The sequence below is a fragment of the Actinomadura sp. KC216 genome (assembly GCF_004348535.1).
Lineage (GTDB): Bacteria > Actinomycetota > Actinomycetes > Streptosporangiales > Streptosporangiaceae > Spirillospora.
This window is the reverse complement of sequence record NZ_SMJX01000006.1, coordinates 1-57671: the sequence shown is the minus strand read 5'-3', so window position 1 is coordinate 57671 and position 57671 is coordinate 1. Positions and strand designations below refer to the sequence as shown.

The following is a 57671-nucleotide window of genomic DNA, read 5'->3' as shown; positions in this document are numbered from 1 at the left end:
ACACGATGGAATCCTTCATCCAGCTGCGCAAGGGAACCACGCCACGGCAGGTCCACCGCGACCTGGACGGGCTGAAGGAAGACGAGATGGGCAGGTCCGGGTTCACCGGCCGGACCACCTTCTTCTACCGCCGCAACGACCCGTCCAAGTACCGGGTCGAGGGCGATCTGCGTCCCCTGGACGTCCAGACCGGGACGCTCGAACCGAGCGACCTGCACGATGCGGCGGGCGAGCCGCTGCCGCTGCTGAGCAACGACGACTGCCGCATCCTGCTCAGCCGCCGCGGGCAGGCGGCGCCGTTCTACGAGCGGAACGTCGACGGCGACGAGCTGTACTTCGTGCATCGCGGCACCGGGCACTTCGAGACCGAGTTCGGGCGGTTGGCCTACCGTCCGGGCGACTACGTCTACCTGCCGAAGGCGACGACCTACCGGCAGGTCCCGGACGGTGAGTCGCACCTGCTCATCGTCGAGGCGCGGGAGGAGTTCCGGGTGCCCGAGGCGGGCGCGATCGGCCGGTACTTCCCCTACGACCCCGCGCTGATCACGATCCCGGAGCCCGAGGTGTTCGAGGAGCCGCGGCGGGACGAGCACGAGATCCGCCTCCGCCACCTCGGCGGCCGGACGTCGCTGTTCACCCCCCACCATCCGCTGGACGCGGAGGGCTGGCGGGGCGACAACGTCGCCTTCACGTTCAACATCGACGACTACGACGTGATCACGTCGGAGAGCGTCCACCTGCCGCCCACGGTGCACCTGTTCATGCAGGCCACCGGCGTGTACGTGATGAACTTCCTGCCGCGTCCGGCCGAGATGGTCCCGGGCGTGGAGCGCATCCCCTGGTACCACCGCAACGTCGACTACGACGAGGTCGCGTTCTACCACGGCGGGAGCGTGTTCGGCGTGGACATGCCGGAGGGGCTGCTCTCCGTCGTCCCGCAGGGCATTCACCACGGGATTCCGGAGCGGGCGAGGGAGCGGTCGCGGCGCAGGTTCGACGTCGACCAGCGCGTGGAGTGGAAGGTCATCGCGATCGACACCCGCCGCAGGCTCACCCCGAGCCGGGCCCTGCTGGACGCGGCCCTCGGGGAGGGCGCATGACCGCCGTCGCCGCCGACCGCCACGAGTACGACCGCGTCCCGTATCTGGTGATCTTCAAGGACGACTCCGCGTACCGCGACACCTACGGCGGCGTGGTCGAGGACGTCGTGCTGGAGAGCTACCTGCTCAGGCCGCGCGGCGTCCCGTCCGACACGGTGATCGTCTTCATGCACCCGATCGGCGGGGGCGCCTACCTGCCGATGTCCAACGCGCTGCCCCGGGCCGGGCACCACGTCATTTACTGCAACAGCCGGTACCGCGGCGTGGACAGCGCGCTGATCATGGAGAAGGTCGTCCAGGACCTCGGGGCCTGCGTCCGGGACGCCCGCGAGCGGCTCGGCTACCGCAACGTGATCCTCGGCGGCTGGAGCGGCGGCGGCTCGCTGTCGCTGTACTACCAGCAGCAGGCGCAGTCGCCGACCGTCACCGCCACCCCCGCCGGTGAGGCCCCCGACCTGACGAAGCTCGGGCTGCAGCCCGCGGACGGCCTGATGCTCCTCGCCGCGCACGTCAGCAGGCACGGCACGCTGACCGAATGGATGGACGCCTCCATCCTGGACGAGCGCGACCCCGAGAACCGCGACCCCGAGCTCGACCTCTACGACCCCGAGAACCCGAACCGGCCGCCGTACACCGAGGAGTTCCTGGCCCGGTACCGGCAGGCGCAGATCGCCCGCAACCGGCGGATCACGGCATGGGTCAAGGAGACCCTGGAGGACCTGCGCGGCAGCGGGCGGCCCCTGGAGGAGCGGGGGTTCGTCACCCACGGCACGATGGCCGACCCGCGCTGGCTGGACCCGGCCGTCGACCCCAACGACCGGCGTCCCGGCCGGTGCTATCTGGGCGATCCCAAGGTCGTGAACATGGGGCCGGTGGGCCTGGCGCGGTTCTCCACGCTGCGGAGCTGGCTGTCGCAGTGGAGCTACGACGACGCCAACGGCGACGGGCTGCGCTGCGCCGCCGACCTGGAGGTCCCGACGCTCGTCATCGGCAACTCCGCCGACGACGCCTGCACCCCGAGCCACACGCAGCGGCTCTACGAGGCGGTCGGGCACAAGGACAGGACGCTGCACACCGTCCAAGGAGCCAACCACTACTACTCGGGCCCGAGCCAGCGTCCGCACCTGGCGGAGGCCGTGAACACGATCACCGAGTGGCTGGCCGAGCGGGGCTGGGCGGGCGCGAAGTGAGCGAGGAACTGCTGAGCCCGGAGGAGGTGCGGTCCGCGCTGCGCGCGTACTTCGCCGGCTCCTCCGCGCTGGACGAGGCGAGGGCGCTGCGCGACGACGCCGCAGCCTTCGGCGAGGACGGGTTCGACCGCGACCGCTGGCGGGCGCTCGCCGGCGAGGTCGGCCTGGTCGCGATGGCCGGGCCGGAGGAGGCGGGCGGTCTCGGGCTCGGGCTCGCCCATCTGACCGCGGCGCTCGAAGAGGCGGGCGGGTGCCTCTACCCGGGGCCGGTGCGGGCGTCCGTCCTCGCCGCCTGGACGCTCGGCCTCCCAGGCGCGAGCCTGCCGGACGGCGCCGAGGCCCTCCTGGACGGCACCGCGATCGTCGGGATGCCGCAGTCGTTCGCCGGCCGGCGTCCGGAGGTGGTGCTCTCCGCCGATGGGCGCGTCTCCGGAACGGTGCGCGCCGTCACCCACGGCATGTCGGCGGACGTGCTGCTCACCCTGGCCGACTCACCGCAGGGGGCCGTCCCCGTGCTGGCCCGCCTGGACGGCGAGGACGGCGACGTCGCCCGGCGCCGGGTCCCGGCCACCGACCTGACCGCCGCGCTGGCCGACCTCGAACTACGAGCCGTGCCGGCGACGGTGGCGGCGCCCGGTGACACCGCCGCGCACGCCAGGGCACGGGACGCCGCGCGGCTGCTGCTGGCGGCCGAGCAGGTCGGCGGCGCGCAGGGCTGCCTGGCCCACATGGTGGACTACGCGAAGATCCGGACGCAGTTCGGCCAGGTCATCGGCGGCTACCAGGCGATCCAGCACCGCTGCGCGCGGGTCGCGGTCGCGGTCGCCGGGGCACGCGCGCTGGTGCTCGCCGCCGCCAAAGCGATCGACTCCGGCGAGGGCGAGGCGGCGCATCAGCTCGTCCTGCTGGCCAAGGCCGAGGCGTCCGAGGCGTTCGACGAGGCCGCCGACGCGCTCGTCCAGGTGCACGGCGGCATCGGGTTCACCTGGGAGCACGACGCCCACCTGTACTTCAGGCGGGCGCGGGCGTCGTCGGCGCTCGACGGCCACCCGTCCCGGCTGCGCGACGAGGCCGTCACCGCCGGATGCCTGTCCCTCCTCACCCGGGCCCCCGCCGGCTGACCCCCGTTCCAAGACGACTCCGAAAGGACATGCCGTGCCGACTCCCTTCATCGTGGAGGCCGTCCGTACCCCCGCGGGCAAGAGGGGCGGGTCGCTGTCAGGGTGGCATCCCGCCGAGCTGGCCGCCGAGACGCTGAAGGCCCTCGCCGGGCGCGCCGGGATCGACCCCGCCGCCGTCAACGACGTGATCATGGGCTGCGTGACCCAGGTGGGGCCGCAGAGCACGAACATCGCGCGGAACGCCGTGCTGGCGGCCGGATGGCCCGCCGGGGTCCCGGGGACGACCGTGGACCGCCAGTGCGGCTCGTCCCAGCAGGCGGTCCACTTCGCGGCGCAGGCCGTGGCGTCCGGCTTCATGGACGTGGTCGTCGCCGCCGGCGTGGAGTGCATGAGCACCGTGCCGATGTTCTCCAACGCCCCCGGCGGCGACATCCGCGCCGTGTACGGGGACGAGGTCCAGGCCCGGTACGCGGGCCGCGTCTCCTACGGGACCCCGGGGCTCGTCCCGCAGGGGATCTCCGCCGAGCTGATCGTGGACCGCTGGAACCTGGCCCGTGAGGAACTCGACGCCTACGGCCTGCGCAGCCAGGAGCGGGCGGCGGCGGCCACCGCCGAGGGGCGCTTCCGCCGCGAGATCGTCCCGGTGGCGCGGAAGGTCCGCGACCGGGAGACGGGCGAGGTCGCCGAGCCGGGCGGCGGGCCGCTCACCGAGGACGAGTGCATCCGCGCCACCTCGGCGGAGGCGCTGAGCGGGCTCAAGCCCGCGTTCGTCCCCGACGGGCGGGTGACCGCCGGGAACTCCTCGCAGATCGTGGACGGCGCCGCCGCCGTCCTCGTCATGAGCGACACCGCCGCCGACCGCCTCGGCCTGACGCCCCGCGCGGCGATCCGGGGCATGGCGGTGGTGGGCGACGACCCCGTCGACATGCTCACCGCGCCCATCCCCGCCACCCGCGACGTCCTCGCCAGGACCGGCCTGACCGTCGCCGACATCGACCTGTTCGAGGTCAACGAGGCGTTCGCGCCGGTCGTCCTCGCGTGGCAGCGCGAACTCGGCGCGGACATGGACCGGCTGAACGTCAACGGCGGCGGCATCTCGCTCGGCCATCCGCTCGGCGCGTCCGGCGCCAAGCTGATGACGACGCTGCTGCACGAGCTGGAGCGCACCGGCGGCCGGTACGGGCTGCAGACCATGTGCGAGGGCGGCGGCATGGCCAACGCGACGATCATCGAGCGCCTGTCATGAGCGGCCTGTTCGCGCTGGACGGGCGGGTGGCGATCGTCACCGGCGCGTCCAGCGGCATCGGGCGGCACATGTGCGGCGTCCTGGCCGGGGCGGGCGCGACCGTCGTCGCCGCGGCCCGCCGGGAGTTCCGCCTGCGGGAGCTGGCCGCGACGGACGACCGGATCATCCCCCAGGCGTGCGACGTCACCTCCACCGCCGACTGCGCCCGCGTCGTGGAGCGGGCGGCGGAGCTCGGCGGCCCGCAGATCCTGGTCAACGCGGCGGGCCTCGGCGACCCGGTCCCCGCGTTCGACCTGACCGCCAAGGAGTTCCGGCGCACGCTCGACGTGGACCTGACCGCCGCGTTCGAGATGAGCGTCAACGCCGCGCAGGCCATGCGGGGCCGGGGCGGCTCCATCGTCAACATCGCCTCGATCCTCGGCCTGGGCGCCTCGTGGCCGGTCACGCAGGCGGCCTACTGCGCGGCCAAGGGCGGGGTCGTCAACCTCACCCGGCAGCTCGGCGCGGAATGGGCGGACGAGGGCATCCGCGTCAACGCCATCGCGCCCGGCTGGTTCCCCAGCGAGCTGACCGAGGAGATGTTCGCCGACGAGAAGGCGATGCGGTGGCTCCGGCGCAACACGCCCATGCGCCGCCCCGGCCGCCTGGCCGAGCTCGACGGGCCGCTGCTGCTCCTGGCTGGCGACGCGGGCGGCTTCATCACGGGCCAGACCATCGCCGTGGACGGCGGCTGGACCGCCCGATGAGCGGAGGAACCGTGCGAAGAAGGCTGTACGACGACGTCCACGAGGACTTCCGGCAGAGCTTCCGCTCCTTCGTCGCCGCCGAGATCGTCCCGCACCACGACCGGTGGGAGGACGCCGGGCGGGTGGACCGCGCGATGTTCACCGCCGCGGGCGAGGCCGGGTACCTGGCGATGGCGGTCCCGCCGGAGTACGGCGGGCTCGGCGAGGACGACTTCCGGTTCAACGCCGTCATCGGCGAGGAGCTGCAGCGCGCGAACGTGATCGGGTCGGGCATGTGCATCACGCTGCACAACGACGTCGTCCTGCCCTACCTGCTGCACTTCGCCGACGACGCGCAGAAGCGTCGGTGGCTGCCGGGGATGGTGACCGGCGAGACGATGGGCGCGATCTCCATGACCGAGCCGGGCGCGGGCTCGGACCTGGCGGCGCTGACCACGAGCGCCCGGCTGGACGGCGGCGACTACGTCGTCAACGGCGCCAAGACGTTCGTCACCAACGGCCTCAACGCCGACCTCGTGATCCTGGCCGCCCGCACCGACCCCGCGGAGCGCCACAAGGGGATCAGCCTGCTGGTCGTGGAGGACGGGACGCCCGGCTTCACCCGCGGCCGCCACCTGGACAAGATCGGGCTGCGCAGCCAGGACACGGCGGAGCTGTTCTTCACCGACGCGCGGGTCCCCGCCGCGAACCTGCTCGGCGGCGAGGGCGAGGGCTTCGCCATCCTGATGCGGAACCTGGCCCAGGAGCGGCTGGGCCTCGCGGTGTCGGCGATCTCGGCCGCCCGCGCCGCCCTCTCCTGGACGGTCGAGTACTGCAAGCAACGCGAGGCGTTCGGGCGGCGGCTGATGGCGCACCAGAACACCCGGTTCACCCTCGCCGACCTCGCCGTCCAGGTGGACGTCGGGCAGACCTTCGTCGACGCGCTCATCGAGGCCCACGGCCGGGGGGAGCTGACGGCCGAGGACGCCGCCAAGGCCAAGTACTGGACGACCGAACTGCAGCAGACGGTGGTCAACCGCTGCCTGCAACTGCACGGAGGCTACGGGTTCATGCGCGAGTTCCCGATCGCCAGGGCCTACCTGGACGCCAGGATCCAGACGATCTTCGGCGGTACGAACGAGATCATGAAGGAGATCGTCGCGCGGACCCTGGACGGTGACCGGCGATGAGCGTCGGCGTCACCCGCGACGGCGGGATCACCGAAATAACACTCAACCGTCCGGCCAAGCGCAACGCGATGACCGACGCGATGTGGGGAGCGCTGGAGGAGATCCTCACCGACCTCCAGGACACCCGCGTCCTGATCATCACCGGCGCGGGCGGCTCCTTCTGCGGCGGCTCGGACGTCTCGGGCCTGCTGGACGACCCCGGCTCGCTGCCCGACCGCATCGCCGTGTCGAACCGGTGCGTGCTGGCGATGCGCGAGCTGCCCGTCCCGACGATCGCGAAGGTCGGCGGGCCCGCCGCAGGGGCAGGCGCGAACCTCGCGCTGGCCTGCGACTTCGTCCTCGCCGCCGAGGACGCCTACTTCGCGCAGCTGTTCGTCCACCGCGGCCTGTCGGTCGACAGCGGTGCGAGCTGGCTGCTGCCCAGGCTGGTGGGGGACCGGCGCGCCCGCGAGCTGTGCCTCCTGGGCGACCGCGTCGGCGCCGAGGCCGCGCTCGAGACCGGCATGATCACGCAGGTCGTCCCACCGGACGGCCTGGACGCGGCGGTGACCGACCTGGCCGGGCGCCTCCAAGCCCTCTCCCCGGCGGCCCTGTCCGGCACGAAACGCATGCTGAACCGGACATGGCAGACGACCTTCGCCGAGGCCCTGGACGCCGAGGCCGCCAACCAGGTCCACGTCATCCAGAGCCCGGAGGCCCGCGCCGCGATCACAGCCTTCACCACCCGCCGCCCCTGACCGGCGGCGCGGTCCCGCGACCGCGTCAGGGGCTGACGCGCAGGGCGATCATGGCGATGTCGTCGGTGCCGGTGCTCGGCATGTCGTCCAGGAGAGCGTCGCAGAAGTCCTCCAGCGGGCGGGACACGAGCGCGGACGCGTGCCGGCGGAGCCGCTCCAGGCCCGCGTCCAGGTCCTCGCCGGGCCGTTCGACGAGGCCGTCGGTGTAGAGCAGCAGCGTGGAGCCGTGCGGCAGCGGTTCGATCGCGCTGTGGTAGGGCTGGTCGAGCGGGGAGCCGAGGAGGGGGTCGGCGACCTCGTCCAGGAGGCGGGCGTCGCCGCCCGGAGCGATCAGCAGCGGCGGCGGATGCCCCGCGACGGCGTAGTTGAGCTGCCACCGGCCCGGTTCGGGCTCCTCGACGCGCGCCAGGACGCAGGTCGCCGTCGCGTCCGGGTCCACCGTCTCCATGGCGACGTTGAGGCGGCGGAGGATCTCGCAGGGCGGGGTGAGCCGGTCGGCGGTCAGCACGCGCAGCATGTTGCGCAGCCGGCTCATCTCCACGGCGGCGGCCAGGTCGTGGCCGACGACGTCGCCGATGGCGAGCGCGGTCGCGCCGTCGGGCAGGACGAACGAGTCGTACCAGTCGCCGCCCACCTCGGCCGCGGCGGGGCTCGCCAGGTACCGGGCCGCGAGCTCCAGATCGTCGAGCTCGGGCGGGTCGGCGAGCAGGCTGTGCTGGAGCGCCAGGGCCAGCTGCTGGGTGCGGTGGAACTGGACGGCGTTGCTCAGCGCGTCGTGGGTGTGGTTGAAGACCTGCCTGATGAGGGCGATGTCGTCGGTTCTGAGGGGTTCGCGGTCGCCGAGCCGGGCGGCGGTGACCGCCGCCGCCAGGGTCCCGTCGACGATGACCGGCATCAGCACGACGCTGGTGGCCTTGGCCTGGGTGAGGAAGGTGACGGTCGACCTGGGCAGCAGATCCCGGGGCGGGCGCCCCGGCGGGAAGGTGAGGTGCAGCGGGCGGCGCCGCTTGATCGCGCGGGCGAACCCGCTGTCGGGGGCGAAGCGCTCCTCGCCGGTCGGTGGCAGCCGGCGGGTCCCCGCCCGCGCGGCGGTGGCGATCCGGCGCACGACGATCGGGGCGCCCGCCGGACGGTCGACCAGGTCGGGGAGCAGGTACACCCCGCACCCGTCGGCCAGCGCGGGGACGAGCACGTCGGCGAGCGCGCCGAACACATCGGCCAGCTCGGTCTGCTCCACGGCCGCCGCCGCGGCGCGGTCGAGGAGGTCCCTGCGCTGCCGCTCCCGCCACTGCTCCTCGACGTCGGTGCAGGTGCCGACCCACTCGACCACCTCGCCGTCCTCGAGCACGGGCGCGGCCTGGACGTCGTAGTGCCGGAACTCCCCGTCCCGCCGCCGCACCCGGTAGGTGTAGTACCAGGGACGGGCGTGCTCGCACGCCTCCCGCCATGACCGCAGCGCCGCCGCGCGGTCGTCGGGATGCAGGACGTCCGACCAGCCGTCGTCGCGGTACTCCTCCCACGACTGCCCCGTGACCCGCTCCCAGACCCCGCTCGACTCGGTCACCCTGCCCGCCGGGTCCGCCACCCACACGATCTGCGCGCCCAGCCACACCAGGCTCTCGTACCGGCGCCGGATCCGCTCCTGCTCCCGGGTGGCGCGGTCGGCCCGCCGCGCCGCGGCGACCTGCTCGGTCACGTCCACCGCGATCAGCAGCACGCCGGGCCGCCCGTGGGTGAACCGGGACAGGCTGACCGACAGGAACCGGTCCGGGTCGGCGGACGGGGCCGCCCGCACCGGCGCCTCGACCAGGCTCACCGGCTCGCCGGTGGCGAGCACGTGGTCGAGCAGGCCGGCGTAGTCGTGCCGCGTCCGGTCGCTGAACGCCTCCGCGAGCGGCCGGCCGAGCGGAGGGTCGCCGACGTAGGCCCGGAAGGCGCGGTTGGTGTACGCCACCCGGTGGCCGGGCCCGGCCGTCAGGGCGACCGCGACCGGCGTCGGGTCGAACGCCTCAAGCGCGAGCCACTCCATTCCACGGCTGTCGCCGTCATGCATCACACGTCCCTCGGTTGGTCCCCCGCACCCTGGGATACCCCCTCCCTACCCACGATGCCGGGCGGTATCAGCCCTGGGCCGCGCGTGCCGCCTGGGCCGAGTGGGTCGCGTTGGGCGGACGTGGAGTTCTGGACGCGGACGGCCGCATGCGGACTCTATGGAACGCCAACCATTGGGAGGCAGGAGACGTCTTCTTCAACATCGATGTCACTTGGCGCGATGGAGGTCCAGAATGCGCGCATTTATCGGGGGCTTGTTGACACTCGTCATGTCGGCCGCTCTCGTCGGAGTAACCGGCACGTCCGCGTCGGCGGCCTGCGCGACCCCTTGGGGTTCGCTGGAGAAGGGCTCGCTGAGCGGCTACTCGGAGGGCCCGCTGGAGCGGGTCCGCACCGGTCAGCAGTCCTGCTACGACCGGCTGGTCATCGAGGTGGACGGGACGGGCTTCGGCTACCTCGCCGGATACGTCGACGAGGTGGTCCAGGAAGGCTCCGGCAAGCCGGTTCCGCTGCGCGGCGGCGCCAAGCTGCGGATCATCGTCCAGGCGGCCACCGCGCCCGGCTTCCCCGCCACCTCGCCCGAGCTGGCCAACGTCAGCGGCTACTCCACGTTCCGGCAGGTCGCCGGAGCGGCCTCCTTCGAGAGCCAGACGACGATCGGCGTCGGCGTCCGGGCGCGGCTCCCGTTCCGCGTCCTCACCCTCCCGCGCGACGGCGGCGGCACGCGCCTCGTCGTCGACGTGGCCCACACCTGGTAGTTCCCCGGCACGCCGCGGCGGCCCGGTCCCGCACCGGGCCGCCGCCCTTCCGCCGCCGCTCCTCCGCTGCCGCCTTCGCCGCCGGAAATCCCGTTCCCGAAAAGGGGATGAATTGCGGACCAGAACGGCCTGCGCGGCGATGACCGGCTGCTTCTGAAAGCGCCCTACCAGGGCGCTTATTTAATACGTAGACCTATCTTCCGATTCCGGGATTGCTTCTCCCTCTCCCTCCATCGACCGTGTGTCCCGGCGGCCCCGGGCCGCCGGGAGGTACACCCCCAACCCCCCATGGAGGAGAGGCACATGCCGAGCAAACGGCTGACGAGAACGGGCCTGGCCGCGGTGGCCGCCGCCGTGGTCGTGAACGGCGTCCCCGCGCACGCCGAACTCGCCTCGGGCGTCCAGAGCGACGCCGCGGCGGCCAAGACGCAGAGCGCCCAGGCGCAGCCCGTCGAGGCGCACGGCATCACCGCGGAGGAACTCGAAGCGGCCGGCTCCGCGCTGATGGAGCCCCCGCCGGGCGGCTGGCCCGTCCCGAGCAGGCGCAGCTACTACCTCACCGGGTCGTGCCAGGCGTCCGCATCGGTGATCGCCGCGGGCGCGGCGGCGTGGCAGGGGCTCACCCAGGGCGGCGGGACGCCGGTGGAGTGCCGCAACAGCTACATCACCGACTGCGGCGGAGGCGGCAGGATCGTCGGCTGCAACTGGGGCCGGGGCCAGCGCATCGCGCTGTTCCTGGGCGGTGTCAGGGACCAGAGGCTTCTCGCCGCGCACGAGTTCGGCCACGACTGGTACGGGCACAGCAGCTACCGGTGCGCCGGCTGGGGAAGCGCGTCCGAGGTCATGGCGCCGTCCCTGTGCGGCGGCAAGCTGGGCAAGACGCCGCTGATCCCGATCGACTGACCCTTCCCGCCCCGGAGAGGATCCGGCAGAGACACGGCGTGCGTCCCCGTCAGCGACCTGGCGGGAACGCGCGCCGTTTCCGCGCTCCGGCGGACCGCGGGGCCGGGCGGAAACAGGGATTTCGGGTCGCGGGGTTGTCGCGGACCGGTACAAGACTTAACTTCACTGTCACCGCGGTACCGGCTGCCAATCGCTCCCAGTGACCCCGACCGCTCCCCGTTACCGGCCGGCCGCGGCGTCACCCGCCGGAGTCGTCCATGAACCCCCCGCCAATCCGCACCCCGGCCGCGCCCGTCCTGATCGGCAGGACGGGCGAGCTGAACGCGCTGCTCGACGTCGCCGCCCGTCCACCCGCCGTGGCGCTGGTGGAGGGAGAGGCGGGGATCGGCAAGACCCGCCTGATCCACGAGGCCCTCCGGCATCCGTCGCTCCGGGACCGCGTGATCCTGCTCGGCCGCTGCCACCCGCTCCGCGAGCCGTTCCCCTACGGCCCGGTCTTCGAACTGCTGCGCCATCTGCCCATGGACCGGGTCGCCGAGCCCAGCCCGGTCTGCGGCGCCCTGCGCCCCTACCTGCCCGAGCTGGCCGACCGGCTGCCGCCCGCGCTCGAACCGCTGCACGACGCGCGGGCCCGCGAGCACCGGGTGTTCCGCGCCGTCCACGCGCTGCTCGGCGCGCTCGGCGAGGCCGTCATGGTCGTCGAGGACCTGCACTGGGCCGACGACGGCACCCGGGACCTGCTGCGGTTCCTGGTGGACGATCCGCCCGCCGGCCTGTCGGCGGTGCTCAGCTACCGCCCGGAGGACCTGTCGGGCGACCGGCTGCCGCTGGGGCGCGCCTTCCGGCACCCTCCCGGCACCACCGCTCTGCTCCTTCCCCTCCGGCCGCTCGACGTGCAGGGCGTCCGCGGGCTGCTCGCCGCGGTCACCGAGGCCCCCTGCCCCGAGGCCGCGGCGGACCTCGCCGAGGAGCTGCACCGGCGCAGCGCGGGCATCCCGTTCGTGGTGGAGGAGGTCGTCCGGGCCCTGCCCGCCTCGGTCCGGGGCGAGACGGGGGTGCTGGACGGGATGGAGGTGCCCACGCCGCTCCAGGAGGCGATCGCGGACCGGATGAGACCGCTCTCGCCCGCGGCGGCCGACGCCGTGCGGGCCGCCTCCGTCCTGCGCCTCCCGGCGGAAGAGGCGCTGATCGGCGCGGTCATGGACGGCCCGCCGCCGGGACGGCCGCCGTCCGCGGACCGCTCCTCCGCCATCCGCGAGGCGCTGCTCGCCGGCGTCCTGTACGAGTGGGGCAGGAACAGGTACGGCTTCCGGCACGCGCTGGCGCAGCAGGCCGTCTACTCCGCGCTGCCCGGCCCGGACCGGTGCCGGTTGCACCGGCAGGCGGTGCGGGCGCTCGCGGACGAGGAGCCGCCGCCGCTCGTCCAGCTCGCCTACCACGCGCGGGAGGCCGGAATGGTGGCGGAATGGCAGCGCTACGCCGAGGCCGCCGCCGCCACGGCCCGCGAGATGGGCGATCTGGCGGTCGCCGTGGAGATCCTTGAGGAACTGCTGTCCGACTCCCGTCTCGGCGGGGAGGAACGCGCCAGGATCGCGGTCGAGTTCAGCCGCGACGCGGTGCTCGGCCTCACCAACCGCCGGGCCGTGGAGCTGCTGCGGACCGTCGTCCGGGACGAGCACATCCCCGACGGCCTGCGCGGCGAGATCAGGCTGAACCTCGGGCTGCTCCTCTACAACCAGATGGGCGACCACGAGGCGGGCCGGAAGAGCACCGAGACCGCCGTCGAGGAACTGCGCGAGCGTCCGGCGCTCGCGGCCCGGGGCATGGCGGCGCTGGCGATGCCGAGCTGGGGCGAGCATCCGTTCCCCGTCTACCGGCGATGGATCGAGCGCGCCGAGGAACTGGTGGCCGCCGAACCCGACCCCGCCGTCCGGACGGCGGTGCGCGGCAACCACCTCACGCTGCTGATGTTCGAGGGCGACGCGACCGTCTGGGAACGTGCCGAGGCGCTCATCGACGCGGCGGGCGCGGGCACCGACCGCCGCCAGGTCGCGCGCGCCTGCGGGAACTTCGCCGACGCCGCCACCTGGCTCGGCCACTACCCGCGTGCGCAGCGGTTCCGCGCCGAGGGCGGGCGCCTCGCCGCCGAGTGCGCCGCCGCGTTCGTCGAGGGCACGATGGAGGGCACGGAGCTGCGTCTCGACTGGTACGCGGGCCGCTGGGACGGGCTCGCCGAGCGGGCGCGGCAGACGCTGGAGATCGACCAGGGCGTCTCCGGCATCGCGGCGGACGCCCACCTCGTGCTCGGCCTGCTGGCGTCCGCGCTCGGCACCTGGCGCACCGCCGCCGCGGAACTCGACGCCGCCGGGCTCGCCGACCCCGCGAACGCGCCCGCGACCGTCCTGGCGACCGCGTCCGGCGCGATGGCCCGGCTGCACACCGCGCGCGGCGACCTCGACGCCGCGGTCGCCGAGGCCCGGCGGGGCATCGCCCGGATACGCGCCAAAAGCATCTGGCTCTGGGCCGGCGACCTGGTGCCGATGGCCGTCGTCGCCCTGGTCCGCGCCGGCTCACCGGCCGAGGCCCGGCGGATCACCGACGAGTTCGCCGAGGGTATCGCGGGCCGGGACGCCCCGATGGCCGCCGCCGCGCTCCCGGCCTGCCGGGGCGTCCTCGCCGCCGGGCGCGGAGACGACGCGGGCGCGGCCGAGGCGTTCACCGCCGCGCGCGCCGCCTACGCCGCCCTGCCGCAGCCGTACCACGCCGCCCGCGCCGCGGAAGCGGCGGCCCGGTGCCGGTTGGCCCTGGGCGACAGCGCCCGGGAGCTGGCGAACCTGATGGAGGAGTACACGGCGCTCGGCGCGTCCCGGGACGCGGCGCGCTGCCGCCGGGTGCTGCGCGGCCACGGCATCGTCCTGCCCGCGCGCCGCGGCCGCCGCGGCTACGGCGACCAGCTCTCCCCCCGGGAGTGCGAGGTCGCCCGCCTGGTGGCGCTCGGCCACACCAACCGGGAGATCGCCGACGCGCTCGTGCTGTCCACGCGGACCGTCGAGCAGCACGTCGCCAAGGTCCTCCGCAAGCTCAACGTGAGATCGCGCGCCCAGATCACCCTGGAGGTGACCCCGCCTCAGCCGGAGAGCGTCTGAGCCCCGCGGCGGCCGGACCCCGGGTGGGGCCCGGGTATCGTCGGGGCGGTCCTCCGGTGAGGACGGTGCCGGGCGCGTGCGGGGAGAGCATGATCAAGACGTTGATCATTGACAACTACGACTCCTACACCTACAACCTCTTCCAGCTCATCGCCGAGGTCAACGGCGTCGAGCCCGCGGTCGTGCGCAACGACGAGGCGTGCGCGGACCTGGATCTCGGCGCGTTCGACAACGTGGTGGTGTCGCCGGGGCCGGGGCACCCGTCCCGCGCCCGCGACTTCGGCGGCGCGGCGGCGCTGATCGCCCGGACGGACGTCCCGCTGCTCGGCGTCTGCCTCGGCCACCAGGGCATCGGGGCCGGCGAGGGCGGTGTGGTGAGCCCGGCGCCGTGGCCGCGGCACGGGCACCTGTCCACGATCAGGCACGACGGCAGCGACCTGTTCGCGGGCGTGCCGCAGGGGTTCACGGCCGTGCGCTACCACTCCTTCCGGCTGCTGGAGCCGCTGCCGCCGACGCTGGAGGCGACCGCGTGGGCCGAGGACGGCGTCCTGATGGCGCTGCGGCACCGCACCCGCCCGCTGTGGGGCGTCCAGTTCCACCCCGAGTCGGTGCTGACCGAGCACGGGCACCGGCTGCTCGCCAACTTCCGTGACCTCACCGCCCGCCGCCGCGGCGGGCTCGTGCCCGCCGTTGAGGCGTCCCGTCCGTGAGCGCCCGCTTCCGGCTGCTCACCCGCACGCTTCCCGCGCCGGTGGATCTGGAGACGGTCTTCGAGCGCCTGTACGCCGGGTCGCCCACCGCGTTCTGGCTGGACAGCGCGCAGGCCGAGCCCGGTTTGGCGCGCTTCTCCTTCGCCGGGGACGGCTCCGGGCCCCTCGCGGAGGCCGTCCGGTACGACGTGACGTCGGGCGTGACCGAGATCGAGCGGCCCGGGCGGCCGGCCCGGCGGACGCGCGCCGGGATCTTCGACGTCCTGGCGGACCGGCTCGCCCGGCGCCGGATCGACGCGCCGGAACTGCCGTTCGACTTCGCCTGCGGGTACGTCGGGTACTTCGGGTACGAGCTGAAGGCCGACTGCGGCTCGCCGAACCGGCACCGGTCGCCGGCCCCCGACGCCTGCTGGCTGTTCGCCGACCGGCTCATCGCGGTCGATCACCAGGAGCGGGCCACCCGCCTGCTGTGCCTGTGCGAGGACACCCCGGCCGGACGGCGGGACGCCACCGCCTGGCTGGACGCGACCGCCGAGGCCCTGCGAGGAATCCCGGAGCCCGCCGCGAGCGGCCCGCCGCCCCCCGTCGTCGCCGACACCGCCGCGGCCGAGCCCTGGCTCGTCCGCGACAGGGCCCGCTACATCGCCGACATCCGGGCCTGCCAGGCGGCCCTGCGGGCGGGGGAGAGCTATGAGATCTGCCTGACCAACACCGCTCGGCTGCCCGCGCCGCGCGACCGCGACCCGTTCGGCTTCTACCGGGCGCTGCGGCGCGCGAACCCGGCCCCGTACGCGGCGTTTCTGAGGTTCGGCGAGGTGCGCGTGGCGTGCTCGTCCCCCGAGCGCTTCCTGCGCGTCGACCGGACGGGCCACGCCGAGGCGCGCCCGATCAAGGGCACCGCACCCCGCAGCGCCGACCCCGCGGCGGACCGCGCGCTCCGCGCCGCGCTCGGCACCAGCGCGAAGGCCCGCGCCGAGAACCTCATGATCGTCGACCTGCTCCGCAACGACCTGGGCCGCGTCTGCGTTCCCGGGAGCGTCACCGTCCCCCGGCTGATGGCCACCGAGACCTACGCCACCGTGCACCAGCTCGTGTCCACCGTCCGCGGCAGGCTCCGCGACGGTGTCACCGCCCTGGACGCCGTGCGCGCCTGCTTCCCGGGCGGCTCGATGACCGGGGCCCCCAAGCTGCGCACCATGGAGATCATCGACTCGCTGGAGACCGAGGCGCGGGGCGTCTACTCCGGCGCCATCGGCTATCTGGGCTGCACCGGCGCCGCCGACCTCAACATCGTGATCCGCACCGCCGTCTTCACCGGCGGCGCACTGCGCCTCGGGGCCGGTGGCGCCATCGTCCTGGACTCCGACCCGGACGAGGAGTACGAGGAGATGCTGCTGAAAACGGCCGCCCCGATGCGCGCCTACCACTCCTGGCTCTCGGGGAACGAGCCATTCACCCGGTGATCTTGAAGGCAATCCGCTTTCGCCCGCGCGGAGCGGGCGGAGATTGTTGATAACCATGGCCTGTGAGCGGCGGGTTTGAGAGCATAAGACTCCCCGCGAGAAACCCCGCAGCAGTGCAAAGAACGCCCGTCGCCGGGCGCTGGGAGGACTTTTGCCGCTGTTCGTCAACGGGATCTTCGCCCCCCAGGCCGTTGCCGACCCCCGGACGACCGATGTGCTGCGCGCGGCGGTCGACCGCGCCGCCGGGCCGGTGCGGACCGGTGACCTGCTGCATGCCGCCATCGCCTCCGGGGACGCGTCGCTGCTGACAGCGCTGGGCCGGGCCCTCTCCGATGGCGCGCAGGTGCGCCACCTCCTTGAGGGCATCGAGATTTACAATCCCGGGCGCAACGGCTCCGAAGCCGATGAATTCGGCGGCGGCCGGGACGAATTCAGCGCGGAGTGCCTCGCGGCGCTCGACGCGTTCGCCGCCGAGTACGCCAAGGCCCCCGCGGAAGAGACGGCACTGGAACTGCTGGTGGCCTGCGTCCTGGAGCACCTGGAGACCCGGGACCGGCAGAACCTCGTGACCCTGGACGCCGGCGCGGCCGTGGCGGCGCTGCGCGCTCAGGTCCGGGCGGCCGGGGAGCCGCTGCCGCCGCTGCTGGACGAGGAGTCGGGCAGGCTCCGCTCGGAGGAGTTCACCCAGGACGCGTGGTCGGCCCTGGAAGAGGCGGCGGAGCAGGCGGCCGTGCTCGGTTATGACCGCGTCCTCCCGCCGCACTGCCTCCTCGCCCTGCTGTGCGAGACCGAGGGGCTCGCCGAGCGCCTCGTCCGGCTCCAGGTCCCGCCGCAGGTCGGCCCCGCGAAGGTCGCCGCGGCGGTGGCCGACGCGTTCCGGCTCGTCGACCGGCCGCGGACCGCCGACCCCCTGCCCCTCGACCGCGCGGGCCTCGGCGAGCCCTTCCTGGCGGTGCTCGAACGGGCGCGCCGCATCGCCGTGTCCTGGAGCGCCGAGCGGATCGACGGGCCGCATCTGCTCGGCGCGGTCCTGGACGAGGTGCCGCCGCGGCTCGGCAACGTCCTCCAGACGCCGCCGCTAGGGCTCGACCTCGCCCGGCTCCGCCGCGACCTCGACGACGCGCTGCGGCAGCGCAGCGCGGCACGGCCGCGCGAGGTCGCGTTCCGGCTGCCCGCCGGGATGCCGCCCGCCCAGGACCTCACGTTCCTCGCCCGCACCGAAGACCTCCCGCCCGCGCTGCACGTCGACCGCTACTTCGATCTGCTGCTGCGGGCCCTGCACCGGCCCAGCGCGCCGCACGTCCTGATCATCGGGATGCCGGGGGTGGGCAGCACCACGCTGGTGCGGGAGCTGGCCCGCCGGGCCGCCGCGGGGCAGATATCGTTCCTGCGGCGCAAGCGGTTCCTGCACGTGGACTGCCGGGACGTGCCGCCCGGCGAGAGCGGCGCCAAGCTGAGCGGGCTGATCGAGCACGTGACCGGGCGCACGGACCTGGTCCTCTGCGTGGACGGGCTCGCCGCCCTGCTGCGGGGGCCGTCCGGCGCCGACCACCGGCTGCTCCTGCGCGCGGCGCTCAAGGAGCGGCGTATCCACCTCATCGGCGTGCTGTCCGCGCACGACTACGACGAGCTCATCACCCCCGACCGGGCGCTGCTGGAGCTGTGCGCCCGGGTCGAGGTGGACGAGCCGGGCCAGGCCGAGGCCCGCGACATGGCGGCGCAGGCGGCCGAGGAGTTCGCCGCGCGCTTCAAGGTCAAGGTGACCGACCGCGCGGTGGAGCGCGCGGTGGTGCTCCCGGTCGACTTCATGCTGAACGAGCGGCTGCCGGCCAAGTCGGTGCGGGTGCTCCGCCGCGCCTGCGAGGACCTGCACTACCGCCGGACGCAGGAGGGCAGCGACCAGGAGGCGGTCGGCCCGGACGACATCGCCGCGGTCGTCGCGGAGATATCGGGGGTGCCGGTCGCCCAGATCGCCGGGTCCGGCGGGGAGCGGGTCGACCTCGAACGGGCCCTCGGCGAGCGGGTGGTCGGCCAGCCCGAGGCGGTGCGGACCGTCGCCGCGGAGCTGCGCCAGATCAAGGCGGGCCTCGCCGCGCCGGGAAAGCCCGCGTCGGTCCTGCTGTTCGCGGGCCTCACCGGCGTGGGCAAGACCGAGCTGGCCAAGACCGTGGCCAGGTTCTACTCGTCGTCCAAGCGCCTGCAGACCTACCCGATGGAGAACTTCACCGAGCCGCACAGCGTCTCGGGGATCCTCGGGTCCCCGCCCGGATACATCGGCCACGACCAGGGCGGGCGGCTGATCAACGACCTGAACGCCGACCCCTACTGCGTCTTCCTGCTGGACGAGGCGGAGAAGGCCCACCCGGAGGTCTGGCGCCCCTTCCTCAACCTGTTCGACGAGGGCTGGATCGTCGACCAGCGCGGCACCAAGGCGTTCGGCGACCGCGCCATCTTCATCCTCACGACCAACGCCGGGCACGACGTCATCGCGGACATGTCGGCGCGGGGGCGACCGGCGGAGGAGATCGCCGAGGCCGTCGAGCGGCGGCTGCGCGAGACCCGCCATCCGCGCTCGGGCGAGGCGGTGTTCCCGCCGGAGTTCCTGGCCAGGCTGCGCCAGATCATCGTCTTCCGGCCGCTGGACCGGGCCGCGATGGCCGGGATCTGCCGGCACGAGATCGACGCGCAGCGCCGGTTCTGGCGGGACCGCCGGGAGAAGGACCTCGTGGTCCCCGAGGCCCTGGTCGAGTACATCGCCGACCGCGGGCACGCCGCCGACGACGCCGAGGGCGGCGTCAAGGGCGGGCGCATCATCCACCGGCTGGTGTCCGCGCTGGTGAAGGACCCGATCATGCTCGCGGCCGACCGGGCGCCCGCGGAGTTCGACCGGTGCCGGCGGGTCGAGCTGCGCTTCCGGCCGGGCGGCACGCCGCTGGTGGAGGCCGTCCTGCTGGAGCCCGTCGAGCGGAAGGCCGTCGAGCGGAAGGCTGGCCAGGAGAGGGCCGTCCAGCTGACGAAGGACGGAGGGGCGGGCTCGTGAGCGCGGAGCTGAAGGGCTTCGAGGGGCGGACCGTCGACGGCCGGTACGTGCTGCGCGAATGGCTCGGCGAGGGCAACTTCGGTGCCGTGTTCCGCAGCGAGCAGCACGCGATGGGCGTGCCGATCCGGCGGGTGGCCGTCAAGCTGTCCCGCCGCGCCGGGATGTCGGAGAGCACCGCCCGCGACCTGTTCTCCGACGCCCTGATCCTGGCCGAGGCCATGGACGGCATGTCCGACACCGAGGCCCGCGCCCACCTGGTGCACCTGTACGACGCCGGGATCGCGGAGGACATGGGCGGGCGCGCCTATCTGGCGATGGAGTACGTCCAGGGCACGACGCTGCACGCGCAGTTCGTCTCGTACCCGAGGGGCGTCCCGGCCCCGTTGCTGGTCAAGTGGGCGCGGCAGATATGCCTCGCGCTGCGCGGGCTGCACGCGCTGGTGCCGCCGCTCCTGCACCGCGACCTGAAGGCCGACAACGTGCTCCTGGGGCTCGACCGGACGGTCCGGCTCGTCGACTTCGGGCTCGCCGCCCGCCTGCTGGACGTCGGCCACGCCGAAGGCATCGTGGGCACGCACGCCGCCATGGCCCCCGAGACGCTGCTGGGCGAGAGCGTGCCCGCCTCCGACCTCTACTCGCTGGGCGTCCTGATCTACGAGGGGCTGACCGGCCGCCATCCGTTCGGCCACCTGCACCCGCCGGCCGACCTGCCGTCAGGGCTGCACCGCGACTGGCTGTTCGAGGCGCGCGCCAAATGCCGGGTCGAGCCGCCGTCCCTGCTCAACAACACCGTGCCGGAGGAGCTGGACGCGCTGGTCATGCGGTGCCTGGAGCATTCCCCGGCCCGCCGGATCGCCACCGCCGACGAGTTCCTCACCGCGCTGGACGCACCCCGCCCTCCCAAGCGCGACTTGCAGCCGGACATGGAAGAAGAGCTGCGCCATGCGCGGGCCTTGAACGAGCAGGGTGATCTGGACGGCGCCCGGGCGGCCCTGGAGCGCCTGCTGGCGAGCCGCACCTGGCCCCCGGCCGAGAGGTTCGTCCTGCTGCGCGACCTGGGGCAGGCCCTCGGCGAACTGGACGAGGCCGCGGAGTCCGCCCGCCGGTACAAGTCGGCCTGGCAGTTGCTGGACGACCGCGCCACCGGCCTCCCGTCCCGCCCCGACATGAGGGAGCAGCGCGTTCCGCTGCTCAGGGCGATCGTGCGGGCGTACACGAAGGCGGGCAACCACTACCAGGCGAACCGGTTCGAGGAGCTGCTCCGCCGCGAGGAGGGACGCGGCGGCCGATGAAACCGGAACGCGCGCTCGGGGGCCGGTTCGGCCGCGGTGCACGGCTGCGCAGGCTCTGGGACGCCGCGGACGCCGAGCCCGACCCCGCGCGGGCGGCCGAGATGCTGCGCGAGGTCGCCGCCGGTATCGCGAGCGACCCCGCCTACGCGGAGTTCTGGCCGCAGCTCCTGGAGTCGATGCTGGCGGCGCGGCTGCTTCCCGAGCTGACCGATGTGGACTTCGGCCTCCTGGAGAGCCGCGGCCTGCAGTACGCCGAGGCGATCGCCGGGGACGGCGCGTCCGGCGACCCCGGCACGGCGCTCATGGCGGCCTTGCTTCCGCTCGCCGCGGCCCGCCGGGCGCGCGGAGAAGGGGACGCGGCCACCGGCCTGCTGACCCGGCTCTGCCGATCGCCGTACTCCGGCCCTCACGTCGTTGCCCGGGCCGCCGCCGAACTGGCGGCGCACGGTGCGGTGGGCCGCGACCAGCTGAGCATCTACGCCGAGGTGACGGGGCGGGCCGAGCGCCCACCGGACGCGGTGGCCGCGCTGGTCGCCGGGCTGCTGTCGGTGCGGCACGACTCGGGGACGATCCGGATCGCCCAGGCGGGCGAGCTCGCCGCCATGATGGCGTCCGCCGGAGCGGCCCGTCCCGATCTGGACCGCACGCTCGGCCTGCACCGCCTCATGGTCGACGGCGCCCCGCACGACGCGGTCGCGCCGCTGACCAGGGCGTGGCGCGCCGCGCCCGCCGACGAGAGCGCGTTCGCCGGGCTGCTGGCCGCACTGCTGCGGTCCGGCGCCCACGGGTCGCTCGCCGAGCTGGCGGCCGACCCCGCGCGCCCGCGCACCCGCGCGGTGGAGGAGCTGATCCGGCTCGGCCGGGTCCTGGCCTGGCTCGACGATCCGGCGGACCCGGCTCCCGCACCGGCCGGCGCGGCGCGGCTGACCGGGTTCACCGTCGCGGCCCAGGCCGGGGAATGGCTCGACTACGCGATCGGCCGCCTGTACCTGCTGGAGGGCGACTCCCGCCGGGCCGCGGAGCTGCTGGCGCCGCTGGCCGAGGCGTTTCCCGGACGTCCCGGCTGGGACTACCACGCGGCCTGGGCCCTGTACCTGCGCGGCGACCGCGAGGGGGTGGCGGCCCGGTTCGACCGGGTGCGGGGACGTCCCGAAGCATGGGCCGTGCGCTGCGTGCTCTGCGACATCGACCCCGCGGCCGGCGACGCGGAGGCCGATGCCAGCGCCGCGCCGCCTGGCGCCTACTCGGCCTTGGCCGCCGCACGGACGGAACTGATCCAGGGCGGGCGCCCGCCCGCCGAACCGTCCACCTGGCTCGCGGACGACGGCGCCCTGCCCGACCACCTCGAAGCGTTGCGGACGGTGCTGGCCCTGCGCTTCGCCCGGCACAACCAGTACGCGCTGACCCAGGCCACGGCCCTGCCGCTGTTCCAGCGGCTGCCCGCCCCGGAACGGCTGCTGTGGTCCGGCCTGGCCGAGCTGGAGACCCGCCCGGATCGGGCCCGTGAACTGCTCACCGAGGCCGCCCGGGCGCACGGGTACGGCCGGGCCGCGCTCGTCCTGGCGGCCCACGACGCCCAGGAGGGCCGTCCCACCTCCGCCCTGCACCTGCTCGACGGCCCCGAGGCTCCGTCCGGGCCGAAGGCCGAGCTGCTGCGCACCTGGCTCGCGGCGAGCCTCGGCGACGAGGAGGAGACCGCGGCCGATCGGCTCGAACGCCTGGAAGCGCACACGCTGCCGAAGGCCCGCTACTCCCTCGGGCACCTGCGGCTGCACCAGGCGATCCGGCAGCAGGCCCGGGGCCGTCCCGACGACGCCACCCGGTCCGCGCTCCAGGCGAAGGAGGACTTCGACCGCGCCGCGGCGGCGGGCCCGCGGCTGGTCCCGCCCGACACCCGCGCGCTCGCGCGGGCCGCCGAGCTGTTCGCCACCGGGCAGGCGGGCACCGACACGCTGGGCAAGCTGCGCAGGAGGGCCGCCGGTCATCCGTGGGCGACGTGGGTGCTCGGGCTGGCGGAGCTGACCGCCGGGCAGCCCGGCGCCGGCCTCGACCTCGGCCTGTGCGGGCAGCTGGTGAACCAGGTCGGCGGCGCGGACGGCGACCCCGCCGCGCCCGCGGTGACCGCCCTCGCCGGGGTGCTCGCCCGCGCCAGCGTCCTCGCCGGTGGCGAGCGGGCGGCCGAGCTGTCCGGCCTGCTGGGCGGGCTCGCCGAGCGGAACGTCCCCGCCGCGGACCCGCTCGTCCTGCGGCGGCTGCATCACCTCTCGCGCGCCGCCGTGGTCCGCGCCGTCCCGCCGCGCCGCGCCGCCGGCGACCCGCCCGCCGACCTGCCCGGCGCGCTGGCCGCCGCCCGGCACGCCCTCGCCGGCGGCGACCGCGCCGAAGCCCTGCGGCTGCTCGACGGCGCGTCCGCGATCGACGCCGACGAGGCACGCGTCCGCGCCATCCTCACCACCGCCCTCGGCGGCCCCGCCGCGGACGACCCGGGAGAGCTCGCGCCGCCGGACGGCGCGCCCGCACGGATCGCCGCCGCGCTCCGCCTCGCCCGCGCGGCGGGCCTGGCGGACACGGACCCGGAGGCATGCCGGAAGCTGCTTCTGGAGGCCCTGGCCGAAGACGAAATCGCCGACCTGGTCGACCTTGGACGGGTCATGCCCGCTTTGTGCGCCGCGCCGGGACGCGGCGGCGGCGCCCGGCCACGCCAACTGGCCGCGCTGCTGCGCAAGGTGGTCGTCACCACCCGGTTCGAGCCGCTGACCCTGGCCCGCTGCGCCACCGCGGTCGGCGACCACCAGATGGCCGATTCCGCCTGGCGGGACGCGCTGCGCGCGGGCGGTGCAGGCGACCTGGAGGCCGTCCGGGAGGAGTACGGCCGCTACCTGTGCCACCGGGCCACGGCCGCCCGGCGCGGCGGCGACCTCCTGGAGGCGGCGCGGCTGCTGCACAGGGCCGCCGGGGTCCTGGACGACGACGAGCCGGAGGAGCTGCTGCCCGAGGAGGACGAGATCGCCGAGGTGCGGCGGCTCTACGAGGAGCGGCTCGCGACCCTCACCGGAGTACGCGCCCGGATCCTCGCCGCGGAATGGGCACGCTCCCTCGAACGCTTCCGGGAACACGCGGCGGCCAAGGCCGTCTCCCGGGCGCTCGGGCACTTCGAGGAGCTGCAGGCGCTCGCCCACACCGGGTCCCTGCGCGGAAGGTGGGAGTCCTGATGGCGGCCGGCGCGCCCGCCCGGCGGTCCCTGGACGAGCTCGCCTCCTCCCTCGAACTGGAGGTGTGCGTCGAGCGGCTGCTCGCCCACGTCTTCCCCGGCCCCGACCCCGATCCGGAGACGGCGGAGGAGGACGGGACGACCCGGGCCGGGCGGCACCAGGTCCTCGAAACCCTCATCGGCAACGACGCCCAACTGCGTGCCGCGCTGCTGGCGAACGACCAGGCGCGGATCTCCGAGCGGTGGCGGGCCGTCCTGCGCGACCGGCCGGGCGACCTCGCCCTGCACCACGAGCTGGCCGTCCTCTACCGGGAGCGGGCGCTGCGGCGGATCGCCCGCGGCGGCTCGGCGTCCGAGCTCCTGGTGATCGCCACCACGCTGTGGGCGCTGCTGCTGGCCACCGGGGACTTCTGGCGCCGGGCGGGGATCGCCCGGGACGCCGAGGACGCCGCCCGCGACAAGATCGTCGGCGGTCTGCTCGACCTGCACGTCGCGCACGGGGCCCGCGCGCTGGCCGAGGGCCGGGTGGCCGCCGCCCGGCGGCACCTGCGCTGCCTGGACGCCTGCCGGTCCGGCGACCCGGAGCCGGTGCGCGAGCTGCTCTTCGAGCACGCGATCCCCTTCGCGCACCGGGTGAGCGCGCGGCGGCTCGCCGGCCCGGCGCGGCTGGCCGCCGAGGCCCTCGAACGGTGGTGCGACGACCTCGTCCAGGACGCCGAGAGCCGGGTCAACGACCGGGCGGCGATCAGCGCCCTGGACGGTATCGACAAGGCCTACGGCGCGGGCATCGACCGCCTGGCGCCGTTCATCCGGCTGGGCGTGCCGATGCGGCGGGTGCTGGTCACGGGTCTGGAATGGCACAACGAGCTGAGCATGTGCCACTACAACAACGGCAAGGACTTCGACTCGATCAGGGACGTGCTGAAGTCGGGGCGCGAGTTCGCCGACCGCCTGGCCCCGCTCTGCACCGCCGGGGAGGCGCATCGGCCCGAGAACCAGGCCCTGTCGCGGTACCTGCTGTTCCGCGCGGTGGCGGCGGGGACCGACGACCAGATCGTGGCCGATCTGACGGAGGCGCTGCGCTGGAACCCCGCCAACGACAACGCCGCCCGGGTCCTCGTCGAGACCTACCTGGACCGCGGTGTGCGGACCGCCAACGACCAGCACGCCGGCCGCGGGCTGGCCGGCCCCCTGCCCCAGGCCCGGCGCCTGGAGAAGGCCGCGGACGATCTGCGGAAGGCGCTCGAGCTGGCCGCGCTCCCCGAGAAGGTCGCGTTCATCCAGAAGCAGCTGTCCACGGTCCTCGCCCTGTGGGCGGCGAGCCTGGACGCCGAGCGCACCTCCTCCGGTACCGCCACCGCCCGGGACCTGGCCCGCAGCGAGCGGGTGCTCCGGCTGCTGGAGGAGGCGCTCGAACTGGACCCCGGCAACGAGCTGGCCCGCGGCTATCTCGACTACTACGACAGGTGAGGATGCCATGAGGAACGAGACCTGGACCAACCCGTTCCACATCCTCGGGCTGCCGGCCGACGCCACCCCCGAGACGATCACCCAGCGCGGCCGGGAGCTGTCGGACCTGGCGGCGAGCGAGGAGGAGCGGTCGCTGTGCGGCTGGGCGATGCGCGAGCTGATCGGCGCTCCCGAGACCCGGCTGGTGCACCTGCTGACCGAGGCGCCCGGCGCGGCGTACCGGGACGAGGAGTGGCAGGACTTCGCGCGCCGGCACCGGCGCAACCCGGCGAACGTCAAAGCGCTCAAGGAGTCGGCCGGGACGCTGCGGGACACCGACGTCGACCTGGCCGCCGTCCTCGACCTGATCCTGGACTGGCTGCTGGCCCCCCCGGAGGTGGACCTCATCGAAGGCGTCCGCAACGCGCCGCTGCCGCCCACGCCGGGCGCGCCGCCGCTGGAGGTGACCGATGTCCTCTTCGGCTGAGCGACCGCCCGCCACGGCGGACCCGGGACCGGCCCCGGCGGGGGACCCGCAACCTCCCGCGACGGCGGACCCGCCGTATGACTGGGACGCCTTCGACGAGCGCCCCGCGCCGGAGAGCATGACCCTCGCCTCCCCGGCCACGGAGATGCGGGCCGTCCTCCAGCGGTACAGGTCCGCGGTCAACGAGGAACGGAGCCGCCGGCGGGCCGCCGTGGACGAGGTCCTGACCGTGGCCCTCGACCAGGCGGCCCTCGTCGCCCAGCTGGACGCGGTCCTGGAGCGCCACCGCGGCGCGCTCGACGAGGCCGGGCTCGGCGCGGTCCACCGCGACGTGCGGCTGGTCCGCGAGCAGATGGCCGACGCGCTGCGGGCCGGCGGCGTGACCATCGAGGAGCTGCGCGGCCGGCCGCTGGCGGAGGTGGCCGACCGGGTCGAGGTGCTCGGCTGGCTGCACTCCGGCGACTACGGCGCCGAGGTCGTGGCGGAGGTCCACGACGCCGTCGTCCTGCACCGCGGGTCGGTGGTGCGGCTCGGCCGGGTGACCGCCGGTGCGCCGCCCAAGGACGGCCCGCCGCCCAAGGACGGCCCGACGCCGCCCGCCGCGGCCGAGCCCGGCCGAAGCGGGGGCCGGTCCGACGAGTCCGACGAGTCCAACGAGGAGGAGCAGCGGGGATGACGCAGGTCGTGAGCAAGGCGGTCGGGATCGATCTCGGGACCACCAACAGCGCGGTCGGGATCATGGACCCGACCGACACCGAGATCATCATCCATCGGGACGAGGTCTCCCGGGCCCGCACGACGCCGAGTTGCGTGTGGCGCGACCCGGCGACGGGCGAGCTGGTGGTGGGGCGCAAGGCGTTCAACCGGATCGGCAGCGAACCCGAGCCGATCCAGTCGATCAAGCGGCTGATGGGCAGCGCCACCACGGTGGACCTGGCCGGCCGGGAGATGACCCCGGAGGAGGTCTCGGCCGCGATCCTGGCCGAGCTGAAACGGCAGATCGAGCAGGACGTGGCGCGCCTCGCGACCGAGGACACCTCGTGGCTGGTGGACCGGGCGATCGTCACCGTCCCGGCCTACTTCGACCAGCCGATGATCGACGCCACCCGCAAGGCCGGGGAGATGGCCGGGCTCGAGGTGCTCGACCTGCTGCACGAGCCGACCGCCGCGGCCTGCCACCACTGCTGGCGGACCAAGACCCGCAACGGCACGTTCCTGGTGTACGACCTCGGCGGCGGCACCTTCGACGTCAGCGTGGTGCGCGCCACCGCCGGCGTGTACGAGGTGCTCGGCATCAGCGGGAACAACCGGCTCGGCGGGGACGACATCGACCGGGCGCTCGCCGGGCGGCTGCAGGAGATGCTGGTGCGGATGGGCTGGGCGCTGGAGCTGGACCCGGCGAACGACCCGGCGGACCGCCTGCGGCTCAACCAGCTCGCGCTCCTGGCCGAGGGCGTGAAGAAGGGGCTGAGCACCAGCACCGAGTACCCGCTGCGCGACCCCGGCCGCATCACCGACAAGCTGGGCAACCCGGTCAGCATCGACACCATGTTCGACCGGTCCGATCTGGAGGAGGTCGCCCGGCCGTTCATCGAGCGGACCATCCCCTACTGCCACGAGGCGCTGGCGCGGACCGAGCGGAAGGACAGGGCCAAGCTGGAGCTGGCGGACATCGACCAGGTGATCCTGGCCGGTGGCTCCACCCACATGCCGCTGGTGCGCGAGATCGTCGCGGCGGAACTGTGCGCCGGGACGCGCAGCAAGGAGCCCGTCTACGAGCAGGTCGACACGGTCGTGGCGCTGGGCGCGGCGGTCCGCGCGGCCGTCATCGGCGGCCAGGACGTCTACGACGCCGACCGCACCGTCCGGGTCTCCTTCCGGGGCGCGTCCGCCACCGGGGCGACGAGGACGCACATCGGCGGCACAGTCACGGCGCTCGCGCCCGGCCGGGACCTGACCGGCGGACGGGTGCGGCTCATCGGCCCCGACGACTACGAGGACGAGGCGGACATCGAGAAGTCGGGCACCTTCCGCTTCACCGGGGTGCAGCTGGAGCCCGGGATCGAGTCCCAGTTCGCCTTCGAGATCCTCGACGCCGACGACGACGTGATCGCCACCGTGGGCCGCTCCATCACCCAGGACGACATCTCCGAGGCGCGGCTGCCGCGGCCGAGCTCGCTCGCCATCACCACCAAGCCCCTCCTGCTGGAGGTGTCCAAGGCAGGCAAGGTGCACCGCAAGCAGCTGGTGCCCGCCATGGAGGAGCTGCCGACGAGCGCGGAGTACTCCTTCAGCCATCCCGGCGACACCGAGGCGGTGCTGTTCCCGCTCTACCAGCACAGCAAGAAGATCCAGGTGATCACGGTCCCGGTGCCGCTGACGACCCCGCGCGGCACGCCCATCCGGTTCGACCTGCACGTGGACCGGCACTCGTTCATCACCGTCCGCGGCAGCGTCGGCGAGCACGCGTTCGAGGCCGCGGTGGAGCTGCCGCCCGAGCGGGAGATGCCGACCCGGGAGGAGGTGGAGCGGCTCGACCGGCGGCTGGCGGAGGCCGCCGAGTTCCTGCCCGCGGGGGAGCGCCAGAACTTCCAGATCAAGCAGCGGATGGCGCGCGAGTCGCTGGAGAAGGCGATGCGGGACGGCGACCGCGCGCAGGCCGTCCACGAGTTCGAGCAGCTGGAGGGGCTGGAGGCGGACGCGGCCAAGTTCCGGACCGTGCTCGAACCCCCGAAGGCGGAGTTCGACCAGCTGGTCGCCGAGTGCTTCGAGCTCAACTCCTACCTCATGCGCGACGCCGCGGAACTCAGCCGTCCCTACGACGGGCAGGAGATGGCCAAGTCGATCGAGACGCAGCGCGACCAGGGCGAGAACGCCCACCGCAACGCCGACCAGCGGGCCTACGGGGAGGTCATCCGGCAGCTGCTGGGCTACCAGCAGCACATGGTCGCGATCTACCGGCAGGCGCACCCGCAGCCGCAGCAGTCCGACGCCGAGCGGGCCATGGGCGTGCTGAAGCGGTGCCGCCAGCAGGCGGAGAAGGTCCGGCAGCTGGCCGACGCGGCCGGCCGCGCCGACCTGCGCGCCCAGGTGGTCGAGATCATGGGCAAGCTCGACGAGCTGCAGGGGCGGCTCGACCGCGATCCGCGCGGTGTCCTGGACCGGCTCCCCGGGCTCCAGCAGCGCCTGTCCCAGCTGCACAACATCCTCATGAACGCCCCCGTCCGCGACACCGGCCCCGGCCCCGGCACCGGATCCGGCGCCGGCGGCGGCCAGGGCCAGTCGCCGGATGGCACATCTTCCGGTGGGAACCAGCCGCCCCACGGCGGGGACGAGTCCAGGGGGAAGATTGCAGACGAGTGGTGACGGCGGCGCGGGCGCCCTCGTGATCCGGTGCCCGCTGCCCCGCTGCGGCGCCGGCAACCCGTTCGACGCCGACGAGTGCGAGGGCTGCGGCGCACCGGTGCGCGGCCACGCCCGGCTGAGCGTCTATGCCGCGTACCTGTTCAACCGCGGGCTCGCGGAGGCGCGCGCGGGCCGGCTGGCGTCGGCGCGGGACCATTTCGCCGCGGTGGTGCACTGGTGCCCGGCCGACGCCGAGGCGCGCAACGCCCTGGCGCTGGCCGGGTACCGCCTCGGCGACGTCGCGGAGGCACGCCGGCAGTGGGGCCTGGTGTGCGAGCGGTACCCGGACGATCCGCTCGCCCGCCGGGGCCTCAGTCTGGTGGCCGAAGGTTCCGGCTGACCGCGTCCGGTTCGACGCCCAAGGCCTTGAGGAGGCTGCGGGCGGTCGAGTTGTGGTCGATGAGGGCCCGCAGCACGGCCGCCTCGCCGAGGGGCCGGTCCGGGTCGGCGGCGCCGGCGGTGCCGAGCGCGGCGAGCGTGCGCTTGGAGAAGCCGGTGCCGGGCGGGTCGGCCTCGGCGAACAGCAGGCCCAGCGCCCGCTGCCCGCGCTCGCCCTGCGTCGCCAGCGCCTCCCGGAGCACGGGGCTTCCGGCGAGCCCGAAGGCGAGCAGCAGCATGTAGGTGCCGATGACCTTGCCGCGGGGCGCGCTGAGCGAGTGGGCGATGCGGATCGCGCGCGCGACGACCGGGTCGAGCCGCTCGGTGCGGATCGGGCCGCCGCCGTCGGCCAGCCCGAGGATCTGCCGGGACGTCCCGAGGTCGGTGCCGGTCGTGGACGGCTCGGGCCGCAGCAGCCGCTCCACCGGCACCCCGCAGCGCTCCACCTCGCGGGCGGACGTTCCCGCGCCCACCTCCAGCAGCGCCGCCGCCAGGTCGTGGACGGAGACGTTCGAGTGGCCCTCGGCGGAGGCCAGCTGATCGGCCAGGAAGAACACCTGGGTCACGGTGTCGGACGGGATCGGGTCGGCGTACTCCGGTTCGTCCTCCGGGTCCCCGTCGCTCCCGGTCCCGGTGTCCTCCTTCGGCCCCGCCGGCCGGCCGACCGCCGCGGCGGCCGTCAGCCGCTCGGTGATCTGCGCGAGCCGCTCGGCGCCGATCGAGGCGGTGATCTGCGGCCGCAGGTCGACGCTGCCGATCAGGCCGAGCAGCAGGTGCACGGAGGTGATCAGCCGCCGCCCCTGCGCGGCCTCGACGGCCCGCGCCAGGACGCCCGTGGCCTCGTCGTCGAACTCGAGCTGCTCGTCGTGCCCCTGGGACGGCGACGGCGGCTCGCCGTGGGGTTCGCTGTCGCCGCTGATCCGCACGGTCGGATCGCCGTACAGCATGAAGGACGCCCAGGTGAGGTCGTCATCGTCCGCGGACAGCTTCAGCTGCGCCGCGCGCATCGCGGCCCCGGTCGTCATGGTGGTGAGGCCCCGGTAGAACTCCTCGGCGAAATGCCGGGCCTTCTCCTCGCCGACCCCGGTCCTGGTGCCCACCACGGCCTGGGCTCCCATGACCATGAAGGACGCGCAGATGTTCGCCGCGCGCCCGGCCGACTTGCACCCGTTGACGAAGATGACCGGGGGCACCTCGAACCGGAGGGCGCGCTCGTCCAGCAGTTGCCGGTCGTGCAGCACCAGGCCGGTGCTGGTTCCGGAGGCCGCGGAGGCGACGTGCCCGCAGAAATGGAACAGGTCGTAGCGCTGCTCCGACAGTTCCATGACCACGTTGATGAGGTTCGCCTCTTCGCGCAGGAGCACCTTGCACTCGGTGCCCTTCTCCCGCATCCACTCGGCGACCTTCTCCGCCTCGCGGGCGGCGTCGGGCAGGTCGCCCAGCGGGTCCCCGACGATGAGGGCGCGGCGGATGCCGTTGATCCTGCGCCCGCCGGCCACCCGCCGCTGCACGACCCAGCGGCGGCCGATCTCGCGGGTCAGCCCGAGGAACTCGTTCTCGACGAAGAGCAGCTCCCAGGGGACGGTCATCTCGTTGGTGCGCACCAGCAGCGGCCCCGACGACTCGTGCAGCTTGGTGACGAGGTCGGGCACGTTGCCGGTCATCTGCGGGAACAGCGCCTGGTAGAGGGTCCGGCATACCGTGGCCAGCTCGCTGCGGTGCGACGAGCCGGTGTCCTGCTTCTTCCGCAGCACCTCTTCCATCCGGCTGCTGAGCATCCGGACGAGTTCCTGGTGGACCTCGACCGAATGCTCCTGCTCGAGCGGGGCCCTCGCGGTCCCTTCGGCCGAGCGGAGCAGATAGAGGTAGAGCGCGTTGCCGTCGGCCTTGTCGGTGACGCGCACGTCCAGGGTCGTCAGCGCGCTGGAGTCCATCCCGTCCAACGCCGTCATGAGCGCTCCGTCCCGCCCGCGTGGCCGCCGTGCTTGCGTACGAACAGCTCCACCAGCCGCTCCTCGTGTTCGAGGAGGGGGTTGGTGATCTCGATGAAGTCGTCGCCGATCTGCATGCGGATCCGGGTGTCCGTCCGGTCGGCCGCGCCCTGGTCACCGCCCGTCCGGGATCGGCGTCGCATCCCCAGCCAGCCCTGGAGCACCTCGATCGCCTGCATGAGATCGCCGGCGAAGCTCACCATGAACCCCGCGAGCTCGACCAGCTCGGCGGGCCGCTCGGCCTCGGCGGGCCGCCCGCTCGCCGGCGTGTGCCGGACGCGGATCGGCTCCACCTTCGCGGCGCCGGAACCGAGCAGATGGACGCGCAACTCGTCCGCCACCTGGACGTCGAAGTCAGGAGGGAGCGCCACTTCGAATCTCACAACGGCATGATCCATGAATTCGGCTCCGGGGATGGGGGAAACGATGGCTTCACTGTAGGCGCGGCCGCGTAGATGTGGCCGCCTTTCCCCGCCCCGCTCAGGATGGATGATCTGCGACGAGCGGGGTGTCGACGCCCGTCGCGCCGTACGCCTGGGCGCCGCCCGGATTTCCGATTGGCTCCGATCGCCCCGGTAGCGTCTCCTGGAAGAAGGCGCGCGAGTCGTCGAGGTGCGCTTTCCGTTCCGGGTCCTTGCGCGCTTTCCGGTCGACGAAGATGGCGCCGATGGGACATTCGACCTCGCAGGCTCCGCAGTCGATGCATTCGCCGGGATTGATGTAGCTCTTGCGGTCGCCCTCGTAGATGCAGTCGACGGGGCACACGTCGACGCAGGAACGGTCCAGGACGTCGATGCAGTCCGGGCCGATGACGTAACTCATGTGATGGTCCTCTTCTGCGGGTCGGTCGGTGCGGGTGGCCCAGCCGGTCGGTCTGGGGCGGCTCAGGCGCCGTCGGTCGAATGGCCGGGGAACAGCGTGAGGTCCGGATCGAGATCGACGGCGACGTGGTTCATCGCGGTCGCCACCTCGCCGAAGCCGACCGACATGAGCCTGACCTTGCCGTCGTAGTCGGTGAGGTCGCCGGCCGCGTACACGCGGGGGAGGTTGGTGCGCATGCTCCGGTCGACCGCGACGGACCGGCCCCTGAGGTCCAGGCCCCAGCCGCGGAGCGGCCCGAGGTCGCTGACGAATCCGAGCGCCGCGATCACGTGGTCGGCGGCGACGACGGTCTCGTCCCCGCTCCGGCCGCGAAGGGTGACCTTGGTGAGCGTGCCGGATTCCAGGTCGCCGTCGAGCCGCACGACCTCGGTGTCGACGTGGACGGCGGCCGATCCGGCGCGGACCCGGGCGAGGGTGGCGGCGTGCCCCCGGAACGCCGCCCGCCGGTGCACGAGGGTGACGCTGCGGGCGATCGGGACGAGGGCGTCCGCCCAGTCCAGCGCGGAGTCGCCGCCCCCGACGACGACCACGTCGCGGCCGGTGTGGACGGCGGGGTCGGGCACGAAATACGACAGGGCGGTGCCGGCCCATTCCGCGCCGCAGGGCAGCGGGCGGGGCGTGGGCGTGCCGATGCCCGCCGTGAGCACGACCGCCCGCGCCCGGACGACGGTGCCGTCGTCCAGCGTGACGACGGGCTCACCACCGGAGTGCGCGAGCCGGACCGCCTGCCGCCCGAGCAGGTACACCGGGTCGAACGCCGCCGCCTGGGCCGCCAGCGCGCTCACGAAGTCGCGGCCGCGGATCGCGGGGATCGCGGCGACGTCGCGGATCTCCTTCTCCGGGTACAGCGCCGTGACCTGGCCGCCGAGCGCGGGAAGCGCGTCGGCCACGACCGCCGACAGGCCCCGGAATCCCGCGTAGTACGCGCCGTACAGCCCCGTCGGGCCCGCCCCGACGATCAGGACGTCGGTGCTGATGGACTGCGGTGCGGCCATGGCCTGCCTCCAGCCGGGGGACTCGGTTCCTTCGGCGGAGAACGTAGAAAAACCGTTGGTCGCTTGGCGCGCCGCGCGGACCGCTGAACGAACCCGCGCCGATTTTCCGGTCGCGGTCCGCCAGGCGAACCGCGCGCGTTGTCGGCGGCTCTCGTCCGGTGGTGTTCTCCGGACCATGACCGAGACAGCGAACGCCACCTCCCCCGGCGCGCCGAAGAGGGCCGCCCGCCGTCGCCAGGGCATGCTGCCCGGACGCCAGGACTGGTCGACCTGGCCGCACTACCAGGCGGCCGCGTCCGGGTTCCGCGGCTACTGGTACCCGGTCTGCTTCGCCGACCAGGTCGGCGACAAGCCCCGCAAGGTGCGCCTGCTCGGCGAGGACCTCTTCGTGATCCGCGACGGCGGCCGGATCTTCGGGATGAAGGACCGGTGCCCGCATCGCGGCGTCCCGCTGAGCTACGGCAACAAGCAGTTCCCCGGCACGGTCTCCTGCGTCTACCACGGGTGGACGTTCCAGCTGGAGACCGGCGATCTCGTCGCCGCGATCACCGACGGCCCGCGGTCGCCGATCTGCGGGAAGGTCAGGCAGCCCACCTACGACGTCGAGGAGCGGCTCGGCATGGTGTGGGTGTACGTCGGGGACGGCGAGCGGCCGCACCCGATCGACGAGCAGCTCCCCGAGGAGCTCGTGGACAACGCCGCCGTTCTCGGCCAGCGCATCCAGCCCCGCGCGGGCAACTGGCGGTTCGCCTGCGAGAACGGCTACGACGAGGGCCACGCCAAGTACCTGCACCGGGCCGCGCTGTGGCGGCTGTTCAAGCCCATGCCGGTGTGGAACACGACGAAGATCGTCAAGCGGGGCCGGTGGATCTACCGCGTCCAGGAGAAGCAGTACTGGGAGGCGGAGTTCCCGGGGCTCGGCCGCTGGTCCGGCCAGGCCTGGTACAAGGCAAGGCCGCCGAAGGAGACCAGGAACATCGGGAACACGTCGTCGCACCGCGAGGTCAACCCGGTGATCGCCGCCCAGGAGTTCCCGGGCTTCGCGTCCGTCGCCATGCCCGGCGTGCTGCGCATCGCCTACCCGACCTTCATCCACTACGAGTTCTACGTGCCGGTGGACGCCGACAACCACCTCTACGTCGGCGTCATGGCCGACTTCCAGAAGGGCGTCAGAACCCTGCCCTTCTACGTCAAGTACCTCGGTGCCGTCCGCTGGCTGTTCCACGGCCAGTTCTCCGGCCAGGACAGGTGGATGGTCGAGGTGACCGACGCGCCGCCGGAGAGGCTCTACCGTCCCGACGAGTCGCTCCTGCAGTGGCGCAGGCTCGCCGAGGACACGGCAGAGGCCCGGCTGGACCGCCTCCGGGAGCAGGGACTCACCCCCGCCGACCCCACCGCCTGAGGGGGACCGATGGCCTCCATCGTGCTCGGCGTCGGCGCGTCGCACTCGACGCTGATGAACACCCATTGGGACAGGGTCGTCCACACCGATCGCGCGGAGGCGTTCCGCGACGGCCTCGCCGCCGCGCGCGCCCGCATCGCCGAGGCCCGGCCGGACGTCGTCGTCGTGGTCGGTTCCAACCACTTCCGCGGCTTCTGGCTCGACCTCATCCCGTCGTTCACGCTCGGGGTCGGCGAGGTCATCGCGGCGGGCGACGGCGGCACGCCGGAGGGCCCGCAGCGCACCGACCCCGGGTTCGCGCGGACGCTGGCCGCCGGGCTCGTCGAGGCGGGCACGGAGGTCGCGATCTCCGCCAGGCTCACGATCGACCACGGCCAGTCGCACGCCGTCCAATGGCTGCTCGACGGCCTCGACGTGCCGATCGTGCCGCTGGTGGTGAACGTGTTCGCCGCCCCGCTGCCCACGATGCGCCGCTGCGTCCAGCTCGGCGCGAACCTGGCGGCCGCGATCGCCCGGATGCCGGGGGAGGGACGCGTCGCCGTCGTCGCCTCGGGCGGCCTGTCGCACCGGCTGCCGTGGCCGTCGGACTGGACGGACCCCGAGGGCGAGGACGAGGAGTTCCTGGTCGAGGCATGGCTCAACGGCCGCGGCCAATGGACCCGCTACGACCGGCGCCGCCGCGAGATCATCGTCGCCGCCCAACCGACGATCTTCACCGGCTTCGACAAGAGCTTCCTCGGCGACCTGGAACGCGGCGAACTACACAGATACGCGGATCTCCGCTCCGACGAGATCGAGGCCCGGGCAGGCAACGGCGGGCAGGAGCTGCGCACCTGGATGGTGATGGCGTCCGCGCTCGGCTTCGTCCCCGGCCGGGCGCTGGTCTACGCGCCGATGCCCGAGTGGCTCACCGGCATGGCCGCCGCCGTCGTCGAACCCGCCGCGCCCCCTGGCACCGAGAAGGGACGACCATGACCGTGACGCCCCACCGGCTCACCTCACCCGCCGCCGGCCCGATGCCCGCGGGCCGGTACGCCGACGCCGGCGGCGTGCGCTACCACTACCTCGACCTCGGGCACGGCCCGGACACGATCTTCCTGCACGGCGGCGGCCCCGGCTGCACCGGCTGGAGCGACTTCGGGCCGGTGGCCCCGCTGTTCGCGCGCGACCGCCGCTGCCTGATCGTCGACATCCTCCAGTACGGCAAGTCCGAGAAGTGCCGGATCAGCGGGCCGATGTGGGACTTCCACGCCGCGAAGACGAACGCCCTCATGGACGCGCTCGGCGTGCAGAAAGCCGACTTCATCTGCAACTCCTGGGGCGGGACGATCGCGCTCTGCCTCGCCGCGACCTATCCGGACCGGGTGCGCTCACTCGTGATCACCGGGAGCATGCCGGTCTTCTACGGCCCGCTCGCCCCGCTGCCCGAGAACGGGCACCGCGGCCGCAACGCCCGCGACGTCTACTACGGCGGCGAGGGCCCGACCAGGGAGAAGATGCGGTCCCTGATCACCCGCCTGGAGTGGTACGACGCGGACAGGCTCCCCGACGAGACGCTGGAGATGCGGTGGCGGCAGAGCCTCGACCCCGGGGAGCGCGAGCTCGCCGCGATGTCCGACTCGCCGCGCGGGGACTGGCAGGACCTGACCGCCGAGCTCGGCCGCGTCGAGGCGCCCGCGCTGTTCATGTGGGGCCGTGAGGACGCCTTCCTGACGCCCGACTACCCGATGATGCTCGCCCGCATGGTGAAGAACGGAAACCTGCACGTCATGGACCACGTCTCCCACCATCTGCAGGAGGAGCGTCCCGCCGCCTACCACGCGATCGTGGACGGCTTCCTGCGCTCCGTCGACCACCCGTGACACCCGAAGGAGAGGGGCACATGAACAAGATTCACGCCGCCGGATCCATCGTCCTCATCCTCACCGCCCTGGCGCTCGCAAGCCGCCGCCTGGCGGCCTACCGGGCCCTGCTCCCCAGGCTCACCGACCGGATCAACACCCGGGTGACCCGCATCAACCAGCACACCGCTACCTCTGGGGAAGAACGCACATGAGCAACGACCTGGCCCGCACCATCTGGACCGAGCTGGCCGACCTCGACTTCAGCCTGTCGACCGTCGACGCGGCCGGTATCCCGACCCGCTCCCTGCGCACCGGCGACGGCGAGGCCGTGATCTTCCTGCACGGGACGTCGGGCCATCTGGAGGCGTTCGCCCGGAACCTCCGCTCCCACGCCGAACGGCACGCATGCCACGCGATCGACATGCTGGGCCACGGGTACACGGGCAAGCCCGACCACCCCTACGAGATCCCGCGCTACCGCGACCACCTGCTCGCCTACATGGACGCCGTCGGCATCGACAAGGCGCACATCGTCGGAGAGTCCCTCGGGGGCTGGGTCGGCGGGCGGACCGCCATCGACGCCCCCGACCGGATCGCGTCGCTCCAGCTGCTGTGCGCCGGGGGCACCGTCGCCAACCCGGAGGTGATGGAGCGGATCCGGACGAGCACCCGGCGCGCGGTCCAGGCCGATGACGTCCTGCTGACCCGCCGCCGGATGCGGCTGCTGATGGCGGACCCCGCCAACGCGACCGAGGAACTCGTCGCCGTCCGGCACGGGATCTACCACCGTCCCGACTTCATCGCGAACATCGACAACCTCCTGTGCCTGCAACATCTCGAAACGCGCCTGCGGAACATCCTGAAGCCCTCCGACCTGGCGCGGATCACCGCCCCGACCCTGATCGTCTGGGGACGCGACAACCCGTTCGGCGACGTCCCCGAGGCCACCGCCATGCACAACGCGATCCCGGGCTCAGAACTCGTCCTCTTCGACGACTGCGGCCACTGGCCGCAGCACGAGCAGCCCGACAAGTACAACGACCTGAGCCTGCGCTTCCTCGCCAAGCACCCGCTGAAATGAACGCCGACGAGGCCGTCGCACACGTGATGCGCCAGGTCACCACCAAGGACCTCCTCGCCGCCATCACCAACGTCGTGGACATCGCGAGCCCCACCGGGGCGGAGGGCGAGCTGGCGTCCTGGATCGCCGCCCGCCTCGCCCACACCGAGTCGCACGTCCAGTGGATCGACGGGCTCCAGGCGAACGCCGTCGCCGTCCTCCGCGGCTCCGGCAACGGCCCATCGACACTGCTCTACGCGCCGCTGGACACGTTCACGACAGGCGACCCTCGCTGGGACGTCGCCGGGGCCGCACGCCAAATGCGCCCCGACATGCTGCCGCGGGCACAGGTCCACGGCGACCTCGTCCAGGGGCTGGGCGCGGGCAACCCGAAGGGGCACGCCGCCTGCGTCCTGATCGCCTTCGAGGCCCTGGCGGCCTCGGGCATCGACCTGGCCGGGGACGTGGTCGCCGGGTTCGGGGGGGGCGGCATGCCCGCGTTCGCGATCGACGGCATCGGAACCCCCGGCCGGGCCAACACCGGGCACGGCGTGGGCGCCGCCTTCCTGGCCGAGCGCGGCTTCACGACCGACCACGCGGTGATCGCGAAGCCCGGCTGGAACGTCTCCCACGAAGAAGTCGGCCTGGTCTGGCTCGACGTCCTCGTGCCCGGCGAGCACACCTACGTCGGGAGCCGCCACCGGATGCCGTACCGCAACGCCGTCGCGCTGAGCGGGATCGTCGCGAACCGGCTGGAGGACTGGTTCGAGGAGTACGCCGTCCGGCATGAGCACGGCACCATGCGTCCGCAGGGCGCGGTGTCGTCCATCGACGGCGGCCTCGCCCACCTGGCCGCCTCGACGCCCGCGACCGTGCGGCTGCGGGCCGACGTCCGGTTGACGACCCGGCAGACACCCGCGGCCGTGACCCGGGAGGTCCGCGCGTTCGTGACCGCGCTGGGCCGGGAACTCGGCACCGACCTGCGGGTCGAGCAGATCGCGGCCGTCCCCGCCTCCCGCACCGCCCCGGACGCACCGGTCGTCCGCGCCGCGATCGCGGCCTGGGAGGCGGTCGCCGGCGTCCCGCACCGGCCGATCAGGGAGAACAGCGGAGCCACCGACGCCAACATCCTCCGCATGCGCGGCATCCCCACCGCCCGCGTCGGCATGCAGAAGGTCCCCGAGGGCCCGTCCGGCGAGAGCGTCGACTTCACCCTCGGGATGAACCTGGTGGACGTCCGCGAGGCACACCGCCTGGTAGAAACCCTGATCCGAACCGTCCTCCTGCTCAACGCCGGCTAGCCCCAAGTAGCGCCCTTGTTCCCCCGTCACCGGCTGAGGTAGCCGCGTAGTGCGGCGATGCACGCGGCTCGGCGGGTGGCGTCGCGGGGGTACCGGCGGTGGCATTCGTCGCGGACCCACGCCGGTACCCGGCGCGTCCTCTGCGGCCGCTGAGGCGGTGACAGGGAGCGACGCGGGGCCGAGCGGTCCAGTTTCCACCTCTTCGGGGTGTGCGGCGCCTCCCCCTTCTTCGGGGTGTGCGGCGCAGGAGACTGCCGCTGCAGGCCACTGCTCGTCCCGACACTCGCCTTCTGAGGCCGCGGTGGCGCCGGGTGCGAGGCGTCCCCGACATGGAGCACGGCGGCGGTGCCGAGCGAAGCCACGATGGCGCTGATCAGAGGCGCCACCACCGGCAGCCCGCGGCGCCACCGCGGCCGCCTGCGCCGCGAACGGACACGCCACGGCTCATCGGGCTCAGGCGGCACACGCGCCCCCGACTCTGAACGCGGGTCATTGAGCACCACAAGTGGCTACCAAGAGCAACCTCCCAACTACAAGCACCCGCGCCGACCTGGGTGGCCTGTGGCGTAGGCGGCGACTACGGTCGCCCGAGGCGGATCCCGGGGTCGCGATGCATTCCGACCATTTCGATCACGGACAGAATCTGGGGGGAGACCTCATCGAGTATCAGCGGACTATGACCGGGCAGCCGGCTCGCATGGCGCGCGATCGTGTGAACCCCTCCCAGCAGAGAACGGCTCTTAATGGTAAATGTTTCACAAAACTCCTCTGTGCTGAGGTGTCTCCCGGGTGCGCCTCTACGGGAGTCGTTCAAGTGTGGCCGGAAGTGGCGGTCTGGTCGCTCGAAAATTCGTTGTGGTATTGCTTGCGGCGGTGTCAGGATTGTGTCGTGGTGACAGTCAATGATCGATTGTTAGGTGAGTTGAAAGAGGCGGCCGCGCTCTGCACGAGTGCGGGGCAACTGGCGGAGGCGCTGTCGAGCGCGATCAGGCCCGTGATCGCCCACGACGCGCTGCGGCTGGTGGCCACCAGCCCGAACGCGGGATCCGTGTTGTGGTCCTTCGGCTTCTGGCACGCCTACGAACCCGACTTCTGCCGGGCCCTGCTGCGCACCGACTACGCCGGTGGCGACACGTACCTGCCGGATGATCCCGCGCGACGGCCGATGGTCACCGTCCTGCCGGGAAACGGGGACGCGCCGCACGACCGTGCCGCGCGGCGCCTTGCGGCGGAGCACGGGATCGCGGCCGAGATGCGGCTGATGCTGCGGGACGTCCACGGCCTCTGGGGGCAGGTCGGCCTGGTGCGGGCCGAAGGCGGCAGGTCGTTCGACGAGGCCGATGTGGGGTGGGCGACGCGGCTCGTGCCGAGGCTGATCGGCTTCCTGCGCTCCTACGTCACCGCGGGTCCGCTGGCTCCGCCCGTCCCCTCGCCGCCGCCGGGCGTGATCATCGTTGGTCCCGACCAGGCGATCCGGACGGCCACTCCGGAGGCGTTCCGGTGGCGGGAGCAGCTGGAGAAGCACGCCCGCGCCCCGCGCTGGACCCGCGAGTCGTTCACCGCCGGGCTGGCGGAGCAGACTCGGCGGCACGCCCGCGACCCGCGCGCCGTCCCCCCGCTGATCGTGGGCCCGTCCGCGACCTACGGCCGCTGGGTCGCCGCGCACGGGCAGATCCTGAAGGGCACCGACGACGTGGCGCTCATCATCCAGGCGGCGAGCGCCGAGCAGCTACTGCCGGCCTTCTGTGACTGGTACGGCATTTCCGCGCGCGAGCGCCAGATCATCACCCATTTGCGCGAGGCGAGGGCTCCCAAGCAGATAGCGCGCTATCTCGATCTGTCCGTGCACACGGTCAACGACCACCTCAAAGCGGTCTTCCGCAAGACCGGCGCGAGCGGCCGAGACGAACTCCTGGCCGCCTTCTCCTAACCGATTGGTATCCGGCTGATGTGCGCTACCCGTTGCGACCCCACTGGTGGCATGGTGGCGGTCAGTGATCGGGTGGCTTGGGACCTGTGTGCGGCGCTCCAGCCCGGCGCCGGGCTGGAGGAGGTCGGGGCCGAGCTTTCGCGGGTGGTCGCGCGGGTGGTGGCGCACGACGCGCTGCGGTGCGGGGCGCTGAACCCGGCGACGGGCTGGGGCGCCACCTCGCTGGCGTTCTGGCACGGGTACCCGCCCGACCTCGGCCGCGCGCTACTGAGCGTGGACGGCGTCAAAGCGGACGTGCGGGAGCTGGTCCGGCAGGCGGCCCCGACGGTCGTGGCCGCTCTCCGTGCTCGCGCGCACGACCCGCTGCTCGCCAGGCATCGGGTCGGTGAAGAGCTGCGCCTCGCACTGCGGGACGCGCGGGGAGTGTGGGGAGTGCTCTGCCTGCTGCGCGCGGCGGGCGGGCGCCCGTTCGACGACGCCGACGCGTGGCGGGTCGCCGAGCTCGGGCCTTCGCTGATCGCCGCGCTGCGCGGGTACGTGACGGCGAAGCCCGGCGCGCCCGCGGAGCGGGAACCGCCGCCGGGCATGCTCGTCATCGGCGCCGACGACCGGATCCGCGCCATGACGCCGCAGGCGCGGCGGTGGCTGGACGCGATGAAGGCGCATCTGGCGGTCCCGGACTGGCTGGCCGAGTCCTCGTACGCCTCGCTCGCGGCCGCGGCGCGCGAGCACCCGGAACCCCCGCGGTTGTGCGTCCCCTCGGTGGGGGCCGGCTGGTGGACCGCGATCGAGGCGCAGCCGCTCGGCGACGACGGCGACGTCGCGGTCGTGATCCAGCGTGCGACCGGGACGCTCCTGCTTCCCTCGTTCTGCGACTGGTACGGGATCACGGCCCGCGAACGCCAGGTCGTGCGGCACCTCCATCGCGGTTCGGCGCCGAAGCAGATCGCGCGCGCGTTCGGGCTGTCCGTCCACACGGTCAACGACCACCTCAAGGCGATCTTCCGCAAGACCGGCACCGGCGGGCGCGACGAGCTCATGGCGGTCATCAACGCCTGACGGCCGCAACGCGGAAGAAGCCGAACGCCGCGCGCAGCTTCGGTGCGTGCTTCACGATGAACAGGCGGATGAAGAGCACCTGAAGCGTTCCCTCGATGGCGAAGACCGTGATCCCGTCGGCGATCTTCGCGACGTTGCCCGACATGGTCCCGTCGATGGCGTGCTCGCCCGCCCTGGCGAACAGATGGACCAGGATCGGCCCTTCGTAATAGAGGAACAGGGCGACCGACAAGAAGGAACCGACCAGCATGAGCCACGAGTACACCTTGACCGGCCGCCGCTCATGGGGCGGCACGTCGTGCAGAGGATTCGCGGGCGCCTGCCGGCCGCGCAGCGCCGCCGCCGTCCGCCGCGTGACGTACCGGACATAGCGCCAGCCGTCGGCGTACAGGTTCTTGCACCGCAGCCATTCCTGCAGCACGAAGTACATGTCGGTCCGCATGTACAGGGCGAACTGCTGGGCGATCGACAGCAGCAGGCTGAGGGTCAGCGCCTGGAGCGATCGCAGCGCGAATCCCGAAGGGGCGAAGACCTCGATGGCCAGCGAGCAGCCCGCCATGATCACCAGGTCGGACGTGACGCCGGCGAGGTAGACCCGGAACCGGGCCCGGCGGGGCGCGCCCCACAGCCCCGCCACCGTCGTCTGGGCGACGAGGACCTGCAGGCGCGTCCCCAGCCCGAACCGCGCGTGGACGCCGTCGACCCGCGCGGCGGCCAGGTGCCAGAACTCGTGGATCGCGATCGCCGTCAGCATCATCGCGGTGTTCCAGGCCAGGTTCACGCTCTGCGAGCCGGTGATGAAGTACACGTGGAAGCTCGGGATCAGGTCGCCGCGCCTGGCGGAGGCCGCGAGCCCGGCGAGGATGAAGGCGTAGACCGCCACCAGCACCGGCCACCGGAACGCCCAGCGGACGTGCTCCGGACGCAGCCGGCGCAGGCTGGGCGGGCGCGGCGGCTCGCCGATCGCGACACCGTCGAGGCGGGCGACGAACCCCAGGTCGACCAGGTCGTCGACGAAGGACACGGCGTCGATGTCCTCGCCGTGCGCGCCGCGGACGCGGTCGCACGCGGCGTGGAGGTCCGAACCGTCGCCGAGGGCGCGCAGGAAGGTGGCCGCCTCGGCTGGCACCTCGACGAACTCGCCGATGTCCGCACGGCCGACGATCCACTGCCCGCCGCCCTCGTCCCTGTACTGGAGCGGGTGCAGCTCGACCCGGCTCTCCGAAGTGACGGGCACGTTTCAGCCCTCGCGGCGGGCGGCGTCCCCGCAGTCCGGGCAGTCCGGCCGCTTCTTCGCCTCGATGTAGTACTGGTGGTCGTAGTCCAGGAAGTTGCGGTGCAGCTTCCTGCCGGCCGTCTGCACGGGCATCCCGAGCAGCAGGAAGATGGCCTCCAGGGCGGCGAAGTGCCCGGCCATCTGGGCGGTCGGCGCCATCACCGGGTTGAATCCGGGGATCCGCGGGTTGGACAGGTCGCCGCGGCCCACCGACTCCAGCCGTTCCCGCTCGCCGTCCCGCATGCAGCGGTAGCAGCCGGTCTCGCCCGGGATGAACGTGCCCGCGCACAGCATCGGCCCCGCGTAGGCGCCGTTCAGCCACGGCGTGCCGAGGCGCAGCGCGGCCTGGCTGGCGAAGTGCTCGATCCCCTCGGGGCTGTCGGCGCACAGCAGGAAGACGTCCGCGCCGCGCACCGCGCCGGCGACATCGTCGGCGCTGTCCAGCCGCAGGTCGGCCCCGGTGATCTCGACGTCGGAGTTCAGCGCGCGGAGCCGCTGGACGGCGACCTCGACCTTGCGCCGCCCGAGGTCGGCCTCGGTGTACAGCAGCTGCCGGTTGAGGTTGGTCAGCTCGACCTCGTCGAAGTCGACGCAGTGGATCCGCCCGACCCCGGACGCGGCGAGGCTCGACGCGACCGCGCAGCCGATCCCGCCCATGCCCAGCACCGCCACCGCGGCGGCCTTCAGCCGGGCCTGCAGCTCGTACGGGTGCGACCGGGGCGCGATGTCGATCCAGGACTGGAACTGGACGCCGCGCTCGTACCGCCTGAGCTCGCGCTCCGACAGCGACGGCGGCGGCTCCGAGCCCGCGTCCTCCGCCCAGCCGGACGCGATCAGGAAGTCCGCGACCTCGGCGACGTCGGCGGGGTCGGCGGCCTGCTCGGCGGCCACGACGGCGATCAGCTCGTCCTTGCGGAGCGTCCCGTCCATGCGCTCGCAGAGCGGCCACACCAGGCCCGACTCGTCGTCGAGTTCGCTGCCCAGCCCGTAGTGGCGGCTGCCGATCCAGATCATCCCGTCCGGACGGCGGACGGGCAGATGCGCGGTCTTGATGCGTGGTTTCAACATGAGATCGTCCCCCGAGAAAGAAATGACGGATTCCGAGAAGGGCCGGGGGCCGGGTCCCGCAGGACGCGCGACCCCCGGCACCCGTACTCAGGTGTTGTTCTTCCGGTCGCCCGTGGTCTCGAGCTTGTCCAGCTTCCGGATCTTGATCTTCGTCATCTTTCTCACCACCTTTCCCCCGTTGATGAACGGGAGCGGGCGGACCTGACGAATGCTCATTCCGAGCCCGCCGTTTCCCATGAGCGTCACGCTAGGCGGCGCCGGGGACGGGCCGATATCCCTAAACCTGGGGGTGGGGGGCGATGGACCATTGTGGTAACCGTGGAAGGTCGTCCACTCAGGCCGCGCTCAACTTTCGGGAATGATCATCCGGGCTGGGCGGGGACCTCTGCCGCCGGAGCGGGGACGGTGAAGCGGGTGGTTCTGCGGGACGCGATCCAGGCGCCGCCGTAGCCGGCGGCCAGCAGGGCCGCCGCGTACAGCAGCCAGCCGGTGACGCCCAGAGCCACGACGGCGGCCATGGCGGGCGGGCCGGCGATGGACATGCCGGCGCGGTTGAGGTCGAACGTCGACATGTACTCGCTCCGGTGGTCCGCAGGCGCGAGCTCGTAGGAGAGAGTCCAGAACGCCGGCGACTCCAGGAGCTCGCCGAGGGTCAGCGCCAGAGCCGCGCCGACCAGCAGCGCCACCGTCAACCAGAGGGGGCGGGACGCGGTCAGCGCGATCAGCACCGCGGTCGCCACGAACATCCAGCCGCTCAGCCTGACGCCGGTGATGGAGCTCCGGACGGTCTTGAGCCTCTCGGAGAAGCGGTACTGCAGGATGATGACCAGGGCGGTGTTCAGCGTCACGACGAGCGACACCGTCCAGTTGGGCACCTGGTCTTCGTGCAGCGCCCACAGCGGCAGGCCGACGCTGAGCACCATCAGGCTGCTGCTGAAAACGGAGGCGCTGCAGATGAGCCCGAAATACTGGTAGTCGCGCAGCACCGACCAATTTCTTCCGGTCGTGGGCCGGGCCTCGGCGGGGTCGGTGGCGGGAAGCCGGATCGTCCAGTACGCGGACAGGAAGAAGGACGCCGTGTTCAGCAGGAGCCCGACTCGCATTCCCATCTCGCTATCGATGGTGAGGATCAGGCTGGTCGTCCCGCCCGCCAGCAGATAGCCGATATTGCGCAGCGCCCGGATCGAGCCGAGGGCGCCGGATCTCTGGTCCTCCCCGAGCACGTTCGCCGTGAGCACCTGGCTCAACCCGCCCGATCCCGCGCGTGACAGACCGGCCAGCATGGTCCCCGCCAGTATGAGCGGCAGGCCGCTGGCCAATGCGACCACGACGTACGACGCGCCCTGGACGAGGTGGGCCAGCACGATGAATTTCCGCACACCGATGCGTCCCGCGATCACTCCGTTGGGGACGGCGGCGGCGAACTCGCATATCCCGCCGGCGGAAAGGACGAGCGCGATCTCGCCGGCGGAGAGCCCCGCCGCCCTGGAGGCGAAGAACGGCAGGACGACGAGCGCGATTCCGGTGCCGAGCGCGTCGATCAGGGATTGCACGGCCAGCAGCCGAATGGTTCCCTTGCTGGTCAGCGCGTCCCACCAGCCGAGACCGGCGAGTAATGATCTCATGGCTCCCAAGATAGGCGGCCGCCTGGGAATGCGGTCCCGCCGTCCGGCGTAGCCGATCGGCTACTGGTGATGTCCTTGTGCACGTTGTGGAATGATCGTCATGGCGAGCCGGCTCACCAAGGACGAGGCATTTCGGCGCGCTGCGCTGCTCCGGGTTCGCGAATACGAGATCGAGCTCGATCTCACCGGTGCCGAGACGTTCCGTTCGACCACGACCGTGCGGTTCGAATGCGCGGATCCTTCCGCCGACACCTTCGCCGATCTGCACGGTGCCGCGGTGTCGGCGGCCCGGTTGAACGGCCGCCTTCTCGACGGCGGCGACTACGATTCCCGGACGGGCCGTCTCAGCCTTTCCGGCCTTCGCGCGGCGAACGAACTGACGGTCGTCGCGGAGCTGCCGTACTCGCGCACCGGCGAGGGCCTGCACCGGTTCGTCGACCCCCCGGACGGCCGCGTCTACCTGCACAGCCAGTTCGAGTGCGCGGAGGCCAGCCGCGTATACGCCTGCTTCGACCAGCCCGACCTGAAGGCGAGGTTCACTTTCACGGTCACCGCCCCGCCCGACTGGACGGTGGTCTCGTGCACCCAGCCCGTCCGAGAGACGGGCGGGATCTGGCGGTTCCCCGCCACCGAGCCGCTGCCGACCTACCTCACCGCGATCGTCGCCGGGCATTACGAATCGGTCACCGCGGATTACGGTGACGGCCGGGTCCCGATGGCGCTCTACTATCGCGCGTCACGCGCCGCGGACGTGGAGCCCGAGGAGATTTTCGACGTCACCCGGCAGGGGTTGCGCTTCTACGAAGAGGTGTTCGGCCGCCCCTACCCGTTCGGCAAATACGACCAGTTGTTCGTACCCGAGGCCAATGCGGGTGCGATGGAGAACGCCGGATGCGTCACCCTCAAAGAGGACTTCCTGTTCCGTTCGAGGGTCACCGAGGCGGCACGGGAACGCCGGGCCGTGACGATCCTGCATGAATTGGCGCACATGTGGTTCGGCGACCTTGTCACGATGCGGTGGTGGGACGACCTGTGGCTCAAGGAGTCCTTCGCCACGTACATGAGCGTCCTGTGCCAGGCCGAGGCGACCCGCTGGCAGGGGGCGTGGACGACCTTCGCCAGCGCCACCAAGGAGATCGCCTACAGGCAGGACCAGCTGCCGTCGACGCATCCGATCGTCACGAGCATGCCCGACATCCATTCGGTCGAGGCCAATTTCGACGGCATCACCTATTACAAGGGCGCGTCCGTCCTCAAACAGCTGGTGGCCTACGTCGGGTCGGACAATTTCCTGCGCGGCGTGCGCGACTACTTCCGGCGCTACGCGTGGGGGACCGCCACCCTGCCGGACCTGCTCGCGTGCCTGGAGGAGACCTCGCGCCGGGACCTCGCGACCTGGTCGAGGGAGTGGCTGGAGACGGCGGGCGTCAACACGCTGCGCCCCGAGCCGGTCGTGGACTCCGGCGGCCGGCTGGAGAGCCTGACCGTCGTTCAGGAGGCCGCGTCCGAAGCCGCGGTGCTCCGGTCCCATCGGATGGCCGTCGGGCTGTACGACCTGACCCCGGCCGGGCTGGTCCGCCGCCGCCGGGTGGAGATCGACGTGGTCGGCGCCCGCACCGAGGTGCCCGCGCTGGCCGGTGAGCCCCGGCCCGACCTGCTGCTGCTCAACGACGACGACCTCACCTACGCCAAGGTGCGGTACGACGCGGCGTCGCTGGCCACCCTGGCGGCGCACATCGGCGAGTTCCGCGCGGACCTTCCGCTCGCCGTCTGCTGGGCGGCGCTGTGGGACATGTGCCGGGACGCCGAACTGCCCGCCCGCACCTACGCCCGGCTCGTCATCGACGGTATCGCCGCCGGCGCCGTGGACGACGTGGGGGTCGTCCAGTCATTGCTGCGGCAGGCCAGGGAGGCGCTGGTGCGGTTCGCCGACCCGGCGCACCGTGACGCGGCACTGGAACACATGGCGGGAGCGCTGCTGGAGCGTGCGCGGACGGTCGCCGCCGGTTCCGAGCTGCAGCTGTGCCTGTTCCAGTCGTTCCTCCGCACGGCCACCTCCGCCGGCCAGTTGGCGACCATCCGGGCCCTGCTGGACGGAGAGCGGAGCGTGCCGGGCCTGGATCTCGACGTCGACCTGCGCTGGACGGCGCTGCGCCGCCTCGTCGTCCGCGGCGAGGCCGGGCAGGCGGAGATCGCCCGGCAGCTCGACCGGGACCCGAGCGCCTCGGGGAACCTGCTCGCGCTCGGCTGCTCGGCCGCCGTTCCCACCCCGGACGCCAAGGACTCCGCCTGGCGGCGGATCTGCGGCGGCGACCTCTCGAACGCCGAGTTCCGGGCGCTTCTCGAAGGCTTCTCCGAGCCGGAGCACGCGAAGTTGCTCCGGCCCTATCGCGACGCCTTCTTCGAGGTCGTCGGCGCGATCTGGCAGGACTGGAGCGTGGACATGGCCCACCACTTCGCCCGGGACGCCTATCCGGGTCACGCCGTCGAGCCCGAGACGGTGGCGCGCACCGAGACGTACCTGAAGGACGGATCCATCCCGGCGGCGTTGCGCCGCCTGCTGCTGGAGGGGCTGGACGAGGTGGCCCGCGCCCTGAGGGGACGGGACCTGGACGCCGGAGCCCGCCAGGCGACCTCCCATCCGGTGACCTAGGCAGGCGGGGCGCCAGGCGACCTAGGCGGGTGGTTCGTCGCCCTTGATCCGGGCCAGCACCGCCGTGTAGTCCCGGCCCGCCCAGCCGTCGCGCCCCGCGTCCTCCAGCCAGGTACGTGTGGCGGGAAGCAGCCGGACGTCGAGTCCGGCCGCGGCCGCCGCGGCGGCGGCCAGACCGCAGTCCTTCAACGCCAGTTCCAGCACGAACCTCGCGGGGAAGTCGCCCGCCTCCAGCGCCGGGCGGCGGCGCTCCGCCTGGGCCGCCAGCGGCGTGAGCGCGAGCAGCCGGTACGTCGCGTCCGTGTCGAGGCCCAGCCCCTCCGCGAGCCGCATGGACTCGCCCAGGACGCACAGCACACCGAAGAGCGAGGAGTTGGCCACCAGCTTGGCGGCGGTGCCCGAGCCATAGGGGCCCAGGTGGGTGGGGGTGCCCAGGTCGCGCAGGAACGGCTCCCACACGCCGAACAGCTCCGAGGCGGAGCCGACGAGCACCTGCAGGGATCCGTTCTCCGCCTCCGCGACGCTGCCCAGCACCGGCGCGTCCATCACGCGTGCGGGGTCGGGTGCCGTCTCCGCGAACGCGCGCAGATCGGCGGGCGACACCGTGGACATCTGGATCAGCAGGGGCGTCCCGCCCGCGGCGAACACGCCTTCGGGGCCCTCGGAGACCGCCCGCAGCGCGGCTCCGTCCGACACCATGAGGACGACCCCTTCGGCGCCGTCCGCCGCCGCGGCGGGGGACTGGCACCACTGCGCCCCGGCGCCGCGCAGGTCCGCGAAGTCGCGCGGGCCGCGGTTCCAGATCCGCACCTTGTGACCCCGCCGCAGGAGCCGTCCGGCGATCCGGCTCCCCATGGCGCCCAGGCCGATCACGGCGATCGTGCTCATGCTCGTCCTCCCGTCAGCGGCCGGCGGGAGGGCAGGCCGCCGCCGAGCACGGTGCCGAGCACCTCGTCGCGCATGGCCGGATTCAGCATGTCCATGTTCACATGAAATATCGAGCAACGCTCCGTCAGGTCCCGCAGCTGTTCTCTCATGCGCGAGTAGGCCTCCAGGTAGGGGTCGAGGTCACCGTCGTAGTGGGCGAGCAGGTCGTCCTTGAGCCCGTACGCGCTGACGGCGAACGCGAACTGCTCCAGAAAGTCGTGGCCCTGCGCGGCGCTCAGTTCCCGGATGCCGTACGGGCGGTCCGGCCTGTAGTCGACCACGCAAAGGCTGCGCACGGTGGCCGAGTCGACCGTGGTACGGAAGAGCCGGGCGGGATCGGCCTTGAACTCGTTGTCCTCCAGGTGCCCTTCGAGCCCGGCGTTCCGGATCAGCGGGGCGAAGCAGGCGTCGTCGCGGATCCGCATCACCGCCGGTACCCCGTGGGCCTGGCGGCCGCGCAGCAGCGCGTGCGTGTTGGTGAGGAACGCGCCGCCTTCGGCGCACGCTGTTGCCAGGAAGACGGTCTTCCCGGCCCCGCCGCGCCCGAACAGGAGCGTGCCCTGGCCGCCGGCATCGGCGAAACCGGCCGCCTTGAGATGCAGCAGGCCGTTGTCCGCCGCGTAGGCCGTGAGCAGGTGTTTGACGAAGTACGGCCAGACGGTCTTCTCCAGGCGGCGCCCGAAGACGGCGAAGCGGCTGCCCCGCGACACCAGATACGCGGGGGCACCGAAGTAGGACGTCAGATAGAACCCGGTGCGGAAGCGCTGACCGCGGAAGGTCCGGTCGGCCAGGTCGTTCAGGCGCGCCTCGTCCACGGGCGTCCGGTCCAGATCGACGCAGTCGACCCAGTAGTCGGCGCTCGGCGCGCCGTCGCGAACGAACCGGGTGAAGTAGGAGTAGCCCGCGAAGTCGGGCAGGTTGCTGCGCATCCCGACGCGGACCAGGTTGAGATCCACCACCCGGGCGGTCAGGTCGGCGCCCGCCTCGTCCAGCAGCTCGTCGAGCTCGGGCACCGGCGGAAGCGGGATCACCGGTCACCTCCGGGACGGCCGTTGCGGGCCAGCGAGCGGTTGCCGAACTCCGGCAGCCCGGTGACCTCGCGGCCGAACCAGGCGGGCGGCGTGTACCGCCCGGCCTGGTCCCGGTCGGCGAACTCCACCTCGGCCACGCACAGCCCGCGCAGCCCGCCCTGGAAGACGTCCACCTCGATCTCCACGCCGCCGTCCAGGACCTTGTGGCGGACCTTGGTGACCCGTGCGCCCTCGGTGAGCGGCCACAGGGCGTCGAAGTCGGCGGGAGACATCGTCAGGTCGACCTCGGTGCGCACCAGCCCGCTGCCGTGTTTGACGGTCAGGCGGCACTGGTCGTCGTTGCGCCGGATCCGCACCTCGGTGCCGCCCTCGCCCGTGGGCAGGTACCCCTGCTCGATCAGCCTGGTCTCGGCGCCGTCCACCGGCGGGTCGCCCGTGACGAGGAACTTGCGCTCGATCTCGAGCGGCATGTCAGATCACCCCCAGGTCGGTCAGCTTCGCGACGACCGTCGCGAAGCGCTCCGGGCTCATCGTCTTGGCGGTCCGCTCCTGCGCCGTCTCGGTGGCGGCCCCCGAACTCCAGGTGACCTCGCCGCGCGGGCCGTCCAGGGTGAAGTAGCCGTCCTTCACCGAGGGGCCGCGGAGGATCAGCGAGGCCGTGATCTCGTCGGTCGACAGCCCATGCACCAGGCGGTGGTCCAGGAAGTAGTCACCACCGGTCGGCACGTCGTGGATGTAGCGCGGGACGCGGGCGTCCCCCTCGCGCGCGCGGGCGAGGACCTCGCCCTCCTCCCCGTAGAGCGCGTGCTGGTACCGCCCCGCGAGCAGGCGGGCCGCGAAGGACCACCGGTGGTTGTGCGGACGGTCGTCGTAGCCGGGCCAGAACAGGTGGAGCCGCAGCCTGATCGCCCGGTCGGCGCTGGCCCACAGGACCAGCTTGTCCATGTTCGGATAGCTCTCGCGGTCGCCGGCGGATCCGCCCTCGCCCTCGCCGAGCGCCGTGACGGCCGCGGCCAGCAGGCCCTCCCGCGCGGCGAGGCGTTCCAGGATCCGTGCGGTGGCCCGCCTCGCCGATGCCGTGTCCGCCCAGTCGATCGTGCCCGCCTCCCTGACCACGGCACCGATCTCGTCGGCCGGTGCGCTCGGGCCATCGGCTGGACGCCGCATCGTGTCACGCTCGGTCATCGCCGTCGTTCTCCTCTCCTCGACTGCGCACCGGACCTGGCCGGCGCCCGGCACCGATCGGTTCGCTTCGGCTTTCGACCAGCTCGCGGGCCCGCTCCGTGAGCTCGGGAAGGTCCATCGGGCCGAGGCGGCACCACTGGTGCGCGGCGGCGAGCCTGCGGTAGGCGCCGCGGACGCGGTGCTGGTACGTGGTGAAGGCGTCCGGCTCGTCCGCGAGCCCCTGCCACTCGCCGCGCTCGGTCGCCCTGGCGTCCGGCCGCCGGTCCGCGCAGGTCTCGGGCGGCACGTCGAGCCAGATGACCAGGTCCGGCACGGACACGCCGACGAACGGCTCCCCGGCATCGGAGTGCCCGGCGGTGAGGGCGAACCGCGCCGTGAACTTGTAGAACCAGGAGTCCGCGACGACCGGCCGCCCGGCGTCCAGCGCGGGCCGCACCACGAGGTGGTCGAGCCCGTGGAACCACGCTCCGATCAGGCCCGTCCAGTGGTGGAAGCCGAGGTCGGACGTCACCGCGCCGGGCGGGTACTCCCAGATGAGTCGGCGCAGCCCGGCCAGGTGGTCGGCGAGATAGCCGGACAGGCCGGCGGTGGCGGTGTGCCGGTCGAGCAGCAGCGCGTCCCGGTGCTCCTCCGCGAGGCGCGCGGCCAGTGACGCGGCCAGTTCGGACTTGCCCGAGCCGTCGATGCCCTCGACCGAGACGAGCAGACCGCGCGAGCGGCCGGCGGTCACTTGGGGAGGCTCCTCACGAACTCGATGTCCCGGTCGGTCAGCCCGGCCGCCGCGTCGATCGCCTCGACGTTGGCGCGCACCTGGTCGCCCGACATCGCACCCGTGATGACGCTGAGCGTGGTGGACCTCGCGATGTGGAGGCCGAGCGCGAGCTCCAGGACGCCGACGCCGTGCCGCTCCCCGTACGCGGCGAGCTCCTCGACGATGTCGAGGGCGGCCGGGGTGAAGAACCGGAAGAGCTTGTCGGGCTTCATGCGGGCGACCCGCGAGCCCTCCGGGATGCGGGCGTCCTTGCGGTACTTGCCGGTGAGCACCCCGCTCGCCAGCGGGAAGTACGGGATGAAGCCCAGGCCGTTCTCGTCGCAGAACGCCAGCACGCCGTCGTCCTCGGCCTGCCTGTTCACGAGGCTGTACTCGTTCTGCACCGTGAGGAACCCGTCGAAGTCCGCCTCCTTCGCGGCGATCCGGGCCTCCTCCAGCTGGGCGCGGGAGAAGTTGCTGCATCCCGCCCACCGGACCTTGCCCTGCTCGACCAGCGTGCGGAGCGCGCCGAGAGTGTCCGCGACGGGGACGGACGGGTCCGGCTCGTGGATCTGGTAGAGGTCGATGCGGTCGGTGCCGAGCGCCCGCAGGCTCGTCTCGGCCGAGCGCAGCACGTTCTCCGGGTGCCCGCCCCTCTCGTGCGGCGCCCGTGCCTCCTTGGTGGCATGGCCGAACTTGGTGGCGATCAGGACCTCGTCGCGCCGGCGGCCCAGCGCGCGTCCGAGGATGCCCTCCGCCGTCCCGGACCCGTAGACGTCGGCGACGTCGAAGAAGTCGACGCCGAGATCGACCGCGGTGTTCACCACCTCGCCCGCCGTGGCTTCGTCGCATCGCTTCCCGAAGTTGCTGCACCCGATGCCCAGCGTGGAGACCGGGATGCCGCGGAAGTCGCGCCGCAGGACCATGTGCGTCCGTCCAATCACTCGTCGTTCACCGGACGGGAGGCGCCCGCCGGGATGGGGGGCCCGGCCGCGTTCCAGCCAGTGGAGTCGGTCATGTAGTACTCGAACAGCAGCCGGGAGACCCGCCGGAGGATGCTCCGCTTCAGCCGGAGCGCGCCGCCGTGCCGGTGCGTGGTCAGGTCGAACCTGCCGGGCCGTTCGGGCTCGTCGGGGCGGCGCAGGTAGTCGGTGGCGAAGTGCACGCAGGAGAAGGCGACGGCGCGGCCGGTCGCACTGTTCCAGGCGGCGATCGCGTGCGCCATCTGGGATATCTCGTTGTCGATGGACTCGACGCCGTACCCCATCCCCAGGGCGCGCTGGGCCAGGTCCTCCTCCAGCACGGTGGCCACCGACATGTGCAGCCCGGTGGACAGGTGCGGAAAATGTTCCAGCACGCCGTTGCGCGGGGCGTCGGCCTCCTTGAGCAGCTCGGGCGGGCCGGTCAGGCGCAGGTAGCCGGACGGCACGAAGAGCCGCGTGTAGATGTCGTCGGGCGAGGCCAGGGTGCCGAGCTTCCCGGCGTAGATGATCTCGTCGGCGCCCGCCCCGGCGCAGGCCACGGCCAGGTTGGCCGCGATGGAACCCCAGAAGCTGAAGCGGACGCCCAGGGCGCAGACCCGTTCGCCGTTGGGCAGCAGCAGGCGGGTCACCCCGTAGTAGTCGCTGCCGTCCTCGTCGGTGACCGCCGCGCCCCGCCTCAGCCAATGGGAGACGACCTCCCTGACGTATCCCATGAGCACGCGGTCACCGGGACGGACGAGGCGCGGCAGGCCGGTCCATTCCGCGATCCCGCGCTCCGCGTCGGGGTAGCGGACCACGCTGCGCAGCAGCCCAGGATCGAGGCCCCGCGCCTGGAGGTACTGGCGGACGATCCGGGCGTTGTGGAGGACGTAGTCGCGCCCCGGCGGCACCGCCATGATCAGCGTCCGGCCGGCGGAGCCCGTGCGACCCGGTCCGTCACTGACGAAGAAGCGCGGGCGCACGATGTTGAAGACCTTCCCCGGCCCGAACAGGTGCCCGGGGTGCATCAGCCTCGCTCCGGGCCACACGGCGGTGAAGTGGTCGGGATGGATGCCGTGCACTTCCAGCTTCATCCCGGCGTCCAGGACCATGTCCAGGAGGTCCGCAGGCAGCCGCTGGAACGCGTAGGCGTCCACGGCGGCACCCATCGTGTGCTCGGCGCTGCGCGTCGGCGGTGTCTCCGCGGGGGAGAGCGCGATGGCCTGCCGGTATAAACCGTGGAACGCGTCCACATCGAGGTCCATGCCTAGGTAACTCCACAATCAGTGCGCCGCCGTCACCCGAACGAAATGGCATGTTCGAGCGCGCACGGTAACCCGGTACGCATTCCCCTGAGCACGCAACTTGAAGGCGGGAGGACAAGGATCTCCATGCCGAGTTTCATGATGCCGTCACCCCGTTCTCGGCTGGAGTTCGCCGCAGTCTCGCATATTGCCCGCAGTATTCGCAAGGCTTGTGATCTGCGTCCGATGCTTCTGTTCTGACTGCGTGAAAGGCGGTCGTGTCCGGGTCCTGATGTGGTCGGACCGGCTCGCCGCTGACCGGTCGAGGATCTATAAAAGGCCAGGTCAGAACATGGAAGAGACGCAAAAGTAATAGCCGCTGAGTCGGCAATGCGCCGCCGGGTGGACGCGATATGTGAAGTCATTAAGACTCGAAGGGATCTTGCATCCGATCAGCGGAGGCTCCTAGGCTTCTGGTTGAGACGGAACGGGAATTGCGAGCGGCCGGCAGAAGCCCGGCTTGCACGATCCATGGCTCGCAGAAGTCCGATGATCACCATTCGCTGGGGTTATGGGGGAACTGTGGCCCGCAGCGGAGACGCCGCCTTAGGGATCGGAGCGCGGGGGACGATATGGCGAACAACCGTGGACCTGAGTTAGTGAACAACGGCCTCGTGACCGCCGAACTCGACTACGCGAAATGGCTGGTCGAACCGGATGTGCCGGACGAGGCCGTCGTCGAGGCCATGCGGCTGCCGCGCGGACTGTCGATCGAGGCCCTGGCGGACGACGAGGCCGCCGCGCTGCGGGCCTACCACACCGCCTGGAGCGAGAACTCCGGTCTGGACACCCTCGACCTCTTCAACCGCAACAGCGCCTGCAAGCGGGTCCTCTACCTGTCGGCGCCGATGCTCCTCACCGACACCATCGAGACCGACACGTTCGTCGCCACCGGCGTCAACGAGCGCATCCACCTCTACCGGGCCGCCGACGTCCGCGACACGATCCGGCTGGAGGCGGTCTCGTCCTACCAGGTCGAGGGGCTGCGGTTCCGGTACGCGCTGTCGATCCAGTACGCCGCGGACTCCACCGGGCTCGGCTGGCAGGTGATCCGTCCGGTGGTCGTCCTCGACTCCGGCCTGCTCGGCCAGGTCGCCAAGGCCGGGGCCGAGGGGCGCGCGAAACTGGAGCGCGTCCTGGAGCCGCTCTGGAAGCTGATCCTTTTCGGATCGCACGACTACGTGCACGCGACGGTGCTGAACTGGTTCCCGCCCCCCGCGCGGCTGCCGGACGACTACGCCGCGATGGCCTGCGAGCGGCCGCACCCACCGGAGATCGACGACTGGCACGCCTGCACGCAGCGCCCCCTGCCGCAGGGACTCGTGGACGGCTGGGCGACCCCCGGGATCGCCACGCTGGAGCTGTACTCGCTGCAGGTCCATGCGCAGACGATCGCCCGCCTGTGGGATGGCGAACCCGCGCTTGGCCGGTATGTCACCGAGCTGATGGCGCGGTTCGACCAGGCCCTGAGCGAGCTGTGCGACGTCGACATCTTCGGCGACCGCCGGTCCGCCGAGGCGGTGGCCGACTACTTCACCGCGCTGGCGGGCTGGTTCGTCGTCTCCGCCCTCCCCTTCGGCACCGACAGGCTGGCGCAGGTGCTGTCGGTCGTGCCGACCGCGCGGGCCACCGCGGCCCTGAAGAATCTCGGCGAGCCCCACGGAGGAATGTTCGCCTTCGCGGCTCTGGCCGACCCCGAGAGCTTCCCGTGGGGAGACCGGTTCGTTCCGGTGCACCGGGTCACGGTGGAGTACGAGGAGGCACTGCGGCTTCCCGCGCTGCGCGAGAACCTGACGTATCTGCTGCGGCCCCGGACCGGCGACGCCCGCGGCGCCTGCTGGCTGGACGTCCTGTCCGCGCCGCTCGACGAGCCCGCCCGCGCCTCGCTCCGGACGGCGCTGGCCGCCCTCAGAGACCTGCCCGGAACGCAATTGCCCGGCGGCGTCGTGCGGTTCGCCGAATCCGGCGACCACGCCGCGTTCGCGGAGCTGGCCCGGCGCGCCGCGGATCCCGGATCCCGGAGCGGCCGGTCCGGGGTGGAGAACTACGTCTGGACCACGCTCGCCGGCACCGCTCACATCATGGACCGCATTCTCGACAAGGAGAGGGTGCGCGCATGACCGACAGTGCCCACCACCTGGTCTCGCGCCTGACCCGGGCCGCCGAGGCCGCCGCGCTCGGAGCGCACGGCGTCCGGATCGACATCGCGGGCACGGGCATCGACTTTCACAGCGACCATCGGCAGGGCATCCGGATCGCCGAGACCATCCTCGGACCGTACTGCGACATCACCGAGATCACCGACAGCACCGGCATCCGGGCCAACGGCGCGGGCGGCGGCGCACGCCCCGAGGCCGGTCGCTGGCGGGTGGTCAGCGCGATGGTGGAACGGTTCGGCGCCGTCGCGGACGAGCTGGTGGCGGCGCTGGAGGCCGACGGGGTGGCGTCCACCCCGGTCCGCCGCTGGCCGGGGGACTTCAGCGTCGCGCGCCACGACCTGGGTCCCGGGCAGACGGTGATCCGGCACTACGAGCCGTTCACCGGCCTGACCGTCTTCGACCGCGACGCGCACACGATGTACTACCTGCGGCCGGACGAGGCGTTCGACGCCTCGCACACCGAGCACGTGCTCAAGTACCCGCTGCGGACCTGCCTGCGCCTGCTCGGGCTGTGCCAGGTGCACGCCGCGGCCTGCCACTACCGCGGGCGCGGGCTGCTGCTCATGGGCGAGAAGGCGAGCGGGAAGTCGACGCTGCTCTGCCGGTTCCTCGAACGGGGCGCCCGGCAGATGTCCAACGACCTGGGATTCGTCCGCCCCCGCC

47 protein-coding genes are annotated in these 57671 nt (G+C 72.8%); 31 read left to right on the top strand and 16 right to left on the bottom strand.

Annotated elements, in window-relative coordinates; genetic code table 11:
* Positions 1-5: 5 nt before the first annotated feature.
* Genes E1264_RS01955 through E1264_RS01925 form a run of 7 tightly spaced genes read left to right on the top strand, consistent with a single transcriptional unit; the run spans position 6 to position 7309 of the window.
* Complete coding sequence (locus E1264_RS01955) at positions 6-1100, top strand: homogentisate 1,2-dioxygenase (protein WP_132168928.1); 1095 nt, start codon at positions 6-8, stop codon at positions 1098-1100.
* Positions 1097-2290: an alpha/beta fold hydrolase gene (locus tag E1264_RS01950; RefSeq protein ID WP_132168926.1), complete on the top strand. Its 1194-nt coding sequence runs from the start codon at positions 1097-1099 to the stop codon at positions 2288-2290. Before E1264_RS01955 ends, E1264_RS01950 begins: the two co-directional genes overlap by 4 nt.
* Complete coding sequence (locus E1264_RS01945) at positions 2254-3411, top strand: acyl-CoA dehydrogenase family protein (protein WP_132168924.1); 1158 nt, start codon at positions 2254-2256, stop codon at positions 3409-3411. Before E1264_RS01950 ends, E1264_RS01945 begins: the two co-directional genes overlap by 37 nt.
* Positions 3412-3445: 34 nt before the next feature.
* Complete coding sequence (locus E1264_RS01940; protein WP_132168922.1) at positions 3446-4657, top strand: thiolase family protein; 1212 nt, start codon at positions 3446-3448, stop codon at positions 4655-4657.
* Complete coding sequence (locus E1264_RS01935; RefSeq protein ID WP_132168920.1) at positions 4654-5403, top strand: SDR family oxidoreductase; 750 nt, start codon at positions 4654-4656, stop codon at positions 5401-5403. Before E1264_RS01940 ends, E1264_RS01935 begins: the two co-directional genes overlap by 4 nt.
* Positions 5404-5414: 11 nt before the next feature.
* Positions 5415-6572 (top strand): acyl-CoA dehydrogenase family protein, encoded by a 1158-nt coding sequence (locus E1264_RS01930; RefSeq protein ID WP_132168918.1) that lies wholly within the window; start codon positions 5415-5417, stop codon positions 6570-6572.
* On the top strand, positions 6569-7309 hold the full coding sequence (locus tag E1264_RS01925; RefSeq protein WP_132168916.1) for an enoyl-CoA hydratase-related protein: 741 nt from the start codon (positions 6569-6571) through the stop codon (positions 7307-7309). The genes E1264_RS01930 and E1264_RS01925 overlap by 4 nt, the downstream gene beginning before the upstream one ends.
* Positions 7310-7334: 25 nt before the next feature.
* Here E1264_RS01925 and E1264_RS01920 read toward each other — a convergent pair whose 3' ends face one another.
* Positions 7335-9362 (bottom strand): SpoIIE family protein phosphatase, encoded by a 2028-nt coding sequence (locus E1264_RS01920; RefSeq protein WP_132168914.1) that lies wholly within the window; start codon positions 9360-9362, stop codon positions 7335-7337.
* Between the two features lie 232 nt (positions 9363-9594).
* Here E1264_RS01920 and E1264_RS01915 point away from each other — a divergent pair, with 232 nt between their 5' ends.
* From E1264_RS01915 to E1264_RS01860, 13 genes are all read left to right on the top strand, one after another.
* On the top strand, positions 9595-10119 hold the full coding sequence (locus tag E1264_RS01915) for a hypothetical protein (protein WP_132168912.1): 525 nt from the start codon (positions 9595-9597) through the stop codon (positions 10117-10119).
* A 303-nt stretch (positions 10120-10422) separates the two neighbouring features.
* Entirely contained in the window at positions 10423-11022 is a 600-nt protein-coding gene (locus E1264_RS01910) for a hypothetical protein (RefSeq protein ID WP_132168910.1), read from the top strand.
* A gap of 257 nt (positions 11023-11279) precedes the next feature.
* Complete coding sequence (locus E1264_RS01905) at positions 11280-14168, top strand: LuxR family transcriptional regulator (RefSeq protein ID WP_132168908.1); 2889 nt, start codon at positions 11280-11282, stop codon at positions 14166-14168.
* Positions 14169-14257: 89 nt separating this feature from the next.
* Positions 14258-14878 carry an aminodeoxychorismate/anthranilate synthase component II gene (locus E1264_RS46180; protein ID WP_347813357.1) on the top strand — a complete coding sequence of 207 codons (621 nt, stop codon included), beginning with the start codon at positions 14258-14260 and terminating at the stop codon, positions 14876-14878.
* The gene (pabB, locus tag E1264_RS01900; RefSeq protein WP_347813356.1) at positions 14875-16341 is read left to right on the top strand and encodes an aminodeoxychorismate synthase component I; all 1467 of its coding nucleotides are present in this window, start codon (positions 14875-14877) and stop codon (positions 16339-16341) included. The genes E1264_RS46180 and pabB overlap by 4 nt, the downstream gene beginning before the upstream one ends.
* A gap of 151 nt (positions 16342-16492) precedes the next feature.
* Positions 16493-19381 carry an AAA family ATPase gene (locus E1264_RS01895; RefSeq protein ID WP_132168906.1) on the top strand — a complete coding sequence of 963 codons (2889 nt, stop codon included), beginning with the start codon at positions 16493-16495 and terminating at the stop codon, positions 19379-19381.
* The gene (locus E1264_RS01890; protein WP_165963915.1) at positions 19378-20673 is read left to right on the top strand and encodes a serine/threonine-protein kinase; all 1296 of its coding nucleotides are present in this window, start codon (positions 19378-19380) and stop codon (positions 20671-20673) included. The genes E1264_RS01895 and E1264_RS01890 overlap by 4 nt, the downstream gene beginning before the upstream one ends.
* Positions 20670-23885 (top strand): hypothetical protein, encoded by a 3216-nt coding sequence (locus E1264_RS01885; RefSeq protein ID WP_132168902.1) that lies wholly within the window; start codon positions 20670-20672, stop codon positions 23883-23885. Before E1264_RS01890 ends, E1264_RS01885 begins: the two co-directional genes overlap by 4 nt.
* Positions 23885-25354 (top strand): hypothetical protein, encoded by a 1470-nt coding sequence (locus E1264_RS01880; RefSeq protein WP_132168900.1) that lies wholly within the window; start codon positions 23885-23887, stop codon positions 25352-25354. Before E1264_RS01885 ends, E1264_RS01880 begins: the two co-directional genes overlap by 1 nt.
* A gap of 7 nt (positions 25355-25361) precedes the next feature.
* Positions 25362-25820, top strand: a complete 459-nt coding sequence (locus E1264_RS01875) for a hypothetical protein (RefSeq protein ID WP_132168898.1) — start codon at positions 25362-25364, stop codon at positions 25818-25820.
* Entirely contained in the window at positions 25804-26496 is a 693-nt protein-coding gene (locus E1264_RS01870; protein ID WP_132168896.1) for a hypothetical protein, read from the top strand. The genes E1264_RS01875 and E1264_RS01870 overlap by 17 nt, the downstream gene beginning before the upstream one ends.
* Positions 26493-29186, top strand: coding sequence for an Hsp70 family protein (locus tag E1264_RS01865; RefSeq protein ID WP_132168894.1), 2694 nt, complete (start codon positions 26493-26495; stop codon positions 29184-29186). The genes E1264_RS01870 and E1264_RS01865 overlap by 4 nt, the downstream gene beginning before the upstream one ends.
* Complete coding sequence (locus tag E1264_RS01860; RefSeq protein WP_132168892.1) at positions 29170-29565, top strand: hypothetical protein; 396 nt, start codon at positions 29170-29172, stop codon at positions 29563-29565. The genes E1264_RS01865 and E1264_RS01860 overlap by 17 nt, the downstream gene beginning before the upstream one ends.
* Here E1264_RS01860 and E1264_RS01855 read toward each other — a convergent pair.
* The 4 genes from E1264_RS01855 to E1264_RS01840 form a co-directional block, all read right to left on the bottom strand.
* Complete coding sequence (locus E1264_RS01855) at positions 29537-31555, bottom strand: CHAT domain-containing protein (RefSeq protein ID WP_132168890.1); 2019 nt, start codon at positions 31553-31555, stop codon at positions 29537-29539. The two genes, E1264_RS01860 and E1264_RS01855, sit on opposite strands and share 29 nt — an antisense overlap.
* Positions 31552-31977, bottom strand: coding sequence for a hypothetical protein (locus tag E1264_RS01850; protein WP_132168888.1), 426 nt, complete (start codon positions 31975-31977; stop codon positions 31552-31554). Before E1264_RS01850 ends, E1264_RS01855 begins: the two co-directional genes overlap by 4 nt.
* A gap of 97 nt (positions 31978-32074) precedes the next feature.
* The gene (gene fdxA / locus E1264_RS01845; RefSeq protein ID WP_132168886.1) at positions 32075-32416 is read right to left on the bottom strand and encodes a ferredoxin; all 342 of its coding nucleotides are present in this window, start codon (positions 32414-32416) and stop codon (positions 32075-32077) included.
* A gap of 62 nt (positions 32417-32478) precedes the next feature.
* Positions 32479-33471 carry an NAD(P)/FAD-dependent oxidoreductase gene (locus E1264_RS01840; RefSeq protein WP_132168884.1) on the bottom strand — a complete coding sequence of 331 codons (993 nt, stop codon included), beginning with the start codon at positions 33469-33471 and terminating at the stop codon, positions 32479-32481.
* A gap of 175 nt (positions 33472-33646) precedes the next feature.
* Between E1264_RS01840 and E1264_RS01835 the strand changes: the two genes are divergently transcribed.
* The 8 genes from E1264_RS01835 to E1264_RS01805 all read left to right on the top strand — a co-directional run bounded on the left by E1264_RS01835 (position 33647) and on the right by E1264_RS01805 (position 42067).
* Positions 33647-34873, top strand: coding sequence for a Rieske 2Fe-2S domain-containing protein (locus E1264_RS01835; protein WP_132168882.1), 1227 nt, complete (start codon positions 33647-33649; stop codon positions 34871-34873).
* A gap of 9 nt (positions 34874-34882) precedes the next feature.
* Positions 34883-35848, top strand: a complete 966-nt coding sequence (locus E1264_RS01830; RefSeq protein WP_132168880.1) for a catechol 1,2-dioxygenase — start codon at positions 34883-34885, stop codon at positions 35846-35848.
* Complete coding sequence (locus E1264_RS01825; RefSeq protein ID WP_207935669.1) at positions 35845-36735, top strand: alpha/beta hydrolase; 891 nt, start codon at positions 35845-35847, stop codon at positions 36733-36735. Before E1264_RS01830 ends, E1264_RS01825 begins: the two co-directional genes overlap by 4 nt.
* A 20-nt stretch (positions 36736-36755) precedes the next feature.
* On the top strand, positions 36756-36929 hold the full coding sequence (locus E1264_RS42925) for a hypothetical protein (protein ID WP_165963914.1): 174 nt from the start codon (positions 36756-36758) through the stop codon (positions 36927-36929).
* On the top strand, positions 36926-37798 hold the full coding sequence (locus E1264_RS01820) for an alpha/beta hydrolase (protein WP_132168878.1): 873 nt from the start codon (positions 36926-36928) through the stop codon (positions 37796-37798). The genes E1264_RS42925 and E1264_RS01820 overlap by 4 nt, the downstream gene beginning before the upstream one ends.
* Positions 37795-39078: a M20/M25/M40 family metallo-hydrolase gene (locus tag E1264_RS01815; RefSeq protein WP_132168876.1), complete on the top strand. Its 1284-nt coding sequence runs from the start codon at positions 37795-37797 to the stop codon at positions 39076-39078. The genes E1264_RS01820 and E1264_RS01815 overlap by 4 nt, the downstream gene beginning before the upstream one ends.
* Before the next feature lie 889 nt (positions 39079-39967).
* Positions 39968-41008 (top strand): helix-turn-helix transcriptional regulator, encoded by a 1041-nt coding sequence (locus E1264_RS01810; protein ID WP_207935668.1) that lies wholly within the window; start codon positions 39968-39970, stop codon positions 41006-41008.
* 72 nt (positions 41009-41080) lie between these two features.
* Complete coding sequence (locus E1264_RS01805; protein ID WP_207935667.1) at positions 41081-42067, top strand: helix-turn-helix transcriptional regulator; 987 nt, start codon at positions 41081-41083, stop codon at positions 42065-42067.
* On the opposite strand, the gene E1264_RS01800 is transcribed toward E1264_RS01805, so the two are convergent.
* From E1264_RS01800 to E1264_RS01790, 4 genes are all read right to left on the bottom strand, one after another.
* Positions 42057-43304 carry a hypothetical protein gene (locus E1264_RS01800; protein WP_132168872.1) on the bottom strand — a complete coding sequence of 416 codons (1248 nt, stop codon included), beginning with the start codon at positions 43302-43304 and terminating at the stop codon, positions 42057-42059. The genes E1264_RS01805 and E1264_RS01800 overlap by 11 nt on opposite strands.
* Before the next feature lie 3 nt (positions 43305-43307).
* The gene (locus E1264_RS01795; RefSeq protein WP_132168870.1) at positions 43308-44411 is read right to left on the bottom strand and encodes a ThiF family adenylyltransferase; all 1104 of its coding nucleotides are present in this window, start codon (positions 44409-44411) and stop codon (positions 43308-43310) included.
* Positions 44412-44498: 87 nt separating this feature from the next.
* The gene (locus E1264_RS42920; protein ID WP_165963913.1) at positions 44499-44648 is read right to left on the bottom strand and encodes a hypothetical protein; all 150 of its coding nucleotides are present in this window, start codon (positions 44646-44648) and stop codon (positions 44499-44501) included.
* 125 nt (positions 44649-44773) lie between these two features.
* Positions 44774-46036, bottom strand: coding sequence for an MFS transporter (locus tag E1264_RS01790; RefSeq protein WP_132168868.1), 1263 nt, complete (start codon positions 46034-46036; stop codon positions 44774-44776).
* Positions 46037-46136: 100 nt separating this feature from the next.
* On the opposite strand from E1264_RS01790, the gene pepN reads away from it, so the two are divergent.
* Entirely contained in the window at positions 46137-48689 is a 2553-nt protein-coding gene (gene pepN, locus E1264_RS01785) for an aminopeptidase N (RefSeq protein ID WP_132168866.1), read from the top strand.
* Between the two features lie 21 nt (positions 48690-48710).
* On the opposite strand, the gene E1264_RS01780 is transcribed toward pepN, so the two are convergent.
* Genes E1264_RS01780 through E1264_RS01750 form a run of 7 tightly spaced genes read right to left on the bottom strand, consistent with a single transcriptional unit; the run spans position 48711 to position 54810 of the window.
* On the bottom strand, positions 48711-49577 hold the full coding sequence (locus E1264_RS01780; RefSeq protein WP_132168864.1) for an NAD(P)-dependent oxidoreductase: 867 nt from the start codon (positions 49575-49577) through the stop codon (positions 48711-48713).
* Positions 49574-50647 carry a FomB family phosphonate monophosphate kinase gene (locus E1264_RS01775; protein ID WP_132168862.1) on the bottom strand — a complete coding sequence of 358 codons (1074 nt, stop codon included), beginning with the start codon at positions 50645-50647 and terminating at the stop codon, positions 49574-49576. Before E1264_RS01775 ends, E1264_RS01780 begins: the two co-directional genes overlap by 4 nt.
* Positions 50644-51117, bottom strand: coding sequence for a CYTH domain-containing protein (locus E1264_RS01770; protein WP_132168860.1), 474 nt, complete (start codon positions 51115-51117; stop codon positions 50644-50646). The genes E1264_RS01775 and E1264_RS01770 overlap by 4 nt, the downstream gene beginning before the upstream one ends.
* A 1-nt stretch (position 51118) precedes the next feature.
* Positions 51119-51832 carry a hypothetical protein gene (locus E1264_RS01765; protein WP_132168858.1) on the bottom strand — a complete coding sequence of 238 codons (714 nt, stop codon included), beginning with the start codon at positions 51830-51832 and terminating at the stop codon, positions 51119-51121.
* Complete coding sequence (locus E1264_RS01760) at positions 51819-52562, bottom strand: AAA family ATPase (protein WP_132168856.1); 744 nt, start codon at positions 52560-52562, stop codon at positions 51819-51821. The genes E1264_RS01765 and E1264_RS01760 overlap by 14 nt, the downstream gene beginning before the upstream one ends.
* The gene (locus tag E1264_RS01755) at positions 52559-53509 is read right to left on the bottom strand and encodes an aldo/keto reductase (protein WP_132168854.1); all 951 of its coding nucleotides are present in this window, start codon (positions 53507-53509) and stop codon (positions 52559-52561) included. Before E1264_RS01755 ends, E1264_RS01760 begins: the two co-directional genes overlap by 4 nt.
* A gap of 14 nt (positions 53510-53523) precedes the next feature.
* On the bottom strand, positions 53524-54810 hold the full coding sequence (locus E1264_RS01750; RefSeq protein WP_132168852.1) for a hypothetical protein: 1287 nt from the start codon (positions 54808-54810) through the stop codon (positions 53524-53526).
* Between the two features lie 638 nt (positions 54811-55448).
* Here E1264_RS01750 and E1264_RS01740 point away from each other — a divergent pair.
* Both E1264_RS01740 and E1264_RS01735 read left to right on the top strand, forming a co-directional pair.
* Entirely contained in the window at positions 55449-56969 is a 1521-nt protein-coding gene (locus E1264_RS01740; protein WP_132168848.1) for a hypothetical protein, read from the top strand.
* On the top strand, positions 56966-57671 hold a 706-nt coding region (locus E1264_RS01735; RefSeq protein ID WP_207935666.1), incomplete at its 3' end, for a hypothetical protein. The genes E1264_RS01740 and E1264_RS01735, both read left to right, overlap by 4 nt.

What these genes read in the sequence shown, in the direction of transcription:
- E1264_RS01855 (WP_132168890.1), bottom strand. Translation starts at nt 31,555, where the DNA reads ATGACGGCGTTGGACGGGATGGACTCCAGCGCGCTGACGACCCTGGAC.
- E1264_RS46180 (WP_347813357.1), top strand. Translation starts at nt 14,258, where the DNA reads ATGATCAAGACGTTGATCATTGACAACTACGACTCCTACACCTACAAC.
- E1264_RS01865 (WP_132168894.1), top strand. Translation starts at nt 26,493, where the DNA reads ATGACGCAGGTCGTGAGCAAGGCGGTCGGGATCGATCTCGGGACCACC.
- E1264_RS01880 (WP_132168900.1), top strand. Translation starts at nt 23,885, where the DNA reads ATGGCGGCCGGCGCGCCCGCCCGGCGGTCCCTGGACGAGCTCGCCTCC.
- fdxA (WP_132168886.1), bottom strand. Translation starts at nt 32,416, where the DNA reads ATGAGTTACGTCATCGGCCCGGACTGCATCGACGTCCTGGACCGTTCC.
- E1264_RS01935 (WP_132168920.1), top strand. Translation starts at nt 4,654, where the DNA reads ATGAGCGGCCTGTTCGCGCTGGACGGGCGGGTGGCGATCGTCACCGGC.
- E1264_RS01955 (WP_132168928.1), top strand. Translation starts at nt 6, where the DNA reads ATGGAATCCTTCATCCAGCTGCGCAAGGGAACCACGCCACGGCAGGTC.
- E1264_RS01750 (WP_132168852.1), bottom strand. Translation starts at nt 54,810, where the DNA reads ATGGACCTCGATGTGGACGCGTTCCACGGTTTATACCGGCAGGCCATC.
- E1264_RS01840 (WP_132168884.1), bottom strand. Translation starts at nt 33,471, where the DNA reads ATGGCCGCACCGCAGTCCATCAGCACCGACGTCCTGATCGTCGGGGCG.
- E1264_RS01755 (WP_132168854.1), bottom strand. Translation starts at nt 53,509, where the DNA reads ATGGTCCTGCGGCGCGACTTCCGCGGCATCCCGGTCTCCACGCTGGGC.
- E1264_RS01770 (WP_132168860.1), bottom strand. Translation starts at nt 51,117, where the DNA reads ATGCCGCTCGAGATCGAGCGCAAGTTCCTCGTCACGGGCGACCCGCCG.
- E1264_RS01910 (WP_132168910.1), top strand. Translation starts at nt 10,423, where the DNA reads ATGCCGAGCAAACGGCTGACGAGAACGGGCCTGGCCGCGGTGGCCGCC.
- E1264_RS01925 (WP_132168916.1), top strand. Translation starts at nt 6,569, where the DNA reads ATGAGCGTCGGCGTCACCCGCGACGGCGGGATCACCGAAATAACACTC.
- pepN (WP_132168866.1), top strand. Translation starts at nt 46,137, where the DNA reads ATGGCGAGCCGGCTCACCAAGGACGAGGCATTTCGGCGCGCTGCGCTG.
- E1264_RS01830 (WP_132168880.1), top strand. Translation starts at nt 34,883, where the DNA reads ATGGCCTCCATCGTGCTCGGCGTCGGCGCGTCGCACTCGACGCTGATG.
- E1264_RS01870 (WP_132168896.1), top strand. Translation starts at nt 25,804, where the DNA reads ATGTCCTCTTCGGCTGAGCGACCGCCCGCCACGGCGGACCCGGGACCG.
- E1264_RS01795 (WP_132168870.1), bottom strand. Translation starts at nt 44,411, where the DNA reads ATGTTGAAACCACGCATCAAGACCGCGCATCTGCCCGTCCGCCGTCCG.
- E1264_RS01780 (WP_132168864.1), bottom strand. Translation starts at nt 49,577, where the DNA reads ATGAGCACGATCGCCGTGATCGGCCTGGGCGCCATGGGGAGCCGGATC.
- E1264_RS01885 (WP_132168902.1), top strand. Translation starts at nt 20,670, where the DNA reads ATGAAACCGGAACGCGCGCTCGGGGGCCGGTTCGGCCGCGGTGCACGG.
- E1264_RS42925 (WP_165963914.1), top strand. Translation starts at nt 36,756, where the DNA reads ATGAACAAGATTCACGCCGCCGGATCCATCGTCCTCATCCTCACCGCC.
- E1264_RS01915 (WP_132168912.1), top strand. Translation starts at nt 9,595, where the DNA reads ATGCGCGCATTTATCGGGGGCTTGTTGACACTCGTCATGTCGGCCGCT.
- E1264_RS01765 (WP_132168858.1), bottom strand. Translation starts at nt 51,832, where the DNA reads ATGACCGAGCGTGACACGATGCGGCGTCCAGCCGATGGCCCGAGCGCA.
- E1264_RS42920 (WP_165963913.1), bottom strand. Translation starts at nt 44,648, where the DNA reads ATGGGAAACGGCGGGCTCGGAATGAGCATTCGTCAGGTCCGCCCGCTC.
- E1264_RS01820 (WP_132168878.1), top strand. Translation starts at nt 36,926, where the DNA reads ATGAGCAACGACCTGGCCCGCACCATCTGGACCGAGCTGGCCGACCTC.
- E1264_RS01920 (WP_132168914.1), bottom strand. Translation starts at nt 9,362, where the DNA reads ATGCATGACGGCGACAGCCGTGGAATGGAGTGGCTCGCGCTTGAGGCG.
- E1264_RS01905 (WP_132168908.1), top strand. Translation starts at nt 11,280, where the DNA reads ATGAACCCCCCGCCAATCCGCACCCCGGCCGCGCCCGTCCTGATCGGC.
- E1264_RS01875 (WP_132168898.1), top strand. Translation starts at nt 25,362, where the DNA reads ATGAGGAACGAGACCTGGACCAACCCGTTCCACATCCTCGGGCTGCCG.
- E1264_RS01835 (WP_132168882.1), top strand. Translation starts at nt 33,647, where the DNA reads ATGACCGAGACAGCGAACGCCACCTCCCCCGGCGCGCCGAAGAGGGCC.
- E1264_RS01815 (WP_132168876.1), top strand. Translation starts at nt 37,795, where the DNA reads ATGAACGCCGACGAGGCCGTCGCACACGTGATGCGCCAGGTCACCACC.
- E1264_RS01950 (WP_132168926.1), top strand. Translation starts at nt 1,097, where the DNA reads ATGACCGCCGTCGCCGCCGACCGCCACGAGTACGACCGCGTCCCGTAT.
- E1264_RS01825 (WP_207935669.1), top strand. Translation starts at nt 35,845, where the DNA reads ATGACCGTGACGCCCCACCGGCTCACCTCACCCGCCGCCGGCCCGATG.
- E1264_RS01790 (WP_132168868.1), bottom strand. Translation starts at nt 46,036, where the DNA reads ATGAGATCATTACTCGCCGGTCTCGGCTGGTGGGACGCGCTGACCAGC.